66 protein-coding genes are annotated in these 55,034 nt (G+C 42.5%); 20 read left to right on the forward strand and 46 right to left on the reverse strand.

The window, feature by feature from the left end; all coding sequences use genetic code 11:
* Positions 1–3: 3 nt before the first annotated feature.
* Entirely contained in the window at positions 4–1,641 is a 1,638-nt protein-coding gene (gene pruA / locus ACEN9X_RS06980; protein ID WP_413669705.1) for an L-glutamate gamma-semialdehyde dehydrogenase, read from the forward strand.
* 115 nt (positions 1,642–1,756) lie between these two features.
* On the opposite strand, the gene can (ACEN9X_RS06985) is transcribed toward pruA, so the two are convergent.
* From can (ACEN9X_RS06985) to ACEN9X_RS07005, 5 genes are all read right to left on the reverse strand, one after another.
* Positions 1,757–2,413, reverse strand: coding sequence for a carbonate dehydratase (gene can / locus ACEN9X_RS06985; RefSeq protein WP_413669706.1), 657 nt, complete (start codon positions 2,411–2,413; stop codon positions 1,757–1,759).
* Positions 2,414–2,433: 20 nt separating this feature from the next.
* The gene (locus ACEN9X_RS06990) at positions 2,434–3,183 is read right to left on the reverse strand and encodes a YoaK family protein (RefSeq protein WP_413669707.1); all 750 of its coding nucleotides are present in this window, start codon (positions 3,181–3,183) and stop codon (positions 2,434–2,436) included.
* 284 nt (positions 3,184–3,467) lie between these two features.
* Positions 3,468–4,187, reverse strand: a complete 720-nt coding sequence (gene can / locus ACEN9X_RS06995) for a carbonate dehydratase (RefSeq protein WP_413669708.1) — start codon at positions 4,185–4,187, stop codon at positions 3,468–3,470.
* A 14-nt stretch (positions 4,188–4,201) separates the two neighbouring features.
* Positions 4,202–5,806: a SulP family inorganic anion transporter gene (locus ACEN9X_RS07000; RefSeq protein ID WP_413669709.1), complete on the reverse strand. Its 1,605-nt coding sequence runs from the start codon at positions 5,804–5,806 to the stop codon at positions 4,202–4,204.
* An 82-nt stretch (positions 5,807–5,888) separates the two neighbouring features.
* Positions 5,889–6,221 carry a hypothetical protein gene (locus tag ACEN9X_RS07005; protein ID WP_091216044.1) on the reverse strand — a complete coding sequence of 111 codons (333 nt, stop codon included), beginning with the start codon at positions 6,219–6,221 and terminating at the stop codon, positions 5,889–5,891.
* 151 nt (positions 6,222–6,372) lie between these two features.
* Here ACEN9X_RS07005 and ACEN9X_RS07010 point away from each other — a divergent pair, with 151 nt between their 5' ends.
* Together ACEN9X_RS07010 and ACEN9X_RS07015 are read left to right on the forward strand one after the other, a co-directional pair.
* The gene (locus ACEN9X_RS07010; RefSeq protein WP_413671120.1) at positions 6,373–7,869 is read left to right on the forward strand and encodes an acyl-CoA carboxylase subunit beta; all 1,497 of its coding nucleotides are present in this window, start codon (positions 6,373–6,375) and stop codon (positions 7,867–7,869) included.
* Positions 7,870–8,114: 245 nt separating this feature from the next.
* A complete protein-coding gene (locus ACEN9X_RS07015; protein ID WP_413669710.1) occupies positions 8,115–8,549 on the forward strand; it encodes a GNAT family N-acetyltransferase in 435 nt (144 codons plus the stop codon).
* Here the strand turns inward: ACEN9X_RS07015 and ACEN9X_RS07020 are convergent.
* Both ACEN9X_RS07020 and ACEN9X_RS07025 read right to left on the reverse strand, forming a co-directional pair.
* Entirely contained in the window at positions 8,524–9,429 is a 906-nt protein-coding gene (locus tag ACEN9X_RS07020; protein ID WP_413669711.1) for a DUF6340 family protein, read from the reverse strand. The genes ACEN9X_RS07015 and ACEN9X_RS07020 overlap by 26 nt on opposite strands.
* 37 nt (positions 9,430–9,466) lie before the next feature.
* Positions 9,467–10,363, reverse strand: a complete 897-nt coding sequence (locus ACEN9X_RS07025; protein WP_413669712.1) for a DUF6340 family protein — start codon at positions 10,361–10,363, stop codon at positions 9,467–9,469.
* Positions 10,364–10,674: 311 nt separating this feature from the next.
* Here ACEN9X_RS07025 and ACEN9X_RS07030 point away from each other — a divergent pair, with 311 nt between their 5' ends.
* Both ACEN9X_RS07030 and ACEN9X_RS07035 read left to right on the forward strand, forming a co-directional pair.
* Complete coding sequence (locus ACEN9X_RS07030; RefSeq protein WP_413669713.1) at positions 10,675–11,790, forward strand: M42 family metallopeptidase; 1,116 nt, start codon at positions 10,675–10,677, stop codon at positions 11,788–11,790.
* 94 nt (positions 11,791–11,884) lie between these two features.
* Complete coding sequence (locus ACEN9X_RS07035) at positions 11,885–12,787, forward strand: nucleotidyltransferase family protein (RefSeq protein ID WP_413669714.1); 903 nt, start codon at positions 11,885–11,887, stop codon at positions 12,785–12,787.
* A 78-nt stretch (positions 12,788–12,865) separates the two neighbouring features.
* On the opposite strand, the gene ACEN9X_RS07040 is transcribed toward ACEN9X_RS07035, so the two are convergent.
* Positions 12,866–13,252: a hypothetical protein gene (locus ACEN9X_RS07040; RefSeq protein ID WP_413669715.1), complete on the reverse strand. Its 387-nt coding sequence runs from the start codon at positions 13,250–13,252 to the stop codon at positions 12,866–12,868.
* Positions 13,253–13,936: 684 nt separating this feature from the next.
* Here ACEN9X_RS07040 and ACEN9X_RS07045 point away from each other — a divergent pair.
* Together ACEN9X_RS07045 and tnpA are read left to right on the forward strand one after the other, a co-directional pair.
* Entirely contained in the window at positions 13,937–16,201 is a 2,265-nt protein-coding gene (locus ACEN9X_RS07045) for a glycoside hydrolase family 31 protein (protein ID WP_413669716.1), read from the forward strand.
* A gap of 61 nt (positions 16,202–16,262) precedes the next feature.
* Positions 16,263–16,724, forward strand: a complete 462-nt coding sequence (tnpA, locus tag ACEN9X_RS07050; RefSeq protein ID WP_413669717.1) for an IS200/IS605 family transposase — start codon at positions 16,263–16,265, stop codon at positions 16,722–16,724.
* A 353-nt stretch (positions 16,725–17,077) separates the two neighbouring features.
* Here the strand turns inward: tnpA and dnaK are convergent, their stop codons facing one another.
* Positions 17,078–18,973 (reverse strand): molecular chaperone DnaK, encoded by a 1,896-nt coding sequence (gene dnaK, locus ACEN9X_RS07055; RefSeq protein WP_413669718.1) that lies wholly within the window; start codon positions 18,971–18,973, stop codon positions 17,078–17,080.
* Positions 18,974–19,231: 258 nt separating this feature from the next.
* Here dnaK and ACEN9X_RS07060 point away from each other — a divergent pair, with 258 nt between their 5' ends.
* Positions 19,232–19,522: a hypothetical protein gene (locus ACEN9X_RS07060; RefSeq protein WP_413669719.1), complete on the forward strand. Its 291-nt coding sequence runs from the start codon at positions 19,232–19,234 to the stop codon at positions 19,520–19,522.
* Between the two features lie 481 nt (positions 19,523–20,003).
* Positions 20,004–20,495, forward strand: a complete 492-nt coding sequence (locus ACEN9X_RS07065) for a GNAT family N-acetyltransferase (protein WP_413669720.1) — start codon at positions 20,004–20,006, stop codon at positions 20,493–20,495.
* 80 nt (positions 20,496–20,575) lie between these two features.
* Here the strand turns inward: ACEN9X_RS07065 and ACEN9X_RS07070 are convergent, their stop codons facing one another.
* The 30 genes from ACEN9X_RS07070 to rplC all read right to left on the reverse strand — a co-directional run bounded on the left by ACEN9X_RS07070 (position 20,576) and on the right by rplC (position 36,898).
* Complete coding sequence (locus tag ACEN9X_RS07070; protein WP_413669721.1) at positions 20,576–21,058, reverse strand: hypothetical protein; 483 nt, start codon at positions 21,056–21,058, stop codon at positions 20,576–20,578.
* Between the two features lie 325 nt (positions 21,059–21,383).
* Positions 21,384–21,935, reverse strand: a complete 552-nt coding sequence (rplQ, locus tag ACEN9X_RS07075) for a 50S ribosomal protein L17 (RefSeq protein WP_091216004.1) — start codon at positions 21,933–21,935, stop codon at positions 21,384–21,386.
* Positions 21,936–22,146: 211 nt separating this feature from the next.
* Positions 22,147–23,139, reverse strand: a complete 993-nt coding sequence (locus ACEN9X_RS07080; protein WP_091216000.1) for a DNA-directed RNA polymerase subunit alpha — start codon at positions 23,137–23,139, stop codon at positions 22,147–22,149.
* 179 nt (positions 23,140–23,318) lie between these two features.
* Positions 23,319–23,927: a 30S ribosomal protein S4 gene (rpsD, locus tag ACEN9X_RS07085; protein ID WP_090529221.1), complete on the reverse strand. Its 609-nt coding sequence runs from the start codon at positions 23,925–23,927 to the stop codon at positions 23,319–23,321.
* Positions 23,928–23,994: 67 nt separating this feature from the next.
* Entirely contained in the window at positions 23,995–24,384 is a 390-nt protein-coding gene (gene rpsK / locus ACEN9X_RS07090) for a 30S ribosomal protein S11 (protein WP_090529224.1), read from the reverse strand.
* A 138-nt stretch (positions 24,385–24,522) separates the two neighbouring features.
* Positions 24,523–24,900, reverse strand: coding sequence for a 30S ribosomal protein S13 (gene rpsM / locus ACEN9X_RS07095; RefSeq protein ID WP_091215993.1), 378 nt, complete (start codon positions 24,898–24,900; stop codon positions 24,523–24,525).
* A 99-nt stretch (positions 24,901–24,999) separates the two neighbouring features.
* Positions 25,000–25,116, reverse strand: a complete 117-nt coding sequence (ykgO, locus tag ACEN9X_RS07100; protein WP_022833269.1) for a type B 50S ribosomal protein L36 — start codon at positions 25,114–25,116, stop codon at positions 25,000–25,002.
* A gap of 4 nt (positions 25,117–25,120) precedes the next feature.
* Entirely contained in the window at positions 25,121–25,339 is a 219-nt protein-coding gene (infA, locus tag ACEN9X_RS07105; RefSeq protein ID WP_022833270.1) for a translation initiation factor IF-1, read from the reverse strand.
* A 64-nt stretch (positions 25,340–25,403) separates the two neighbouring features.
* Entirely contained in the window at positions 25,404–26,195 is a 792-nt protein-coding gene (map, locus tag ACEN9X_RS07110; protein ID WP_091215989.1) for a type I methionyl aminopeptidase, read from the reverse strand.
* A 6-nt stretch (positions 26,196–26,201) separates the two neighbouring features.
* A complete protein-coding gene (secY, locus tag ACEN9X_RS07115; RefSeq protein ID WP_413669722.1) occupies positions 26,202–27,545 on the reverse strand; it encodes a preprotein translocase subunit SecY in 1,344 nt (447 codons plus the stop codon).
* Positions 27,546–27,550: 5 nt separating this feature from the next.
* A complete protein-coding gene (gene rplO, locus ACEN9X_RS07120) occupies positions 27,551–27,997 on the reverse strand; it encodes a 50S ribosomal protein L15 (RefSeq protein ID WP_413669723.1) in 447 nt (148 codons plus the stop codon).
* Positions 27,998–28,001: 4 nt separating this feature from the next.
* Complete coding sequence (gene rpmD, locus ACEN9X_RS07125) at positions 28,002–28,181, reverse strand: 50S ribosomal protein L30 (RefSeq protein ID WP_022833274.1); 180 nt, start codon at positions 28,179–28,181, stop codon at positions 28,002–28,004.
* A 6-nt stretch (positions 28,182–28,187) separates the two neighbouring features.
* Complete coding sequence (gene rpsE / locus ACEN9X_RS07130) at positions 28,188–28,706, reverse strand: 30S ribosomal protein S5 (protein WP_090529238.1); 519 nt, start codon at positions 28,704–28,706, stop codon at positions 28,188–28,190.
* A gap of 12 nt (positions 28,707–28,718) precedes the next feature.
* A complete protein-coding gene (rplR, locus tag ACEN9X_RS07135; protein WP_091215983.1) occupies positions 28,719–29,069 on the reverse strand; it encodes a 50S ribosomal protein L18 in 351 nt (116 codons plus the stop codon).
* Between the two features lie 5 nt (positions 29,070–29,074).
* The gene (gene rplF / locus ACEN9X_RS07140) at positions 29,075–29,632 is read right to left on the reverse strand and encodes a 50S ribosomal protein L6 (protein ID WP_091215980.1); all 558 of its coding nucleotides are present in this window, start codon (positions 29,630–29,632) and stop codon (positions 29,075–29,077) included.
* Positions 29,633–29,649: 17 nt separating this feature from the next.
* Positions 29,650–30,048, reverse strand: coding sequence for a 30S ribosomal protein S8 (rpsH, locus tag ACEN9X_RS07145; protein ID WP_091215977.1), 399 nt, complete (start codon positions 30,046–30,048; stop codon positions 29,650–29,652).
* Between the two features lie 178 nt (positions 30,049–30,226).
* Positions 30,227–30,496 (reverse strand): 30S ribosomal protein S14, encoded by a 270-nt coding sequence (rpsN, locus tag ACEN9X_RS07150; protein WP_091215973.1) that lies wholly within the window; start codon positions 30,494–30,496, stop codon positions 30,227–30,229.
* Entirely contained in the window at positions 30,489–31,052 is a 564-nt protein-coding gene (gene rplE, locus ACEN9X_RS07155; RefSeq protein WP_091215970.1) for a 50S ribosomal protein L5, read from the reverse strand. Before rplE ends, rpsN begins: the two co-directional genes overlap by 8 nt.
* The gene (gene rplX / locus ACEN9X_RS07160; RefSeq protein WP_091215966.1) at positions 31,052–31,381 is read right to left on the reverse strand and encodes a 50S ribosomal protein L24; all 330 of its coding nucleotides are present in this window, start codon (positions 31,379–31,381) and stop codon (positions 31,052–31,054) included. Before rplX ends, rplE begins: the two co-directional genes overlap by 1 nt.
* Before the next feature lies 1 nt (position 31,382).
* On the reverse strand, positions 31,383–31,751 hold the full coding sequence (gene rplN / locus ACEN9X_RS07165) for a 50S ribosomal protein L14 (RefSeq protein ID WP_090529260.1): 369 nt from the start codon (positions 31,749–31,751) through the stop codon (positions 31,383–31,385).
* 1 nt (position 31,752) lies between these two features.
* A complete protein-coding gene (rpsQ, locus tag ACEN9X_RS07170) occupies positions 31,753–32,007 on the reverse strand; it encodes a 30S ribosomal protein S17 (protein WP_090529263.1) in 255 nt (84 codons plus the stop codon).
* 20 nt (positions 32,008–32,027) lie between these two features.
* A complete protein-coding gene (rpmC, locus tag ACEN9X_RS07175; RefSeq protein WP_090529266.1) occupies positions 32,028–32,237 on the reverse strand; it encodes a 50S ribosomal protein L29 in 210 nt (69 codons plus the stop codon).
* A gap of 124 nt (positions 32,238–32,361) precedes the next feature.
* Positions 32,362–32,784, reverse strand: coding sequence for a 50S ribosomal protein L16 (gene rplP, locus ACEN9X_RS07180; RefSeq protein ID WP_090529269.1), 423 nt, complete (start codon positions 32,782–32,784; stop codon positions 32,362–32,364).
* A 162-nt stretch (positions 32,785–32,946) separates the two neighbouring features.
* Positions 32,947–33,810 carry a 30S ribosomal protein S3 gene (gene rpsC, locus ACEN9X_RS07185; RefSeq protein ID WP_091215961.1) on the reverse strand — a complete coding sequence of 288 codons (864 nt, stop codon included), beginning with the start codon at positions 33,808–33,810 and terminating at the stop codon, positions 32,947–32,949.
* A gap of 6 nt (positions 33,811–33,816) precedes the next feature.
* Positions 33,817–34,245: a 50S ribosomal protein L22 gene (rplV, locus tag ACEN9X_RS07190; protein WP_091165379.1), complete on the reverse strand. Its 429-nt coding sequence runs from the start codon at positions 34,243–34,245 to the stop codon at positions 33,817–33,819.
* A 6-nt stretch (positions 34,246–34,251) separates the two neighbouring features.
* Positions 34,252–34,518, reverse strand: coding sequence for a 30S ribosomal protein S19 (rpsS, locus tag ACEN9X_RS07195; RefSeq protein WP_022832979.1), 267 nt, complete (start codon positions 34,516–34,518; stop codon positions 34,252–34,254).
* Positions 34,518–35,345: a 50S ribosomal protein L2 gene (gene rplB / locus ACEN9X_RS07200; protein ID WP_413669724.1), complete on the reverse strand. Its 828-nt coding sequence runs from the start codon at positions 35,343–35,345 to the stop codon at positions 34,518–34,520. The genes rpsS and rplB overlap by 1 nt, the downstream gene beginning before the upstream one ends.
* Before the next feature lie 8 nt (positions 35,346–35,353).
* Complete coding sequence (gene rplW, locus ACEN9X_RS07205; protein WP_091215952.1) at positions 35,354–35,644, reverse strand: 50S ribosomal protein L23; 291 nt, start codon at positions 35,642–35,644, stop codon at positions 35,354–35,356.
* A 2-nt stretch (positions 35,645–35,646) separates the two neighbouring features.
* Complete coding sequence (rplD, locus tag ACEN9X_RS07210; protein ID WP_274990026.1) at positions 35,647–36,279, reverse strand: 50S ribosomal protein L4; 633 nt, start codon at positions 36,277–36,279, stop codon at positions 35,647–35,649.
* A 1-nt stretch (position 36,280) separates the two neighbouring features.
* The gene (gene rplC, locus ACEN9X_RS07215; protein ID WP_413669725.1) at positions 36,281–36,898 is read right to left on the reverse strand and encodes a 50S ribosomal protein L3; all 618 of its coding nucleotides are present in this window, start codon (positions 36,896–36,898) and stop codon (positions 36,281–36,283) included.
* Between the two features lie 365 nt (positions 36,899–37,263).
* Here rplC and ACEN9X_RS07220 point away from each other — a divergent pair, with 365 nt between their 5' ends.
* Positions 37,264–37,902, forward strand: coding sequence for an energy transducer TonB (locus ACEN9X_RS07220; protein ID WP_413669726.1), 639 nt, complete (start codon positions 37,264–37,266; stop codon positions 37,900–37,902).
* Positions 37,903–38,148: 246 nt separating this feature from the next.
* Complete coding sequence (locus tag ACEN9X_RS07225; RefSeq protein ID WP_413669727.1) at positions 38,149–38,970, forward strand: hypothetical protein; 822 nt, start codon at positions 38,149–38,151, stop codon at positions 38,968–38,970.
* Between the two features lie 12 nt (positions 38,971–38,982).
* On the opposite strand, the gene ACEN9X_RS07230 is transcribed toward ACEN9X_RS07225, so the two are convergent.
* Positions 38,983–40,851: a rhomboid family intramembrane serine protease gene (locus ACEN9X_RS07230; RefSeq protein WP_413669728.1), complete on the reverse strand. Its 1,869-nt coding sequence runs from the start codon at positions 40,849–40,851 to the stop codon at positions 38,983–38,985.
* Positions 40,852–40,931: 80 nt separating this feature from the next.
* Complete coding sequence (locus ACEN9X_RS07235) at positions 40,932–42,644, reverse strand: hypothetical protein (protein WP_413669729.1); 1,713 nt, start codon at positions 42,642–42,644, stop codon at positions 40,932–40,934.
* Positions 42,645–42,947: 303 nt separating this feature from the next.
* Here ACEN9X_RS07235 and ACEN9X_RS07240 point away from each other — a divergent pair, with 303 nt between their 5' ends.
* The 3 genes from ACEN9X_RS07240 to ACEN9X_RS07250 all read left to right on the forward strand — a co-directional run bounded on the left by ACEN9X_RS07240 (position 42,948) and on the right by ACEN9X_RS07250 (position 44,568).
* Positions 42,948–43,415: an SRPBCC domain-containing protein gene (locus ACEN9X_RS07240; RefSeq protein ID WP_413669730.1), complete on the forward strand. Its 468-nt coding sequence runs from the start codon at positions 42,948–42,950 to the stop codon at positions 43,413–43,415.
* A 157-nt stretch (positions 43,416–43,572) separates the two neighbouring features.
* Positions 43,573–44,130: a hypothetical protein gene (locus ACEN9X_RS07245; protein WP_413669731.1), complete on the forward strand. Its 558-nt coding sequence runs from the start codon at positions 43,573–43,575 to the stop codon at positions 44,128–44,130.
* A gap of 27 nt (positions 44,131–44,157) precedes the next feature.
* Positions 44,158–44,568, forward strand: coding sequence for a hypothetical protein (locus ACEN9X_RS07250; protein WP_413669732.1), 411 nt, complete (start codon positions 44,158–44,160; stop codon positions 44,566–44,568).
* Between the two features lie 327 nt (positions 44,569–44,895).
* Here ACEN9X_RS07250 and ACEN9X_RS07255 read toward each other — a convergent pair whose 3' ends face one another.
* Positions 44,896–46,155, reverse strand: a complete 1,260-nt coding sequence (locus tag ACEN9X_RS07255) for a prephenate dehydrogenase/arogenate dehydrogenase family protein (RefSeq protein WP_413669733.1) — start codon at positions 46,153–46,155, stop codon at positions 44,896–44,898.
* Between the two features lie 130 nt (positions 46,156–46,285).
* Between ACEN9X_RS07255 and ACEN9X_RS07260 the strand changes: the two genes are divergently transcribed.
* On the forward strand, positions 46,286–47,032 hold the full coding sequence (locus ACEN9X_RS07260; RefSeq protein WP_413669734.1) for a hypothetical protein: 747 nt from the start codon (positions 46,286–46,288) through the stop codon (positions 47,030–47,032).
* A gap of 164 nt (positions 47,033–47,196) precedes the next feature.
* Complete coding sequence (locus ACEN9X_RS07265) at positions 47,197–47,820, forward strand: NUDIX hydrolase (protein WP_413669735.1); 624 nt, start codon at positions 47,197–47,199, stop codon at positions 47,818–47,820.
* Positions 47,821–47,905: 85 nt separating this feature from the next.
* Here ACEN9X_RS07265 and ACEN9X_RS07270 read toward each other — a convergent pair whose 3' ends face one another.
* The 4 genes from ACEN9X_RS07270 to ACEN9X_RS07285 all read right to left on the reverse strand — a co-directional run bounded on the left by ACEN9X_RS07270 (position 47,906) and on the right by ACEN9X_RS07285 (position 51,128).
* Entirely contained in the window at positions 47,906–48,589 is a 684-nt protein-coding gene (locus tag ACEN9X_RS07270; protein WP_413669736.1) for a carboxypeptidase-like regulatory domain-containing protein, read from the reverse strand.
* A 210-nt stretch (positions 48,590–48,799) separates the two neighbouring features.
* The gene (locus tag ACEN9X_RS07275) at positions 48,800–49,786 is read right to left on the reverse strand and encodes a LiaI-LiaF-like domain-containing protein (RefSeq protein WP_413669737.1); all 987 of its coding nucleotides are present in this window, start codon (positions 49,784–49,786) and stop codon (positions 48,800–48,802) included.
* 4 nt (positions 49,787–49,790) lie between these two features.
* Complete coding sequence (locus tag ACEN9X_RS07280; RefSeq protein ID WP_413669738.1) at positions 49,791–50,390, reverse strand: PspC domain-containing protein; 600 nt, start codon at positions 50,388–50,390, stop codon at positions 49,791–49,793.
* 33 nt (positions 50,391–50,423) lie between these two features.
* Entirely contained in the window at positions 50,424–51,128 is a 705-nt protein-coding gene (locus ACEN9X_RS07285) for an SDR family oxidoreductase (protein WP_413669739.1), read from the reverse strand.
* Positions 51,129–51,295: 167 nt separating this feature from the next.
* Here ACEN9X_RS07285 and ACEN9X_RS07290 point away from each other — a divergent pair, with 167 nt between their 5' ends.
* The 4 genes from ACEN9X_RS07290 to ACEN9X_RS07305 all read left to right on the forward strand — a co-directional run bounded on the left by ACEN9X_RS07290 (position 51,296) and on the right by ACEN9X_RS07305 (position 54,987).
* Positions 51,296–52,027: an MlaE family ABC transporter permease gene (locus ACEN9X_RS07290; RefSeq protein ID WP_413669740.1), complete on the forward strand. Its 732-nt coding sequence runs from the start codon at positions 51,296–51,298 to the stop codon at positions 52,025–52,027.
* Positions 52,024–52,776: an ABC transporter ATP-binding protein gene (locus ACEN9X_RS07295; protein ID WP_413669741.1), complete on the forward strand. Its 753-nt coding sequence runs from the start codon at positions 52,024–52,026 to the stop codon at positions 52,774–52,776. The genes ACEN9X_RS07290 and ACEN9X_RS07295 overlap by 4 nt, the downstream gene beginning before the upstream one ends.
* Positions 52,777–52,906: 130 nt before the next feature.
* A complete protein-coding gene (locus tag ACEN9X_RS07300) occupies positions 52,907–53,797 on the forward strand; it encodes a class I SAM-dependent methyltransferase (RefSeq protein ID WP_413669742.1) in 891 nt (296 codons plus the stop codon).
* 116 nt (positions 53,798–53,913) lie between these two features.
* Positions 53,914–54,987, forward strand: coding sequence for a hypothetical protein (locus ACEN9X_RS07305; protein ID WP_413669743.1), 1,074 nt, complete (start codon positions 53,914–53,916; stop codon positions 54,985–54,987).
* Positions 54,988–55,034 lie beyond the last annotated feature (47 nt).

The following is a 55,034-nucleotide window of genomic DNA, read 5'->3' on the forward strand; positions in this document are numbered from 1 at the left end:
TCTATGCTTAAAGGATTTTTTAATGTTCCGGCACCGGTGAATGAGCCCGTTTTAAATTACGGTCCGCGGAGTTTGGAGCGTGTGGCGCTTAAGGCGGCTCTTGAAGCCGGTCGTGCCCAACAAATCGACATACCTATGTACATTGGCGGCAAAGAAGTACGTACCAACACCAAGTTGGAAATTCGTCCGCCGCATGATCATAAACATTTACTGGCTACCTTCAGCGAAGGTGATGCGAGCCATGTTACCGCCGCTATTAATGCTGCCCTTGCAGCCAAAGCCGACTGGGAAAACCTGGCCTGGGAACAACGTGCCGCCATATTCCTGAAAGCCGCCGAACTTGTTGCCGGCCCATACCGCGCCGAGATCAACGCAGCCACCATGCTTGGCCAGTCAAAAAATGCTTACCAGGCTGAGATCGATTCGGCTTGTGAGTTGGTCGATTTTCTGCGTTTCAACGTAGAGTACATGACCGAGATCTACAAACAACAGCCACCTGTATCAGGCAAAGGCGTTTGGAACCGTGTGGAGCAACGCCCGTTGGAGGGTTTTGTGTTTGCACTTACTCCGTTCAACTTTACTGCTATTGCCGGTAACCTGCCCGCATCAGCAGCCATGATGGGCAACGTTGTGGTTTGGAAACCTGCTTACCCGCAGATCTATGCCGCTAACGTGATCATGAAGATCTTCAAAGAAGCAGGTGTACCAGATGGTGTTATCAACCTGATTTATGTTGATGGCCCTGTTGCAGGCGAGGTGATCTTTAACCACCCTGATTTTGCAGGGATCCACTTCACAGGTTCAACCAAAGTATTCCAGAACATCTGGCAAACTATCGGCACCAATATCCACAAATACAAAACCTATCCGCGCATTGTAGGCGAAACCGGTGGTAAAGACTTTGTGCTTGCCCACCCAAGCGCCGATGCCGAAGTTGTAAGTACAGCACTTGTTCGCGGCGCATTTGAATACCAGGGACAAAAATGTTCGGCTGCTTCAAGAGCTTATATCCCGGCTTCATTATGGCCTGCGGTAAAAGCAAACATGCAGCGTGATATTACCTCGTTTAAAATCGGTCCGGTAGAAGATTTTGAGAATTTTGTGAACGCAGTGATCACCGAAGTATCGTTTGATAAACTGGCAAAATACATCGATGCTGCCAAAGCCGACGAAGGAGTTGAAATTGTTGCCGGTGGTGGTTATGATAAATCCCAGGGCTGGTTCATTGAGCCAACCGTACTGAAAGTTGAAGATCCATACTACGTAACCATGTGCGAGGAGCTTTTTGGCCCGGTACTTACGGTTTATGTTTACGAAGACGATAAATTTGATGAGATCCTTGATATTGTAGATAAAACTTCCATCTACGCGCTTACAGGCTCTATTATTTCTCAGGACAGGTATGCTATTGAAAAAGCTACTACCCGTTTACGCAACGCGGCAGGTAACTTCTATATCAATGATAAACCTACAGGCGCAGTAGTTGGTCAGCAGCCGTTTGGCGGCGCAAGAGGATCAGGCACTAACGATAAAGCCGGATCAATGATCAACCTGTTACGTTGGGTATCACCTCGTACCATCAAAGAAACCTTTGATCCACCTAAGGATTACAGGTATCCGTTTTTGGCTAAGGAAGTGTAGTTGAGATCATAGATAATGGTTTATGGTTCATAGCTTAAAAGCAATGTACCATGAACCATTTTTATTTAACGCGGTTGAGGCCATGATCTATGAACCATCAACCATTAACTCTTCTTTATTTAAACTTAAACACAGCATCCATATTCTCATTGCTGGATGTGCTTACCTTCATATCGTTGATAAGGCCGGTGCTCAGGCTGTAAACCCAGCCATGTACTGAAAGTTCCTGCCCATTCTTCCAGGCGTTTTGTACTATAGATGTTTTGCAAAGATTGTTTACGTTCTCTATCACGTTCAGTTCAACCAGACGATTGCTGCGTTCTGTTTCATCGGTAATGGCGTCAAGCTCATCAGCGTGTAAACGGTAAACGTCTTTGATGTGGCGCAACCAGTTATCGATCAGGCCGAACTGGTTGTTACCCATAGCGGCATTAACACCACCACAACCGTAGTGACCAGTAACAATTACGTGTTTTACCTTCAGCACGTTCACGGCGTAGTCAAGCACGCTCAGCATGTTCATATCCGAGTGGATAACCATGTTGGCAATGTTGCGGTGTACAAAGATCTCGCCCGGAGCGGTATTGGTGATCTGGTTGGCAGGCACGCGACTATCGGCGCAGCCAATCCATAATACCGGTGGCTTTTGACCGTTAGCCAGCTTATCAAAATACTCAGGGTCTTCGGCTAAAGCGCCTTCAATAAACTTTTTGTTTCCTTCCAGTAAGCCTTCGTAGGTGATGTGACTGGTGTCATGAATTTGAGAACTCATAATTTTTTAAGATTGATGTTTTAAGATGCGGTTTGGCGTTTGCCCGGTGCAAACATACGGCTTAGTTTATGCAAAGCAAGCGGCGAAACGTCATAATACATTATGGTGAGCAAAATGAGTGGAATGAAGTAAAAAATGGCAAACTCATACAAGTTAAAAAAATACCCGCCGGCCAGTCCGCCAAATAGATAAAAACCAAGTACAGTACACCTGATCAATATTTTATTGCCTGCTGCTTCTGTATTTTTAGTACGGGGATGGAACCATTCGGCTACTTCACTGCCCAGATCGGTAAATAAGCCTGTTAAGTGGCTTGATTTGATCAATCCGCCCGAGATATTGGATACCAGGCTGTTCTGCAAGCCCATCGAAAACAAAATAGCGCTGATCACAATTTCACGCTCCAGTTGAGTTTCCTGGTAAAAGTTGTGCCCATAAACAGCAACAGCCAACAAAATAATAGCTTCTATTATCATGGGGGTAGAGTTTGCCCGCCACCGGCTCTTTTCCTCAAATGAACGTACTATAAAACTGGATACAAAAGCTCCGGCAAAGAACATCATCAGCCAAACCAGGAAGATGATCATCTGGCGATAGTTCTGCTCCACAATATGCTTGGCCAAATTAGCCACATGCCCGGTAATGTTAGATGTGAAAGCCAGAAATGCCAGCATCCCGGCCACGTTAGTAACCCCAGCCACAAATGCAGTCGACGAGGCCAGCATCAGGTTTTCTTTAAGGGTACGTTGTTCTTTTACAGCTTTAAGCATAGATATTTCGCGGCACGTGGCGCTCGGTTAAATTTACAGAAAACTTAACCACTTGGATGCATACTTGTTTGATGCGGCAGATAATATCTTAAACAGATTGGGAATAAGCCCCCTCTAAATCTCCCCCGGAAAGGGAGACTTTTTTAAGCCCTCCCTTCCGGGGAGGGTTTGGGAGGGGCTGGCTGATACAAAAAATCCCGGTCATTTTCATGAACCGGGATCAACTTAACAATCAAACCTCCCTTCGCCCCTTACAGCGTCGGAAGCACTGATCAAATTATACTTTAGTGTGCAGCTACTTCTTCAGCGCCTGCAAACTCATATACATAACCTAAATTATGCGGACTGCTGCTGGTAACTTTCAAGTCTTTTACCAAACCGCTGCCTAAATCAATTACCCAACCATGCACTTCAAGGTCATGACGATCTTTCCACGCGTTTTGAATGATGGTGGTTTTGCACAGGTTATAAACCTGCTCAGTTACGTTCAATTCAACCAGGCGGTTAATTTTCGTAGTTTCATCGGTAATGCGGTCCAGTTCGTGGCTGTGCAAGCGGTACACATCTTTAATGTGGCGCAGCCAGTTATCAATTAAACCAAACTGTTTGTTGCTCATGGCAGCGGCAACACCGCCGCAACCATAGTGACCGGCAACAATAACGTGTTTTACTTTAAGTACGTTCACAGCATAGTCGAGCACGCTCAGCATGTTCATGTCTGAGTGAACGCATACGTTAGCTATGTTGCGGTGTACAAACACTTCACCGGGTTTGGTGCCGGTTACTTCGTTGGCAGGTACGCGGCTGTCAGAGCAGCCTATCCACAGCACTTCCGGGCTCTGGCCTTTGGCCAGGTTCTTGAAATAATCGCCATCCTCGGCCAGTTTACGCTCAACCCAGGCGGCGTTGTTTTTAATTAAAGTATTATAGCTGCTTGATTGTGCAAGTTTAAGGTTGTTGGTATCTATTACGGCTTTGCCGTTTGTTTTTTCTTGTGTTGACATTGTTTTTCGATTTTTTAGTTGGGGTTATAAACCATTTCTTTCAAAGGAGGTACATCATACTTCTCCTTCACATCTTCCAGTTGCACAATAATGCCCTTGGTATAGGCATTGTGCTTGTAATTATGGATGATCTCCAGTACATCCGGATCGATATATCTTGAGCCCGATCCATCGATCACTACTTCGGCCCCCTGCGGTAAGCTGGTAAGCGTTACTTGTATGGCAGCCTTGTTCAGGAAGGATACTTCCTCGGCAAGCTTGATCCTGATAACTTTTTTGCCGCCGTTTTTTTCCAGATGATAGAAATAAGGGTTACGCAGGTTAGTACGCAAAATATAAAAGATCCCTACCAGCATACCTATGCCTACACCGATAAGCAAATCGGTCATTACAACGGCTACAATGGTAACCACGAAAGGGATAAACTGGCTCAAGCCCTGGTGCCACATGTGCTTGAAAAGGCTTATACGAGCCAGTTTATACCCAGTCATCAGCAGGATCGCTGCCAAACACGACAGCGGGATATGGTTAATCAAGGACGGTATCGCCAATAATGCAACCAATAAGAATATACCATGTATGATAGCGCTCATTTTGGTACGTGCACCGGCATTTACGTTTGCCGATGAACGCACGATAACCGCAGTCATGGGTAAGCCGCCAAGCATACCGCTTACTATATTGCCCGCACCTTGAGCAAGTAGTTCGCGGTTAGTTGGCGATATGCGTTTGATAGGATCTATTTTATCTACAGCTTCAAGGCTCAGCAGGGTTTCCAGACTGGCCACAATGGCAATAGTGGCGGCAGTTATCCAAACCTGCTTGTTGCCTATCTGGCTAAAATCCGGCGATTTAAACAGCGCAAAAAATTCGGCGCTGCTGTTCACCAGTGGTATGCGTACAAACTGCTTATCAAGCAAGGCAAGCCCGGTACCTGAAAACGCGAGACTAAGCCCGATGCCGGCCAAAACTACCAGCAATGGTGCCGGTACAATGGCCAGCTTTTTAAACTTTGGCCAGTAGATCATAAAAGCCAGGGAGACTATACTTATGATCACTGCACCATAGTTTATGCGGGCAAAAGCCCGCGTTATGCCCGAAAAAGTATTGTGTTCGTCAATCTGCTTAAAACCTTCATCGCCTTCAAAATCGGCATCATAGCCAACCGCGTGCGGAAATTGCTTCATGATTAAAATGATGCCAATTGCCGCCAGCATCCCCTCAATAACCGATGAGGGGAAGTAGTTGGCTATAGTACCGGCTTTAATTACCCCCAGTATGATCTGGAAAACACCGGCTAATACGAGGGCCATTAAAAAGGTTTCGTAAGCGCCAAGTGATGTAATACCATTAAGTACAATAACTGTTAAACCGGCAGCAGGGCCGGCTACGCTTAATTGTGAGCCACTAAGTGTACCCACAACTATACCGCCGATAATGCCTGTTAATACGCCTGCAAAAAGCGGCGCGCCCGATGCCAGCGCTATACCTAAACACAGCGGCAAAGCCACCAGGAATACAACGATACTTGAAGGAATGTCCCTTTTTAAGTTTTTGGACAAAAAATATTTTTTCAGGTTGAGATTGCCCATAGCAGACTCACCTTGCTTGATTTGCATAAGAATGAAAATTGAGTAAGATTGTTAAAATGAATTAAAAAGCATTGCTATCCGGATAGGGAAGTATCCGGTTAAATTCATTTTAAACGTTGGGCGGCGGTGTGGGTACCACAGGATGGTATACCTGTTTGTATAAAGCATTTTCCTGGTTATGGAGAACCTTGCTTTCGGTAATGAAGGTAATGAAGCTGATGGTGTGCAGATCATACTCATCGAAGGTCTTTTTCTCCTTCATGAGGTCTTTTTCGGGGCTTTCCTTTTCAGTTTTGCTTTCCTGCTCCAGCTGAAGGATTACCGCACTTACCGTTTTATTATCAAGATATGAAAACAGGGGTGCAAGCGAAATGCCCATCTTTATTGCAAAGACGGTCATGAACAGCGCCACTACCCATATTTTATTATTCCTGATCTTCATCAACACAAATATATAAAAATCCGTTATCAAACTATCAGAATAAGTGACTAAAAGCTATTCTTACAATATAATTACTATTTTTAAGCAATTACTAACAACCTGAATTGTGGATAAAAAGCTTGATCTGTTAAGGCTAAAACGTCATGAAGCCATGCAGGGCGGAGGCCCGGTACGTATTGAAAGTCAGCATAAAAAAGGAAAATTAACGGCCCGTGAGCGTTTGCATTTTTTATTGGATGAAGGCTCGTTCCAGGAGATTGGGATGCTGGTTACCCACCGCTCCATTGACTTTGGCATGGAAAAAGAAAAATATCCCGGCGACGGTGTTGTTACAGGTTACGGTACCATAAACGGGCGGCTCACCTACGTATTTTCACAGGATTTTACGGTTTTCGGCGGCTCGCTATCCGAAACCCATGCCGAGAAGATCTGCAAGATCATGGACCTCGCCCTTAAAAACGGAGCTCCCCTTATCGGCCTTAATGATTCGGGCGGTGCACGGATTCAGGAAGGCGTAGTATCCCTTGGCGGCTATGCCGATATTTTTTATCGTAATACTATGGCCTCGGGCGTTATCCCCCAGATCTCGGCCATTATGGGCCCATGTGCAGGCGGCGCTGTTTATTCGCCGGCCATTACCGATTTTATTTTGATGGTTGAGCACACCTCGTACATGTTTGTTACCGGACCTAATGTTGTAAAAACGGTTACACATGAAGTAGTTACTTCCGAGGAGCTTGGGGGCGCCAACACTCACGCCAGTAAATCGGGCGTTACACATTTTGCCTGTGCCAATGAAATTGCGGCCATTCAGCATATCAAAAGCCTGTTAAGCTACATGCCTCAGAATTGTGAAGATAAGGCCCCTGCCGTTCCGTATGAAATTGGCGACGAGCTCAGGCCCGAATTAAACACCATCCTGCCCTCTATAGCGTCGCAACCTTATGATATCCGTGAGGTTATTGATCATATCATTGATAAAGCTTCATTTTTAGAGGTACATAAAGATTTTGCCGAAAATATTGTGGTTGGCTTTGCACGCCTGGCAGGCCGCAGCATTGGCATAGTAGCCAATCAGCCTGCCTTTTTAGCTGGCGTGCTTGATATCCATTCATCAACCAAGGCAGCACGCTTTGTCCGGTTTTGCGATTGTTTCAATATCCCGCTGCTGGTATTTGAGGATGTTCCCGGCTTTTTGCCCGGTACCGACCAGGAATGGAATGCCATTATTACCAACGGCGCCAAACTGCTGTATGCTTTTTGCGAGGCTACCGTTCCGCGGGTTACAGTAATTACCCGCAAGGCCTATGGCGGTGCTTATGATGTAATGAACTCTAAACACATCGGGGCCGACATGAACTTTGCCTGGCCATCGGCCGAAATTGCGGTGATGGGTGCCAAAGGTGCCGCCGAAATCATTTTTAAACGCGAGATCAGCAAGGCCGAAGATCATGAGGCCAAATGGCTGGAGATGGAACAGTTGTATTCAGATACCTTTGCCAACCCCTACCGCGCTGCCGAACGGGGTTTCATCGACGAAGTTATTGAACCTGCCGAAACCCGCATTAAGCTCATAGCAGCATTTAAAATGCTTGAGAATAAAGTAGTAAATAACCCCAGGAAAAAGCACGGGAATATTCCGTTGTGATTTGGGATTTCGGATGTTCGATTTCGGATTTATTTTCCTTTTCATTGTAGAGATTTATAATTGCCTTTTCCGGCGCAAGTATTGATCGGTCGCCGGTGTTGGGATTACTTGTGCCATCTACGATAGCGTTTTATAATTTTCTATTTTCCAAAATTCGAAATCGAAAATCTCAAATCCGAAATCAGATTGTTTACTTTTGAGCTTTCGATTTTCGAAAATCCGAAATCGAACATCCGAACTCCGAAATGACAAACATCTCTATCGAACAAATCCGTCCCGAACTTACCGGGCGTTTAAGGCAACGTATACTATATCCCGAAAGCAAGTTATATGAAATGGAGATGGAGGAGGATAACCACGGGTATCATTTTGCTGCATTTAATGATAACAATATCATAGCTGTAATATCCCTTTTTAACAAGGATAACGACTGGCAGTTTCGAAAATTTGCCGTTGATGAAACCATGCAAAACATGGGGATAGGTCGTACGGTACTGCAACATATTACCGATTTTGTTATTACCAATGGCGGTACACGCCTGTGGTGTAATGCCCGGCTATCAGCCATAAACTTTTACATTAAAGCAGGTTTTAACCATACCGGCAATTTCTTTTCAAAAAATGGGTTCGATTATGAGATCCTCGAGAAAGAACTTATTCCTTCTCCAACTCAGGAATAATAGCGTTTGCCCGAAAGTTTGGTTGCTTTTCGTTTGATAATTTCGCCGTTTTGAGAGCCTCTTCAATATCGCCCTGCGCTTCATATAATACAGCCAGGTTGTAGGCGGCATGGCTTGCCAGCTTCAGGTCGGGCCCGTCAATGAGCGGGTTCAGGATTTTAAAAGCCTCGTTATACCGCTTCGCAATCATGTGGTTTATGGCAGCCTTCATGCTATCATTATCAGCATATAATTGCCGCTGATTAGTTAAGGTTGAAGGCAGGTAATCCTTTATGGCATCAATAGCCGCATTTCCTGCCGATTGGCTGATGGCCGCACCATTGCCTTTTACAGTCGGATGCACAAGTAAGGCAGCTAATATGCCGTAATAACGGCTTTCCGAGTGGAAATCCTTCGCATTCCCTCTAAGGATCTTAAAATAGTTGCCGTTGCTTTCGTACAAGGTAAACTTTACATTAACTACTGTGGTGTATACCTCCATAGTATCAACAAGCTCCATAGGGATATCGGCCCCAAGCGAATCAAGCGTTAAAACGTAATTGGCGCCATACTTTTCGGCAAGCTTCTTTACCGGAGTAGTATCTGCAACCATATTAACGGAGTCGGTAAGCGTAGTGGCCTTAATGCGGGGCAGCATATTAAACTGCTTGGCAGCCATGGAAATAGCACTATAGGCACCACTTTTTAGTACGGCACGTTTACGCTTATTTTTATTCACTGCCGAATCAACAGTGAACCTGTTTACCACTACTACCTGGGTTGTATCGTGCCCTAATTCCACTTTAGGACCGTAATTAACGGGGACGGTAATGACATAATCGATACTGCAGGATGCCAAACCCAGGGCAGCAAGCACGCAAATAATAATTAAAGTTTTCAAGGTATTTGTAATAAGGTTGGTTTAGGTTTAGTGGCTTTTATTCTTTCATCAAATCAACAATAATGGCTTTGGCAAAATCATTAGGTTGTTTTTGGTTTGATATTTTAGCCACATCAAGTGCGGCGTCAATATCGCCCTGAGCTTCGTATACTACGGCCAGGTTGTAGGCTGCGCGACTGGCAAGCTTTAAATCAGGGCCGTCAATAAGTGGATTCAGCACCTTGAATGCCTGATCAAACTTTCCGGCTTTGATCAGTTCAACCGAGCTGCTTAGCTGATCGCCATTAGCATACAGGGGCCTGTCATGGTAATCGGTGTATGGCAGGTAATCCTTCAGGGCATCCAATGCCGAGTTGCGCATGGCATCAAACAGCGGCCCGCCATGGGCAAGCAGGCTCGATGCACTGGCATAGGGATTAGTATCGTAGACTTCGGCTTCGCCATTTAATTTTTTCGAATAAATACCATTTGCTTCGTAAAGGGTAAAACTGGTATTGATCACTGTTGCACGATAAACGGATGGCACACCATTATAGTTGTCCTGCTTCCACTTGGTTTCACCCTTAAAATCTTCGAAAGCAAGCACATATGCAGCTTTATATTTTTTAGCCAAAAACTTAACCGAATCGGTATTAGCCGTAAAATTTACCGAATCAACCAGTTGTACTACTTTTACTCCGGGTAGTGCATGCAATTGGATTGCGGCATTGTTGATGGCGGTATATGCGGCTGCTTTAAATGTGGCCAATACGCGTTTGCCCCGGTTACGGGTTGAATCGGGCATGTAGTGGTTAATCACCACTATAGTTGTTCTGGCCCGGCTAAAGTTCAGTTTTGGAGCATAATCAACCGGTACGTTTACATATTGAGGAACGCTGCATGCTGCTAAAAAACATGCGGCAAATAAGATACAAGTAAGCCTTAATAGTTTCACTTCAGTAAAAATTAAATATCGCGGAAAGGTATAACATAAGCATGAAAGCATTATGAAATAGCCGGTCATTTTTGTATCAAAACAAACAAAGGCCTTTATTGTGACTAAATATTTGCAACAACGTTTAACGGTACGGCAAATTTTGTTAACTCAATTAAGAATATAATATCAGATTGTTAAAATCTAATTTATTAACAGCCATTATCGAACATTTTAATAAAAAAACACTTTAATTAATATGAAATTGTTATTTTAGCTACCAATTAAGCTGTTGAAATTTGCAGCATTATTTAATTAGGTTTAATGTAAATATGGCTAAAAAGAAATCTGACGCCCCACAGCATACATCCGTTGTAAACGAAACTTCACTCGCGTTTTTTGAAAAATACATCAATAACCCCTCACCTACCGGTTTTGAATGGAAAGGCCAGGAGCTTTGGCTGGAATATCTGAAGCCTTATATTGACACCCATTACGTTGATAACTATGGCACCGCAGTTGGCATCATCAATCCAAAGGCTGATTACAAAGTAGTTATCGAAGCCCATGCCGATGAAATTTCATGGTTTGTGAATTATATCACCAACGATGGTTTAATATATGTTATCCGCAACGGCGGTTCAGATCATCAAATAGCGCCTTCAAAACGTGTTGATATCCACACAGATAATGGCGTTGTTAAGGCTGTTTTCGGATGGCCGGCCATCCACACGCGTTTGGGCGGCGATAAGGAAGAAGCCCCAACCCTTAAAAATATCTTTTTAGATTGCGGCTGCACCTCAAAAGAAGAAGTTGAAAAGCTGGGCATCCACGTAGGTTGTGTGATTACTTATGAGGATGAATTTATGGTGCTTAACGACCGTTATTATGTTGGCCGCGCACTTGATAACCGTGCCGGCGGCTTCATGATTGCCGAGGTAGCCCGTTTACTTAAAGAAAACAATGTAAAGTTACCTTTCGGTTTGTATATAGTAAATGCAGTGCAGGAAGAGATAGGTTTACGCGGTGCCGAAATGATAGCCCATAAAATAAAACCCAACGTGGCTATTGTTACCGACGTAACACATGATACGCAAACGCCAATGATCAACAAAATTACCCAGGGCGATCTGGCTTGCGGTAAAGGTCCGGTTGTATCGTACGCTCCTGCAGTTCAAAATAACCTGAATAAGCTGCTTATTGAAAGTGCTCAAAAGGCAGGGATCCCGTTCCAGCGCCAGGCATCATCACGTTCAACCGGTACCGATACAGATGCTTTTGCTTATTCAAATGATGGCGTACCATCGGCATTAATTTCATTGCCGTTGCGTTATATGCACACCACTGTTGAGATGATCCACAAAGAGGATGTTGACAACGTGATCCGTTTGATATACGAGTCACTTTTAAACATACAAGCTGGTCAGGATTTCCGATACATTAAATAATTAAATTTGCGCCCTATAAAAACAATTAAGGCAAAAATTCATTTCCTCATAAAATTAAACGCAATCCCAATATTAAAATCCCCAAATTCTATCTATGAAACCAACCTTACTGATACTGGCCGCAGGAATGGCCAGCCGCTATGGTAGCATGAAACAAGTTGACGGCTTTGGTCCCAACGGTGAAACAATTATTGATTATTCGATCTACGACGCTATAAAAGCCGGCTTTGGTAAAGTTACATTTATCATCCGCGAAGAATTTGTTGACAGCTTTAAGTCTATTTTTGAGCCTAAACTGGCTGGTCGTGTTGAAACAGATTATGTTTTCCAGAGCTATGACCTTAAGCAATTTGGTATCGACAAAGAAATTGAACGCGCTAAACCATGGGGAACAGCCCATGCCGTACTTGCCGCACGCAACCAGGTAAAGGAGCCTTTCTGCGTAATCAATGCAGATGATTATTATGGTTATGACGCATTTGAAAAAATGGCTAAATTTTTAACTACCGAAGTTAAAGATGATCTGTATTCATTAATCGGTTACCAGATTGACCGCACCTTATCTGATTACGGTTCGGTATCACGCGGTGTATGTAAAGTTGATGACAATGGCAACATGGTTGAAATTAACGAACGTACTGAAGTTTATTTTAAAGAAGATGGCAGCGTAGCATACAAAGATGCAACCGGCGAATATGCACTTCCTAACGATACCCGTGTATCAATGAACTTCTGGGGCTTTACACCAGCCATCTTTAAACAAAGCGAGCAAATGTTTGTTGACTTTGTTGCTGCCAACGAAAATAACCCTAAAGCCGAATTCTTTATTCCGCTTGCTGCCGATAAATTGATAAAAGACGGTACTGCTGCATTTAAAGTGATCCCAACCGGCTCAAAATGGTTTGGTGTTACTTATAAAGAAGATAAGCCTATCGTTCAAAAAAGTATATCAGAACTTGTGGCTAACGGTGTATATCCTGAAAAACTTTGGGACTAAATAGCTAACGAGTTTAAAAAGCAAAGCTCCCGCCGGTATAACCGAACGGGAGCTTTTTTATATATGCTTAATTAAAAATTAGTCCTGGTAAATAAAGAATGTTTTTTGGTCGCCGTCTTCATAAACGTGCAGGGTTTTCTTAACCACCTGGTTGTTAGTTTTAACTTCCATGATGTAGTCGCCATCTTCAAGATTAGTTAAAACATAACCTCTTTCAACATCTGTTTTAGTTGAGATAACATCTTTCAACAAAAGTTCATTTTGTTTACTGTAAACGCGTACAAACGCGCGGCCTTTATCTGATTTTGCGATAGTTAATTTAACACCGCGGTCGTGATCAAGTGCGCGGAAGTATACTACTTCTTTTGCTTTAGGGGTTACATCGGCTGCTTTAGCGGCTGTAGTTGCAAAAACGCCTGCGCTTAATAAGAAGAATAATGCTGATAATTTTATTGAAGTTTTCATGATTTTGAGCTTTTAAGTATTGTTAAATATTTTGTGTTTGTTATTTTCAATGATCAAATGAACAACATTAATTTTAACTGCTAAAAAGTGTTATACCAGCGCTTTATAAATATAGACCAATGCCAAAAAGCACTCTGCAAACGCTTAAAACATACTAATTATCAATATTTTACAAGTTGGTCGAAAATTACAGGGCGTTGATCGGGCGGGAAAGCGGGTTTGTCGTTTTTGAGGGTGGAATAGAAAATTTCGTGCAACGTTTTGAAAGTTATGTTTAAAGAATCAACAGCCTTTTAATACCGCCCCTTTAATCTTGCGCTCGTTTGTAACGAGCGCTTAATATCGTGTAGCGATTGCATCGCCTTTGCGTTATAAACGCAAACCCAGGTTACGCACTCGTTACAAACGAGCGCGAGTCGAGGGGGTGCGGCAGGGCTGTGTAGTTGCAGGGAGGGGTTTATGCATCATTAAAGTAGATAAGCCTGCCGTCGAAACCCCTCCCTACACCCTCCCAGGGGAATCGCACAATCCCGAACTTTTTGTTCTTCCCAACACCTGTGGTTTGTAACGAGCGCGAGTCGATAAAAAATCCGTGCAACGTTTTCAAAATCCACATTTAACAAAACCAACCAAACCAAACAACGTTGCCTTTAAGTACTCTCTTTATCCGGATACACCACAGGCATGAATTTAGAAATAACAGGCAACGTGCAAGGCTTTAAACAGCAGGATGGTATTTTAATAATCAAAGCCGCCGGGGCAGAAGCAAGAGTTTATATCTACAGCCCAACAATTATCAGGATAAACATCAGTAAAAACTTTAACCCGGATGATCCCTCCTTCGCGGTGATCAGGCAGCCGCTGGCCGATTTTGATTTTGATGAATCATCGGCCAATATTGATATTACTACATCCGCCTTAAGCCTCAGTATTCAGAAATCGCCACTACGGTTCAACTTTTTTACTGCAGATGGTATCTCACTAAGCGAAGATGACGCCCGCTTCGGCACCAACTGGCAGGGTGAAAGGGTGACATGTTATCGCCGATTGTTTGAGGGAGAGAGATTTATTGGTCTCGGAGAAAAAACCGGTAACCTTGACAGGCGCGGTGCAGCCTATGTAAACTGGAATACCGATGCGACTAACCATACACCCGAATCTGATCCGCTATATAAAACCTTTCCATTTTTTATAGGCCTGCACAGCGGGTTAACCTACGGCTTGTTTCTCGACAATACCCATAAAAGCTATTTCGACTTCGGCGCATCTACAGACGAAGAAACAAGCTGGTTCGGTGCCGATGGCGGCGATCTGAATTACTATTTCTTCGGAGCGCAGGGCGTTGCCAAAATTATTGAAGATTATACATGGCTTACCGGCAGGATGGAAATGCCGCCGCTTTGGAGCCTTGGTTACCAGCAATGCCGCTGGAGCTATATGAGTGCCGATGAAATACTAAACATCGCCCAAACCTTTCGCAAAAAACAAATCCCTGCCGATGTGATATATTGCGATATCGACTACATGGACGATTTCAAAATCTTCACCTGGAATAAAAAAGCTTTCCCTAACCCCAAGCAAATGCTGAATAAGCTGAAAGCTATGGACTTCAGACTGGTCACCATTGTTGATCCGGGAATTAAAGTGGAAGAAGGTTACAAAGAATATGATGAAGGTATTGAAGGGGATTATTTTGCCAAATATCCCGATGGAGAACATTACACAGGCTATGTATGGCCCGGGCGTTGCCACTTTCCCGATTTTTTCAGGGAAGATGTTCGAGAGTGGTGGGGCGCAGCCTTTACTGCCCTTACCGAACCCGGCGTCGAAGGCTTTTGGAACGATATGAATGAACCTGCCGCCTGGGGTCAAAATATCCCCTGGATAGTAAAATTTGGCGATAAGTTTATGCCCGAGGTTCGTAATGCTTACGGGATGCAAATGACCCGTGCCACTTATGATGGTACAAGAAAGATCCTGGGCAATAAACGACCTTTTGTACTTACCCGTGCCGCATATTCGGGCACACAACGCTATTCGGCTGTGTGGACAGGGGATAATACCGGTACCGATGCCCATATGCTATTAGGCCAGCGGTTAGTAAACAGCCTGGGCATTACAGGCATGAGTTTCGTTGGCGTTGATATCGGCGGCTTCAGCGGCAATCCTACGCCCGAGCTGATGGTGCGCTGGAATTCATTGGGTACCTATACCCCAATGTTCCGTAATCATGCCATACAGGGCAGCAAAATGCGTGAGCCCTGGGAATGGGGCAAAGATAATGAGCAAATCATCAAAAAAGATATCGAGCAGCGGTATAAACTCCTGCCCTACCTGTACAGCAGCTTTTATCAATCAACCCAAACCGGTTTACCCGTAAGTCGCACACTGGCCATTGAGCACAGCTTTGACGAGAATGCTTTTGATGAACGTTTTCAGAATGAATTTATGTTTGGCGATGCCATGCTGGTTATCCCGGTAGAGAGCACAAAACTTATGGAAAATGTTTACCTACCCAAAGGTTCTTGGTACCGGTTAAGCAGCGATGAGCTTTATGAGGGTGAACAGATTGTCAACGTGCCGGCGCCATTAACAGATCTGCCGGTGTTTGTAAAAGCCGGCAGTATTATCCCCATGCAAAGTATTGTGCAAAGCACCAATGAAGAAGGCGATGGGACATTACAGATCCATATTTGGAACGGTAGCGAGGCTAATAGTTTTGTTTATTATGAAGATGATGGCATATCGTACGATTATGAGCAGGGTGTTTATTATAAACGTGTTATCCGTTTTGATCCGGTAAATAAAAGCATCAGCTTATCAGCGGTAGAGGGCTCTTTTAAATCGAGGTTTGCGCAGTTAAAATTTGTTTTGCATGGGTTTGGGGACCTTGGGCTAAAGGAGGAGGCTATTGAGAATAAGAGTGGTGAGATTGGAGTGAACTATTAATTTCAATTGGTCATTTTGAAATTTTTATGATACTAATTACATTCGATTAAGTATCTCAATAATGGCCAATACCTTTTCACAGATCTATCTTCAATTTGTTTTCGCGGTTAAAGACAGGTATAGTCTCATATCAAAAAACAATAAAGAAGAATTGCATAAATACATTACGGCTCTAATTCAAAATCGGGGAATAAAATTACTGGCTGTTAATTGCATGCCTGATCATATCCACATTTTTGTTGGTTTTAAGCCAAATCTTTTAATTTCGGATTTTGCAAAAGAAATTAAAGTAGAGAGTAATGAATTTATCAACAGCAAAGGCTGGGTAAAAGGAAAATTTAAATGGCAGGAAGGGTATGGCGTTTTTTCGTATTCACAATCACATATCGACTCTGTGATAAAATATATTCAAAATCAAGAAATCCATCATCAGAAACGCACATTCAAACAAGAATATTTAGAGCTATTAGAAAAGTTTGAAATTCCGTTTGAAGAAAAGTATTTGTTCGATTTTATTGAGTAATGATTGCCCCGATCGCATGATTTGTATGGCGTAGCAGGAGGCACCTATGGAGCCAAAAGCAACCTATCATTTTGGCTATAAACATGGTACTCCTACGGAGTTCTATTTCAATAGTTTGTCCCGCCCTAAAAAAGTTTACAGTTTCTGAGATAATCCTCTTATGTATTTACAGTTTATCTACTTTTTTAAAACTCCGTAGGAGTACCATGTTTATAGCACTATTGGAAAGATATAACAAGGCTCCGTAGGCGCCTCCTACTTCTGTATGCAGATCAAACTCCCCACCCCATCCAACAAAAAAGCCCGGTCTGGAATTAACCAAACCGGGCTTTATATTATCGAAACAAAATTGATTATTTCACTTCTTCAAAATCAACATCTGTAACAGTGTCAGAGTTGTCTTGCGGAGCTCCGGCATCACCAGCTGGTGCACCTTGAGCACCTTCGGCAGAAGCTTTGTACATATCTTCAGATGCAGCAGTCCAGGCAGTGTTAAGCTCGGTTTGTGCAGCTTCGATAGCGTCAAAGTTTTTAGCTGAATAAGCTTCTTTTAATTTAGCTAAACCAGCTTCGATAGGTGCTTTTTTATCAGCAGGGATCTTATCACCGTACTCTTTCAATTGTTTTTCTGTCGAGAAGATCAAGGCATCGGCAGCGTTCAGTTTTTCAACTTCTTCTTTTGCCTTTTTGTCAGCGTCAGCATTTGCTTCAGCTTCGTCCTTCATCTTTTTGATCTCGGCATCAGTTAAACCTGAAGAAGCTTCGATACGGATTTTTTGCTCTTTACCTGTAGCTTTATCTTTAGCAGATACATGCAGGATACCGTTAGCATCAATATCGAAAGTAACTTCAATTTGAGGTACGCCACGAGGTGCTGGTGGAATACCATCCAGGTGGAAACGACCTATAGTACGGTTACCTGCAGCCATTGGGCGCTCACCTTGTAATATGTGGATCTCAACTGATGGCTGGCTGTCGCTGGCGGTTGAGAAAGTTTCAGATTTTTTAGTAGGAATAGTAGTGTTTGACTCGATCAATTTAGTCATTACACCACCCATAGTTTCGATACCTAATGAAAGTGGGGTAACGTCAAGTAACAATACATCCTTAACCTCACCTGTTAATACACCACCCTGGATAGCAGCACCGATAGCAACAACTTCGTCAGGGTTAACACCTTTTGAAGGAGCTTTACCAAAGAATTTTTGTACAGCTTCCTGGATAGCAGGGATACGGGTTGAACCACCTACAAGGATCACCTCGTCAATATCAGAAGTGCTTAAACCTGCATTTTTCAAAGCTGATTTACAAGGCTCGATAGTACGTTTAATCAGGTTATCAGCCAGTTGCTCAAATTTAGCACGGGTTAAAGTTTTAACTAAGTGCTTAGGCATGCCATCAACTGCAGTGATGTATGGCAGGTTAATTTCAGTTTGAGCTGAGCTTGATAACTCAATTTTAGCTTTTTCAGCCGATTCTTTTAAGCGTTGTAAAGCCATTGGGTCTTTACGCAGGTCGATACCTTCGTCGCTTTTAAATTCTTCTGCCAACCAGTCAATAATTACCTGGTCAAAGTCGTCACCACCTAAGTGGGTATCACCATCAGTTGATTTTACTTCGAAAACACCGTCGCCTAACTCCAGGATAGATACGTCATGCGTACCACCACCGCAGTCAAACACAGCAATTTTCATATCCTTGTGTGCTTTATCAAAACCATAAGCCAAAGCAGCAGCAGTAGGCTCGTTAATGATACGGCGAACTTTTAAACCTGCAATTTCACCGGCTTCTTTGGTAGCCTGACGCTGAGCATCGTTAAAGTAAGCAGGAACGGTAATAACCGCTTCGGTTACTTCGGTACCTAAGAAATCTTCAGCAGTTTTCTTCATTTTCTGAAGGATCATTGCAGAAATTTCTTGCGGGGTATATTTACGGTCGCCAATTTCAACACGTGGAGTGTTGTTGTCACCTTTAACTACTTTATAAGGTACACGAGCCGCTTCACTTGTAACTTCACTAAACTGGTTACCCATAAAGCGTTTAATTGACGAAATGGTTTTTGTAGGGTTTGTGATAGCCTGACGTTTTGCAGGGTCACCAACTTTACGTTCGCCATTATCAATAAAAGCTACTACAGACGGCGTAGTACGTTTACCCTCGCTGTTAGCTATAACTACAGGCTCGTTACCTTCCATTACAGCAACGCAGGAGTTAGTTGTTCCTAAGTCGATTCCAATTATTTTAGACATATATGATTGTTTTTTCTTTTTGATTTATTGTTTACTTACCACTGCTATTTATCAATGCCTGTGCCAATATGCCAATGGCAGTAAAAATTGCCTTTAATTGTCAGTTCGTGAACAAGGCGGCAGGATAGCTTACTTTGTGATGACAGGTTGGCAGAAGTTATAGAGGTAAAGGCGAAAGGTTAAAGGCAAAAAGGTTATTGCCGGATTTGTTAATTGGCAGTATATCGCTTAACTTAAAACTCGCAATTAAACACACCTATGAAATACATCAGGGAGGGCAATAATAAATTCGGAACAGTATTATATACTATCGACGGCAGCTATGTGCGTAAAGGCCAGGGCCGGTTCGGTGACATATTATATACCATAGACGGCAAAATAGTAAAAAAGGGGCAGGGAATGTTTGGGGATGTAGTTTGTAATCTCGACGATAATCTGATCAGGAAAGGCCGGACCCTCTTTGGCGATGTACTATATAATATCGATGGCAACTTTGTGCGGGAAGGACGCAGCCGCTTCGGTGACATAAAGTTTTATATTGACGAGTGATGGGGAGTGTTGTTAAACCGGAATTTGTGGAATTAAGAAGTTAGCGGAATGTCGGGTAATTTTTAAGAATTCTTTAATTCGTTTAATTCGAGTTCAGACAAAAAATCAGCGGAATCAATGCAATCATTCTAATCAACGGTTCTGAATAATGGCGTTGCCTGCGACCCGGGCTATCCGCTACAAGTCCTCGCCTTACCTGCACGCAAACCCTACCCGCGCTGTGGGCTTTCCGCTACTATCCCTAACGCACTTTACGTTTTTATAATACTAAAGGCTTCTGATAAAATCCTTACATTTATATCAACAAACAAAACGCCTTTGTTACTTAACGCACTCAACAGGCTCATCACACTGCCTGGAATTGTATAACAAACAGCCATAATATACCGGCTGTGCCTTCACTTTAAAAAAGCGAACTGGTTTCTTATTGTTATTTAATTCCAAACATCAAATGTTTTTTATCCAATCACAACGGTTAAAGATGATACCGTTAACACATGAACAATTACTGTTACTTAAACAAGACCGCAAGCTGCTGGAACTATCATTAGGCCTGAATCCGTCTGCTATGCTAATCGATCCATTATATATCAAAGAAATTGATGACGCCTTCGATAGTTTCTGGCTGCCCAACACGCTCGCCTTCCCCGATAAATACCTATGGTATACCGGCTGGGAGATCGTTCTTAAAAGCACCAACACAGTCATCGGCGGCATGGGCTTCGCCGGCTATCCTAATGATGTGGGGGAAGCGGAGATAGGCTACATGATCGATGCCAATCAGCATAACCAAGGCTTCGCTACCGAAGCGTTGCAATTGCTTTCGCAATGGGCATTTACCCATAAATTTGTGAAAGCTATTATAGTGCATACCTATGCCGATAACCTGCCATCAAAAAGGATCCTTGATAAATGCGGGTTCTCCCTTACAGGTGACGAGGCAGAATTGCTCACCTATAAGTTAACCAGGTAACGGCAGCAAAAAAAGACTTACGATTAGTCCGCAAAAGGATATCGTAAGTCTTTTAAATAGCGGTTACGCTTGCTTCTTAACTATTTTGAAGCATTGATCAATGGCGTTTGGTCGTAATAAGCTGCCTCTACAGCAATTTTACCAGCCTTATTAAATTCATCAAACTGCACCAGCTGAAATTTCGCCGTTTTCTTTGTTCTTTTGTTTACAGCGGTTATTGTCCACCACGATTGTACAGTAAAAGGGTCTTTATCATATTGAAGACCATCCGGATAGCCTACCTTAACTATTTTTATCTGGCCCCAGTCCTTCGCGATAGCGGCCCAGGCTTTCTTCTCATCTGCAAAAGAAATTTTCTTAGGGCTTGTAGGGTCGTAAAATTTGGCCGTATCGGCATACAATTTCGCCAGGCCGGCCCAATCCTGCTTAATAAACAGATCGTTAGATTTGTTAACAATGGTGATATATGGATGTTCCTTGTAAATGATACCGTTTTTCTTAGGGGCTTGTGCCCATGTACTACCGGCTAAAAGTACCAAAAGCACGATCAAAAGATTTTTCATTGTTTTAGGATTTAAGGGTTAAACTTGATATAATACTACTTAAATTTAAATACAATAAATCAAAAATACAGTCTAATCCACTGATTATTAGAAATTTATACAAAAATTGTAAAATTTCAAACAATGAAACTTTTGTAAGTCTGAGAACATTAAAACAATACCAGGAGTTAAAGATTTAGTAAAAAGCATTTCGGTTTAATAACATATACATTTACATCCGCTGTTCAAAACAGAGAGCTTGCAGATAAAAGAACCCAATTAAAACAAAAGCGGCCCCGATCAATGATCAGGGCCGCTCTTAGTATGTGTTGAGATGAATAATTAATTATTCGCCTTTTTCAGCATTCTCTTCGTTTTCAGAAGGAGCAGGTGCTTCAGCAGCCGGCTCTTCTTTAACGTCTTCAACTACTACAGCTTCTTCTGCAGCTACCGGAGCAGCAGTTTTAGCTTTTGCACCAGAACCACCACGACGACGGGTTGATTTCTTAGCAGGGGCAGCAGCGTCAGCACCGTAAACAGTGTTGTAATCAACAAGCTCGATGATTGCCATTTCAGCGTTATCGCCTAAACGGTTTTCTAACTTGATGATACGGGTGTAACCACCTGGGCGGTTAGCAATTTTCTCAGCAACCTCACGGAACAAGATCGAAGTAGCGTCTTTATCCTGAAGGTAGCTAAATACTGTACGACGTGAGTGCGTAGTATCGTTTTTTGATTTTGTTAAAAGTGGCTCAACATAACCGCGTAAAACTTTTGCTTTTGCTAATGTTGTAGTGATACGCTTGTGTAAAATAAGCGAAGTTGCCATATTAGCCAGCATCGCTTTACGATGGGCTGTAGTACGGCCTAAGTGATTGTTTTTGTTTCCGTGTCTCATTGTTTTATATATTTCACGTGCATACCGTTGGGCGATAGGCTCAAGCCCTCGGAATTATGCTTTCGCTTAAATGTTAGATTTGAGATGTGAGATATTAGATGAGAGAACTAAGCTCCCTAAGCCATTATCCCGATCTCGTTTGTTACAAATAAAAAATGTTAGATTTTAAGAGCGAGAAAAATCTCATGTCTCAAATCTAACATCTCATATCTTATTCTTCGTCTAACTTAAATTTAGACAGGTTCATACCAAAAGATAAGCCTTTTGATTTAACCAGGTCCTGGATTTCAGTTAACGATTTTTTACCAAAGTTCCTGAATTTCAACATATCAGCAACATCGTACGAAACCAGATCAGCTAAGCTGCGGATATCAGCAGCTTTAAGGCAGTTAAGGGCGCGTACAGAAAGGTCAAGATCAACCAATTCGGTTTTAAGGATCTTGCGCATGTGCAGGATCTCTTCGTCAACTTCTTTAGTTTCTTCTTTAGCCTGTGCTTCAAGCATCATGTTTTCATCGCTGAACAGCATAAAGTGCTGGATCAGGATTTTAGCTGCTTCTTTCAAAGCATCTTCAGGATGGATTGAACCATCGGTAGCAATATCCAATACTAATTTTTCATAGTCGGTTTTTTGCTCAACACGATAGTTTTCGATGGTATATTTTACGTTTTTAATTGGAGTATAGATCGAGTCGATAGCTATAACACCAACATTAGCGTCAGGATTTTTATTTTCCTCGCTTGGTACATAACCACGGCCTTTACCTACAGTAAGCTCAACTTCAAGCGTCACTGAAGGATCCATGTTGCAAAGTACCAAATCAGGATTTAATACAGTAAAGTTGTTAGAGAATTTGGTGATGTCTCCTGCTTTAAATGCATCCTGGCCATTTACAATAACAAATATTTTCTCGCTGTCGCCAGATTCACCTGTTTTCTTAAAACGAACTTGTTTAAGGTTCAGGATGATCTCGGTTACGTCTTCAACAACACCTTTGATGGTCGAAAATTCATGAGTTACTCCCGAAAAACGAACAGAAGTAATTGCATAACCTTCAAGTGATGAAAGTAAGATACGACGCAGAGCATTACCAATGGTTACACCAAAGCCTGGTTCTAACGGACGAAATTCAAACGTACCATCAAAATCATTTGCTTTTTGCATGATAACCTTGTCTGGTTTTTGAAATGCTAAAATTGCCATTTATATCCTTTATTTATTGTTTACTTGTTAATTGATTTGAGATGTGAGATTTGAGATGTGAGAATTTTCTCTGGTATCCAAACGCTTATCCAAACCTTTTGTTTGTCATTTGCATATATACGAAAACCAGAAATGAGATTTGAAAAAACTCTCAAATCTCACATCTGATATCTCATATCTTATTTAGAGTACAACTCGACGATCAGGTTTTCCTTGATGTTTTCAGGGATCTCATCGCGGTTAGGATAGTTAAGGAATTTACCTGTTAGGTTATTCGCATCCCACTCTAACCAGCTGTATTTATTGATTCTTCTACCGGCTACTGAAGTAGTGATAGCCTCTAATGATTTAGATTTTTCACGTACTGCAACCACGTCGCCAGCTTTCAATGCATAAGAAGCGATGTTTACAACAGCACCGTTAACAGTGATGTGTTTGTGGTTAACCAATTGACGGGCTGCTGAACGTGTAGGAGCAATACCTAAACGGAAAACAGCGTTATCTAAACGAGCTTCTAAGAATTTCAACAGGTTTTCGCCTGTGATGCCTTCTTTAGCTGAAGCGCGGTGAAATAAGTTTTCGAACTGACGTTCTAATACACCGTAAGTGTATTTAACTTTTTGTTTCTCTTGCAACTGAGTTGAATACTCTGATTGCTTTCCACGGCGTTTTGATGCGCCATGCATTCCCGGCGGGTAGTTTTTACGTTCTAACGCTTTGTCCGGACCGAAGATCGGCTCACGGAAACGACGGGCAATTTTGGATTTTGGTCCTGTATATCTGGCCATTTTTGTGTGTTCTTAAAGTATCATACAGCCTGTAGCTGCAGAATCTTAGCTTTAAAAAATATGTTAATTAAACTCTTCTTCTTTTTGAAGGACGGCAACCGTTGTGAGGAAGCGGTGTAATATCTTTAATCGTAGTTACTTCGATACCTGCAGTTTGCAAAGTACGGATAGCAGACTCACGACCGGCACCAGGGCCTTTTACAAACACTTCAACTTTACGTAAACCTAAGTCATAAGCAACTTTACCGCAATCGGCAGCAGCTTGTGAGGCAGCGTAAGGGGTGTTCTTTTTTGAACCTTTAAAACCCATTTTACCAGCTGATGACCAGGAAACTGCCTGGCCTGTTTTGTTGGTAAGGGTGATGATGATGTTGTTGAAAGTAGCATTGATATGCGCTTCGCCAACAGGCTCAACAATCACAATGCGTTTTTTGGTAACTTTTTTAGCTTTAGCCATTTTTTTAATCTGTTACTTACGAATTACTGGATTACTACTATAACCCGGACCCGTAAAAATTCCTTAATGAGGTATTCCTGATGAATTAAAGGTTATCAAGCGGCTATTAAGCAGTCTCTAACCTCTAAACACCAATCACTATTTAGTAGCTTTTTTCTTGTTAGCAACTGTTTTACGTTTACCTTTACGGGTACGTGAGTTGTTTTTAGTACGCTGACCACGTAATGGTAAACCTTTACGGTGACGTGTACCACGGTAGCAACCAATATCCATCAAACGTTTAATGTTAAGCTGTACTTCTGAACGTAAAGCACCTTCAACTTTAATTTGCTCGTTGATGATACCACGTATAGCAGCTAATTGCTCATCGGTCCAGTCTTGTACTTTGATATTTACGTCGATGCCAGCTTCAGCTAAAATCCTTTGAGCTGTTGAACGGCCGATACCGTAAATGTAAGTAAGTCCGATTTCTCCTCTTTTATTCTTTGGTAAATCAATACCTGAAATCCTTGCCATATTGTTTATTTAGTGATTTAGTGACTTAGTGATTGGGTGAGCTTTTGCCTTTAATAGATTCAGCAACTCACTAATTCACTAATTCAAAATTAATTTTTCTTAGCCCTGGCGTTGTTTAAACTTCGGGTTCTTTTTGTTAATAACGTAAAGTTTCCCGTTACGGCGGATGATCTTGCAATCAGCGCTGCGCTTTTTGATGGATGCTCTAACTTTCATCTTTTTATTTATATCTATAGGTTATTCTACCCTTTGTTAAATCGTATGGGCTCATTTCCAATTTCACCCTGTCGCCAGGAAGAATTTTAATGTAGTGCATACGCATTTTGCCCGATATGTGCGCTATAATCTCATGACCATTTTCAAGTTCAACCCTGAACATTGCATTTGACAATGCCTCTCTAATTGTACCGTCTTGCTCAATCGAAGATTGTTTAGCCATATTTTGTTGATTATTACTTAATTATCCGCCCTAAAACCGGGATGCAAAATTAATAAAAAATTATTTAATTATTATTTTTTTCTTTTAAAACATTTTCTACGTAATCAAACGTCGATAAAATGTCTGGAGTACCTTTGCGTACCGCTACGGTATGCTCATAATGCGCCGAAGGTTTTTTGTCTGAAGTTGAAACTGTCCAGCCATCATCCCAGAATTTAACACCGGCACGGCCGGCATTGATCATTGGCTCGATAGCTATCACCATTCCTTCTTCCAGTTTGATACCTGCACCACGTTTGCCATAGTTAGGCACTTCCGGCTTCTCGTGCAGCTTTAACCCTACACCATGGCCAACAAGTTCCTTCACCACACCAAAGCCGTTCTTTTCGGCATGTTCCTGTACGGCATGGCCAATGTCGCCTATACGCATTCCTACCACCGCTTTCTCAACACCCAGCTTTAAACATTCCTGGGTAACACGCATCAGTTTCTTAACCTCAGCGCTAACCTCACCAATAGCAAAGGTATAAGCCGAGTCGCCGTAGTATTTATTTAAAATAACACCGCAGTCAACAGATACCAGGTCGCCTTCGGTTAAAACATGTGATCCGGGAAAGCCATGTACAACCTGATCATTCAGGGAGATACACAACGAATAAGGAAATCCGTGATAGTTTAAAAAGGCAGGCACACCGCCGTTGTCCCTGATAAAGGTTTCGGCAAGCTTATCCAGTTCTATTGTTTTAACACCCGGAGCGATAACCTTGGCTATCTCTCCGAGTGTTTTAGAAACAAGTAAAGAACTTTCTCTTATGAGTTCTATCTCTTCGACAGACTTATAATTGATTTTTGACATTACTAATTAAATCGCTGTCGGACTGGTACCGGCAGCGGCAGGCATAGCTGTACGTCCCTTAATTCGTCCGGTTTTCATTAAACCATCATAATGGCGCATCAACAAGTGACTTTCTATTTGCTGTAATGTATCAAGCACAACACCCACCAGGATGATCAGCGAAGTACCGCCGAAGAACCTTGCGAATACCGGAGATACACCAACCAAACTGGCCAATGCCGGAATGATTGCTATAATAGCCAGGAATACTGATCCTGGTAAAGTTATCTTTGAAATTACGCCATCAATAAACTCGGCAGTAGTACGGCCTGGTTTGATGCCCGGAATAAAGCCACCATTCTTCTTCATATCATCAGCCATTTGGTTAGGGTTAACCGTAATAGCCGTGTAGAAGTAAGTGAACAGGATAATCAGGATCCCAAACAACAGGTTATGCTCCCATGAGTTATAGTTAGCCAAAGCTATCAATATACCATTTGAAGATACATTAGGGAAAAACTGCGATACTGTTTGCGGGATAAACATCAATGCCTGGGCAAAGATGATTGGCATTACACCTGCAGCATTTACCTTTAAAGGTATATACTGGCGCACGCCGCCATATTGTTTGTTACCCACAATACGTTTAGCGTATTGTACCGAAATTTTACGTGTTCCCTGTACAATCAGTATAGTGAACATTACCACACCAATAAGCGCTACAATTTCAACAATGAACGCGATCAAACCACCGGCGCCGCCATTACGCGAAATAAACTCGGTAGTAAACGCCATTGGTAACTGGGCTATGATACCCACCATGATGATGAGTGATATACCATTACCGATACCTTTATCCGTGATTTTTTCACCTAACCACATTACGAATAATGTGCCTGCCGTTAACACGAAAGTGTTAAGGAAAATAAAGGTGAATGGATCAGCAATAGTCCTTGCGTCAGCAGCCACCTGCGATTTAAGGTAACCTATAGCCTGTAAAAAGGTAATACCTATCGTTAGGTAGCGGGTCCATTGGTTTAGCTTGTTGCGTCCGCTTTCACCTTCTTTTTGCAATTTGGTAAAATACGGAACGGCAATACCCAGCAGTTGCACCACAATTGAAGCCGAAATGTAAGGCATAACACCTAACGCGAAAATAGAGGAACGTGAAAACGATCCTCCCGCAAACATATTCAGCAATCCTACTAATCCTTCTGCCTTTTGGGTTGATGCTATCGCAGCGTTAACGCCGGGTAAAACAACATATGAGCCTACACGATATATTAAAAGAAATAAGAGTGTGTTAGTAATACGCACTCTCAGATCTTCGATTTTCCAGATATTGGATAATGTGGTGAAAAATTTCTTCATCGAAATTATAACTTAACTATGGTACCACCTGCAGCTTCGATAGCTTTTTGAGCTGTAGCAGTAAATGCATGTGCTTTAACTTCTAATTTGGCAGTAAGCTCACCACGACCCAGGATCTTAACCAGGTCGTTACGTGATGCCAAACCGTGCTCTTTCAAAGTATCAAAATCAACAGCAGTAAGCGAAAATTTTGTTACTAATTCCTGAAGCACATCAAGGTTTACACCTGTGTACTCAACACGGTTAGGGTTTTTAAAGCCCACTTTAGGCACACGGCGCTGTAAAGGCATCTGACCGCCTTCAAAGCCTACCTTAGTGCTGGTACCTGAACGTGAACCAGCGCCTTTGTGGCCACGGGTTGACGTACCGCCACGGCCAGAACCTGTACCACGGCCAATTCTTTTTCTATTTTTGGTTGAACCTTCTGCAGGTTTTAAATTACTTAAATTCATGATATTAAATATTTTCAACCGCTACCAGGTGGTTCACTTTCCTAACCATCCCAACTATAGCAGGTGTAGCCTCAACTTCCACACTGTGGTTAATTTTACGCAAGCCTAAAGCCTCGATTGTTTTTTTCTGGCGTTCCGTTCTGTCGATCACGCTCTTAATCTGTGTTATTTTGATCTTAGCCATGACTGATTATCCGTTAAATACTTTACCTAAACTAATTCCGCGTTGTTGTGCTACTGTATTTGCATCACGTAACTGGGCTAATGCCGATACGGTTGCTTTTACCACGTTGTGCGGGTTTGATGAACCTTTTGATTTTGCCAATACGTTGTGTACACCTGCCGACTCTAATACGGCACGCATAGCACCACCTGCAATTACACCGGTACCGTTAGCTGCTGGTTTAATGAAAACAAAACCACCGCTAAATTTACCAATTTGCTCATGAGGTACAGTTCCGTTAATGATTGGAACTTTTACCAGGTTCTTTTTAGCATCATCAATGCCTTTAGCAATAGCTTCAGTTACCTCTTTAGCTTTACCTAAACCGTAACCTACAACACCGTTTTCATCACCTACTACCACAATGGCAGAGAAGCTGAAAGTACGGCCACCTTTGGTTACTTTGGCAACACGCTGTATGCTTACCAAGCGGTCTTTTAATTCGATCTCGCTTGTTTTTACTCTTTTTATGTTGATTGTTGACATTTCTCTTCTCGATTAAAAGTTTAAACCACCTTCACGTGCACCTTCGGCCAATGACTTAACACGGCCATGGTACAGGTAACCGTTCCTGTCGAAAACCACATCTTTAATACCTGCAGCAATAGCTTTTGAAGCTACTAATTTACCTACAGCTACTGATTGATCTGATTTTGTACCTTCAGCGGCAAAATCTTTTGATAAAGATGATGCAGAAACTAAAGTTTTACCGGTTACATCGTCAATGATCTGCGCATAAATACCTTTATTACTTCTAAATACTGACAGGCGGGGACGCTCTGATGACCCTGAAAGGCGTTTTCTGATGCCTTTTTTAATCCTGTCTCTTCTTGATAGTTTAGCTCCCATGACGATTATTTTTTAGATGCTGATTTACCTGCTTTTCTTCTTAAAATCTCGCCCTGGAACTTGATACCTTTACCTTTGTAAGGCTCTGGAGCACGTAATGAACGGATTTTAGCTGCTACCTGACCAATTAACTGTTTGTCAATTGACTCAAGGATGATGGTTGGGTTTTTACCCTTATCAGCAGTGGTTGTAACTTTAATTTCTTGTGGCAATTCAAATACATAGTGGTGAGAGAAACCCAACACTAAATCTAATGTATTGCCGGTATTGGTAGCACGGTAACCTACACCCACTAATTCCTGGGTTACTTTGTAACCTTCGGTTACACCAATTACCATGTTATTTAAAAGCGCGCGGTATAAACCATGTAACGCTTTGTGACGTTTTTGATCAGACGGGCGTTGAACCAGTAACTGACCGTCTTCCTGTGCAATAGTGATATCGCTATCAATTGCCTGCTGCAACTGGCCTTTAGGACCTTTTACGGTAACAACATTATCTGCTGCTACTGTAACGGTTACTCCTTGTGGCAGTGCTATCGGTGCTTTTCCTACTCTTGACATTGCTTAAATTTCTTCGATTAATAAACGTAGCATAAAACCTCACCACCAACATTTTGCTGACGAGCTTCTTTATCAGACATAACGCCTTTAGAAGTTGACAGGATGGCGATACCTAAACCATTTAATACACGTGGCATGTTTTCCATACCTGCGTATTTCCTCAAACCTGGTTTGCTGATGCGCGAAATGCTGCGGATAGCAGAAATTTTAGTTATCGGGTGGTATTTCAAAGCAACTTTGATAGTGCCCTGAGGACCATTTTCCTCAAACTTGTAATTTGCAATGTAACCTTTGTCGAAAAGCACCTTAGTGATTTCCTTCTTCAGATTTGATGCAGGAATTTCAACAACCCGGTGGTTGGCTTTAATAGCATTCCTTACTCTTGTAAGATAATCTGCGATTGGATCTGTATTCATTTTATTGTGTTATGACGGTGGTTTCCTTCCCGTAACATCCGGGGCGACCTTCCATCGGTTAATTCATTTTGTATTTGAGATTTCGGATGTTCGATTTCGAATTTATCTAAATCTCAAAAAAATTAAAAATATCGGATTCCGAAATCGAAATTCCGAAATCCGATATTTTTATATCTTCTTACCAGCTTGCTTTTTTCACTCCCGGGATCTTGCCTTCAAGAGCCATTTCACGGAATGTAACACGTGAAATGCCAAACTGACGCATATAACCACGAGGGCGGCCGGTTAATTTGCAACGGTTGTGCAGTTTTACCGGTGATGATGCTTTTGGTAATTTATCTAAAGCAGCGTAATCACCTGCTTCTTTCAAAGCAGCTCTTTTTTCAGCGAATTTAGCTACTAATTTTGCGCGCTTTACTTCACGTGCTTTTACACCTTCTTTAGCCATTGCTATTTTGATTTTTAAATGGTAAACCAAATTGTTTCAACAACTCCAATGCTTCAACATCGTTTGTTGCGGAGGTTACAAAGGTAATATCCATACCTTGGATTTTATTGATTTTATCAATATTTATCTCAGGGAAGATAATTTGCTCAGTAATACCTAATGTATAGTTGCCTCTTCCGTCAAAACCTTTATCGTTAATGCCTTTGAAATCACGGATACGTGGCAGGGCAACAGCGATTAAACGATCCAAAAACTCATACATTGTGTTGTCACGCAGGGTAACACGTACGCCAACCGGCATATTTTTACGCAATTTAAAGTTTGAGATATCTTTTTTAGATTTTGAAGATACTGCTTGCTGACCAGTGATGGTAGTTAACTCGGTGATGGTGTTTTCGATCAATTTCTTGTCGGTTGTAGCACCACCTACACCCTGGTTAATGGCAATTTTCTCCAATTTAGGAACCTGCATTACGCTTTTGTACTGAAATTTATCTTTCAGTGCGGTGCGGATCTCTTCCTTGTATTTTGATTTTAATCTTGGTACGTAAGTCATTACTTAATTTCCTCCCCTGATTTTTTTGCTACCCTTACTAATTTGCCGGCTTCGTTTTTCTGACGGCCAACACGGGTTGTATTACCTGTTTTAGGATCAACCAGCATAAGGTTTGAAATATGTATAGCAGCTTCTTGTTTAACAATTCCGCCGTTAGGGTTAGCAGCATTAGGTTTAGTATGTTTTGATACCATATTGGCACCTTCAACAATAGCCCTGTTCTTATCTACCAAAACCTCAACGATTTTGCCTTGTGATCCTTTTGAATCGCCGGCGATAACTTTAACCAGGTCGCCTTTACGGATCTTTAATTTTACTTTCTTTTCCATGTTACAATACCTCCGGTGCTAATGATACAATTTTCATAAATTGTTTCTCGCGCAGTTCCCTTGCAACAGGGCCAAAGATACGTGTACCTCTTGGCTCGTCCTGGTTGTTTAACAACACAGCTGCGTTATCGTCGAAACGGATATATGAACCGTCTTTTCTGCGGATCTCTTTTTTAGTACGCACAACTACGGCTTTTGATACGGTACCTTTTTTCACGTTACCTGATGGTAAAGCGCTTTTTACGGTAACCACAATTTTATCGCCGATTGATGCATACCTTTTACCGGTACCACCTAATACACGGATCACTAAAACTTCTTTAGCGCCGCTATTGTCGGCTACTGTTAATCTTGATTCCTGTTGTACCATCTTATTTAGCCCTTTCTAAAATTTCAACTAATCGCCAGTTTTTGGTTTTGCTCAGCGGGCGGGTTTCCATGATCAATACTGTATCGCCTACGCCACAGGTATTGTTTTCATCATGAGCCTTGAATTTGGTAGTTTTCTTTACGAATTTACCATAGATAGGGTGTTTCACCTTACGCTCAACGGCCACAACAATAGATTTTTCCATCTTGTTGCTTACTACGAGGCCGGTACGTGTTTTTCTTAAATTTCTTTCCATTTTTACTAATGTTTAAAAAATTAATTCTTTTCAGAAGCGGCCGCCGCTTTACGTTTTGTTAATTCAGTATTTAACTGAGCAATTCCTTTGCGTACTTTGGTTATACGGGACGGGTTCTCAATAGCTGAAACTGCATGAGCAAATTTCAATTTGGTTAGGGTAGCCCTTTCCTCGCTGATTTTAGCAACAATTTCTTCAGTTGATAGGCCCAAAATTTCTGAGTTCTTCATTTTTCTTTGTTATTTGTTGTCTGTTGGCAAGTTTAAACGTTGTATCGTTTTATTAATGATGGGTGAAATTCGGCATCAACTTCACAACATTAAAACTTTACAACTTTTCAACTAACTCCTCAATTTATGCTTCTACGTAATCCCTACGTACAATAAATTTAGTTTGCACTGGTAATTTCTGTGCTGCAAGGCGTAAAGCCTCTTTAGCAACTTCCAAAGGCACACCTTCGGCTTCAAAAATGATCCTTCCGGGGCGTACTACCGCAACCCAGTATTCAGGAGCACCTTTACCTTTACCCATACGTACCTCTGCAGGTTTTTTAGTTACAGGTTTGTCAGGGAATATCCTGATCCAAACCTGTCCTTCACGTTTCATAAAACGTGTTACAGCGATACGTGCAGCCTCGATCTGACGGCTGGTGATCCATGCCGCTTCGAGTGATTTAACACCAAAAGATCCGAATGAAAGTTCAGCACCACGAGTGGCTAAACCTTTCATCCTGCCTTTTTGCATCTTTCTGAACTTCGTTCTTTTTGGCTGTAGCATTTTCTTAAGTATTGAGATTTGAGATCTGAGATTTGAGACTGCTCATCCGCATCTCAATCAAAAACCCCTTATCTTGTTATTTTCTTTTTTTTACTTACAGTTTCAGATGTTTTGAGATACTTTTTCTCATATCTCAAATCTAACATCTCAAATCTGCTTTAATTATCTCTTACCTGGGCCACCTGGGCGGTTTCCACCTTGTCCACCCGGACGGTTTCCACCTGGCCTGTTACCACCACCACGGCGGTCGCCACCTGGTTTCCTGTCGCCACGACGCTCACCGCCGCGCTCGCCGCCTCTTTCGTTACCACGGCCACCAAAGCCTGGCGCACCGCCTTCTGGCCTGCCACCTTTGCCGCTTGCGCTGCTGGTACCGCCAATGTTTGGAGAAAGATCGCGTTTGCCATAAACCTCGCCTTTGCAGATCCAAACTTTAACACCTATTTTACCATAGGTAGTTAATGCTTCTGCCAATGCGTAATCAATGTCAGCACGGAAAGTGTGCAAAGGAATCCTGCCTTCTTTATATTGCTCGCTACGTGCCATCTCAGCGCCACCTAAACGGCCTGAAGTCATTACCTTGATACCTTCGGCACCCATACGCATGGTTGCAGCGATTGTGGTTTTCATGGCACGACGGAAAGAGATACGTGCTTCTAATTGTTTTGCAATGCCTTCTGCTACTAATTGTGCATCAAGCTCAGGGCGTTTGATCTCGAAAATGTTGATCTGAACTTCTTTTTTAGTAAGTTTTTTTAACTCTTCTTTGATCTTGTCAACTTCCTGACCGCCTTTACCAATCACAATACCCGGACGGGCAGTGTGGATAGTTACGGTAATGCGTTTTAAAGTACGCTCGATAACTACTTTAGATACACCACCTTTAGCAATACGAGCTGAAAGGTATTTGCGGATTTTTTCGTCCTCAACTAATTTGTCGGAGTAGTTGTTACCACCGAACCAGTTAGAATCCCAACCTCTGATGATTCCTAACCTGTTACCTATTGGATGTGCTTTCTGTCCCATTTCAAATTAATTGTTTTCGTTTTTACTATCCACAACAAGTGTTACGTGGTTTGAGCGTTTGCGGATACGGTATCCCCTTCCTTGCGGAGCTGGGCGTAACCTTTTTAACTGACGGCCACCGCCTACAGATACTTCCTTAACAAAAAGGTTGCTGTCTTCAACACGTTTGCCTTCGTTTTTTGCTTCCCAGTTTTTGATTGCTGATAACAAAAGTTTCTCTACACGAATAGCAGCTTCTTTGTTAGTAAATTTTAATATGTATAACGCTTTCTCAACGTTTTCACCGCGGATCAAATCAACCACCAAACGCATTTTGCGTGGTGAAGTTGGGCAGTCCTGTAACTTAGCAACAGAAGCGCCGCCTACAAGAGCTTTCGCAGCTTCTTTTTGTTGCCTGATCAGTACAGACTTTTTAATTTTTGTTGTTGCTTCCATTGCCTGTTATTTTTTCTTTTCTGCGTGTCCGCGGAATGTACGGGTTGGGGCAAACTCTCCAAGCTTGTGACCAACCATGTTTTCTGTTACGTACACAGGGATAAACTTGTTACCGTTGTGTACAGCGAATGTATGACCAACGAAATCAGGAGAGATCATGGAACGACGTGACCATGTTTTTACAACTGATTTTTTATTTGCATCATTCAGCACCATAACTTTCTTGTCTAAGTTATGATCGATGTAAGGTCCTTTTTTTATTGAACGAGCCATTATTTCTTCCTTCTTTCAATGATGTAACGATCCGATGTTTTCTTCTTGTCACGAGTTTTATAGCCTTTAGCCAATAAACCTTTACGTGAACGTGGATGACCACCTGAGGCACGGCCTTCACCACCACCCATAGGGTGATCTACCGGGTTCATAGCTACACCACGTACCCTTGGCCTGCGACCTAACCAACGGTTACGGCCTGCTTTACCTAACACAGCATTTGCTCTTTCGCCATTTGAAACAGTACCGATAGTTGCCAAGCAAGTTGACAATATCATACGTGTTTCGCCTGAAGGCAATTTGATGATGGCATATTTACCATCACGTGCTGATAACTGAGCATAAGTACCGGCGCTGCGGGCAATTACACCACCCTGGCCAGGGTTTAACTCAATGTTGTGGATAATTGAACCAAGAGGGATATTTTTCAATGGTAAAGTGTTACCAACTTCAGGAGCTGCTGTAGCACCTGCTGTAACTACTGTACCAACTGTTAAGCCTTCCGGAGCAATCATGTATCGTTTCTCACCATCAGCAAAGTGTAGCAGGGCTATACGTGCCGAACGGTTAGGATCGTACTCGATAGTTGCAACTTTTGCCGGGATATCAAACTTGTTACGTTTAAAATCAATTAACCTGTATGCTTGTTTATGACCACCACCTAAGTAGCGCATAGTCATTTTACCGCTGTTGTTACGACCGCCCGATCTTTTGTTTGATGCTACTACCAACGACTTTTCAGGAACGTTTGTTGTAATATCTGAGTTAGATACATCAACTCTGAAGCGGGTACCCGGGGTAACCGGTTTAAATCTCTTTACTGCCATTTCTATAATTATATATTGCTGTAAAAATCAATTACTTCTCCGTCCTTCAACGTAACGATCGCTTTTTTGTAAGTAGCTGAACGGCCTTGAACAGCGCCAGCCTTAGTATTGCGGGTTTTTAGTTTACCGACGTATTTCATGGTGTTCACCGCAGTGATATTTACACCATACATTGCCTCAATGGCATTTTTGATCTGAATTTTGTTAGCCCTGTGATCAACTTTGAAAGCATAACGGTTAAGCTTTTCAGTTAACTGAGTAACTTTTTCAGTAAGTAGGGGTTGTTTTAAAATTTCCATAATTACTTAGCTAATGCTTCCTCCAAAGTTTTAACAGCACCTGTAGTAAGCAATAATTTGCCGGCGTTCAACACATCGTAAGTGTTTAATTGCTCAACAGAAATTACTTTGCTTTTTTTCAGGTTTCTGCTTGATAAATAAACATTGTTATTTTCAGCGCCTGCTACTACTAATAATGTTTTATCATTAGTAACATTCAAATCGGCCTCCAACTTAATGTAGTTTTTAGTTTTGATGCTATCAAAATTAAAATCCTCTAACACTAAAATGTTGTTATCCTTTGCTTTGTATGATAAAGCAGAGTTACGGGCCAGTGATTTAAGCTTTTTGTTTAATTTGAAGCTGTAATCGCGTGGTTGCGGACCGAATACACGGCCACCACCGTTAAATAATGGTGATTTAATACCACCGGCACGGGCACCGCCTGTACCTTTTTGCTTATATAGCTTGCGGGTTGAACCTGCAATCTCATTACGCTGTTTTGATTTGTGTGTACCCTGACGTTGATTAGCAAGATATTGCTTAACATCAAGATAGATAGCGTGATCATTTGGCTCAATACCGAAGATCGATTCAGGAAGCTGCACCTTGGCACCTGTTTCTTTACCTGATACGTTTAATACGTTAACTTCCATCTTATTTATCCACTATTACAAATGAACCCTTAGCTCCAGGGATGGAACCTTTAACTACTAACAGATTTTGCTCAGCGAAAACCTTAACTACTTCAAGGTTTTGTACTTTAACGCGAGCATTTCCGGTTTGACCAGCCATACGCATACCTTTAAATACACGTGAAGGCCATGATGACGCACCCAAAGAACCTGGCGCACGTAAACGGTTATGCTGACCGTGAGTTTGCATACCCACACCGCCAAAACCGTGACGTTTTACCACACCCTGAAAACCCTTACCTTTTGAGGTACCTACCACATCAACAAAATCTCCCGCAGCAAAAATGTCGACAGTAACGGTGTCGCCTAATGTTTTTTGATCTTCGAAAGTTTTGAATTCAACCAATTTACGCTTTGGAGCGGTGTTGGCTTTCTGGAAGTGTCCTTTTAAAGGGGCAGAAGTGTTTTTTTCCTTTTTGTCGCCATACGCTAACTGAACAGCAGCGTATCCGTCTGTATCCACAGACTTAACTTGTGTTACCACGCAAGGGCCAGCTTCGATTACTGTGCAGGGAATATTTTTCCCTGTTTCGTCGAAAATGCTGGTCATTCCTACTTTTTTACCAATAATTCCTGACATTTTTTTAATTGTTTTTGTGCCCATCGAAGCAGTAGGGCTTCGTTCAAGGCATATTTCTCCCCCGAAAGGGACGGCAAAGATAGAAACTTTGTATTAATTATCAAATAGTTAGTACGTTATTTTTTTATAATTTTTGCTCCAGTGTTTTAACACATGTTTGAAAGGTATTTCGCTAAGCATTAGCTGGTTTAATTTTTTGACTTTTCGAAGCCACTTTGGATGGCATGTTACCGCGCCATCCAATTGGCGGCGTAAAACCGGTGATGGGTTGGGGAAATTTTTAAGGATTGATAAGCTTAACACGGCAATCAACCAAAAAATTGCTGGTATTATCTAATTCAGAAAACCCTGCCTATCTTTACCGCATGAAACCTTATTACTTTACCGTAGCTGCCATGCTCATGGGCCACGTTGTATTTGCCGGCCAGGCCACGCAAACCGACACTACTAAAAAAGCGAAACATTCCGCAGCTTATACATCAATTGAACAGGTACCTGAATTTCCGGGTGGCCTCGCCGCCTTTGGTAATTATATAAGCAAAAACCTGAAATACCCGGAAATAGCGCGTTTGATAGGAATTAATGGCAAGGTTGTTTTATCGTTTATAATTGAAAAAAATGGCGAAGTAAGCACCGTTACGCCCATGAATTGTATTGGCGCCGGTTGCGAGGCTGAAGCTGTTAAAGTTTTGGAACAGAGCCCTAAATGGCTTCCAGGTATACAGAATAGCAAACCTGTGCGGGTGCAGTATACAGTACCTATAACTTTTGTGATACCACAGGGCCGGATTAGTTTTAAAGACCTCCAAAATTCAGATTATGGCTTCATTTTCGATATTAAGGGTAAACTTTATACCGCTGCCGAAGCTCAGGCCATATTGGGCAGCAATTTCCCAAGTACTGACATACAAATTGCCGAGCCTTATTATAACTATGATAAAAATCAGCAATTTACAGTGGCCGGTAAAAAAGAAGTATACCTGATCAGAATGAAAGATAATTAAAGACGGCTAAGGCAGCCGCCTTCAATAAATCCAACGAATTCTGAAGACGTTTCAATTACGTATTTTGCATTAGTTACTTTAAAGGAATCACGGGCATTCCCCCTAACCCTACGCCGCATACCCGCGTTGGCTATGTGCTATAAATGGACTATTTTTCCTCCTTATCGTTAGTAAAACGCCTGTATACTTAATTTAGTCCTTTATCCTGCCCTATTTATTCCCTATACTTATACCCGAAAAACAGGTATGATCTACTTAGAACCACAGGGGGGACTGGCCAACAGGCTACGGGTTATTGCCAATGGCATCTGGCTTAAACGGATGCTCAATACCCAACTGTGCGTTATCTGGAACGAAACACATGAGCTTAACTGCCCCTATCACCTGCTCCTTGAGCCCATTGCCGATTTTACCATTATCCCCAAAACGCGGGTATTTGATTTTGTAACGCGAACCGTTCAGCCCGATAAAAAAAGCCGGTTTAAGGCCAAACTTAAAAACCTTATCGCCCGGGTTGATATCTGCATTACCGATGCAGATTACCCGCTTACAGATGTTTATGAAACAGTACGCCATCATAAACGCATCTATATAAAAACCTGCCAGCGCTTTACCGATAGTGTTGATGAGTTTAAGCTTTTTAAGCCTATTGCCACGCTTAGCTTTAAAATTAATGAACTGTTAAGTACACTTAACCCAACCGGCGTGGGCGTACAGGTTAGACGAACGGATAATGCATTGGCTATAGCTAACAGTCCGCTGGAGCTGTTTACCGCCCGCATGCAGGAACTCCTGGCGGCAGATGATACAACCCGTTTTTTTCTTGCAACAGATGATGTTAATGTTGAACTTGAATTGAAACTAACATTTGGCGACCGGATCATCAGCCCCCCGAAAGACCTGAGCCGCCAAACAGTTGCCGGCATCCAGGCAGCCGTAGTTGATCTGTTTGTACTTGCCGGCACAGGGCGTATCCTGGGTTCGTACTGGAGCTCATTTTCGGAAGTGGCAGCCTGGATGGGCGATATACCTTTGGAAGTAATTAAAAAGGACAGCGTAAACGTGTAAATAAAAGTTACCTTAACCCTGATCTTTGCCAGCCAACTCATCAAGCATTTGCACGGTTTCCTGTTCAGCTTCTGCCTGGCGGGCCTTTTGTTTCAGAGACGGATACAACGCGTATCCGAACAACAGCCCGCTGAGCAAACCGCCTATATGCGCGGCGTTGTCAATACCACCCGACAGACCCGCCAAAAGATTATATCCTACAAAAACAGCAGTATTGATCAAAAATGGCTTTTTAAATTCGGGAGGGAACAAATTGGTAGTAAGCAGTGCCAAAAACACGCCATACATGCCAAATATGGCGCCTGAAGCACCTACGCTAACTGTAGCCGGGTGCCACCAGATACTGGTAATACTGGCTATTATTCCTGTTAACAGGTAAAGTACGGTGTATTTGCCGGTTCCGAGCAAGGGTTCAAGAAAGATGCCTACAAACAGCAAGCCATACATATTAAACAATACATGCATAATGCCGCCATGTAAAAACATATTGGTTAACAAGCGCCAGTATTGCCCGGTTTGTACCGATGGCCTGAAATTGCCGCCCCAGACCAACAGGTCATGGGCGTTGAAATTAATAAAACCCAAACCACTGCAAACCATAATGATAAACAGCAGCAGATTAAGATCAATGATGATAGCCGTGCTGAAAAAGCCCTGACGCGGCACTACCAGATTTCTGATTATTTTAAGGCCAAAAGGGTCGGTCGACTTTTGCGGTACCGGTTCAGCATCAACATTTAGTGGCCAGTAAGCTATTATCATCAACAGGATGGCGCAGCAAATACCCAATATACCAAATACCCAAAACAGCTTATTACCATTCCTGGCCGCGAAAGGTTCATTTACCGGCGATAAAATAACAGGATAAGCCCTGGTCAGGCTATCTTTTGTGCGCACTGCAGCAATATAATTGTCCCTCATGCTACTGGGGCCAAGCCTTTCCAGGTAAACAAATTCATTTAAGTTCTTAGCGTCAAAATCTCGCTGGCTTTCATCGGCAAAAGCTTTATATTCTGCCTGTTTTTCTGAATCTGATAACCTGTTGCTAATGGTTTTGCTGTAGCTGGTTGTTAACCACGCAACCGGCGGTGTTATAAAGGCCGGCACCGGCGGGTCAGTAATTTCAGCCAGTATATCTTCAACTTTGTATTGTTTTTTCAGGCTGATCAATAATACGCCATTCTTTCCCTTATCGCCATATATACTAATTGCGGCGTTGCCATGCAAAACATTTACGGTTTCAACTTTATCCGGATCTATCTTTTTTAGCTGTTGTCCTGCAATAGGCTTACCATTAAGCAGCACAAAGGGATTTTTAAAATTACCTTTTGGGTTTAACATTTTGCCGGCAGTGTCTGGCTGGGTAAAAGCACTGTCAAGTACAGGGCTTACGGCATATATGCCCATATCAAAGTTGTTATTGTGTTTGCCGCTTACCTTAAATGTAACTTTAAAGCGCGCAAACCGCTTATCGGTATAAAAATGTTTTACCTCATAATATTTGGTTAGGGGCAAATGGTTTAAACTGCTTATATGATCAAGTACCGTGAGTTTGCCTGTAGCCGATTCCATGTATGTTTGTGCAATAATACAGGGGCCCAGCATGCCTATGTAAGTTATCAACAGGGCAAAACTGAGCGGATCGCTGCGCCTGTTGCTTACCATATTAAGCAGTTTAAGACGCGGCTTCACCCATAATAAGATAATTACCAACGCTATTACCCCCGGACCGGCAATTTCCGTAAACACATCATCAACAACAAAAAGACTAAGCTTTACAAATATGAACCAGTTAAAAAAGGTATAGGCAGTTATAAACAATACCGTAACCGCAACAAAGGGGACAAATATTAATTTGAGTTTGGAAAAAAATTGGTTCATGATAAGGCGCACTGTTATTTTGTAAAGCTAATATATCATATTAGCCGCAATTAACAGCGAGCTTGCCGGTAACCTCATTTTCAATTCATAAACACCGAACTCGTGGGCACCTCATCGGCATGCGAAAACGAGCGCGTAAAACCTGCCTTGTAATACAGCAGCTTTTCGATACGGTTTTGCGCCTTCAAGCTTTGATACATGCCCAGCATCGACCAGCCGTTACCTGGATTACGTTCCAGATCTTCGCGGAAAACAGTTTCGGCCTGCGGGTTATAATCGGTTTTGAGCAGGTAGGCACCCATAAACTGCCGTGCCGGGATAGGCCACTCGGCGGGTTCTGAGTAAATCATGTTATCTTCTGTCTGCACCGCTTTTTTAAAGGCCGCCATACCATCATCAAACTTATTACGGCCAAGCAAAATAGCGCCATCCAATATATTTTCGGCAACGGTTGCCCCATCCAGCGCGGTATTAAAAGGGATATGCCGCTGTTTTAAAGAGGCATCATCAAGCCTGCCACGCAATAAAGCCAGTTGGGCAACGGCCGAATCCTGCCCACCTGTGTACAGAAATGCCAGTCCCCGGGCAAAGTGGTGCAGCACCCGTGCATAAGCCCAGGCAGGGTTAGGGCCAACGCTGTCTTTCAACAACTCATGCCATTTGCCAAGGCGCACCATGGTAAGTACAGGCATCATATACAGGTATTGTGAATAAGTATCGCCAGCCGAAGGTTTTACAGCATTGCGGCAGCGTTGGGCCGCTTCCATCCCCCTCTTGTACATTCCCCCATTAAAGGCGCAAAGTGTTTCAACAGCATAAAAGTGCGAGTTTATTTTGGTGAGCTTTAAGTTTTTTGCCATATCAGCATACACCCCGATACATTTAGCAGCCTTTTCGTTAGCATCAACGCCCTGAAAATATAAACCATTACGCTGGTAAACATGACTGGCCATATGTACCATATGCCCGATACCCGGAAATAAACTTTTTAAAGCCTGCGCGTTGTCCAGGGCAGCGCCCGGGTTACGCGAAGCCTCGGTTAAATGGATATAATAATGCAGCGCAGCCGGATGATCAGGATTTGTAATTAACACACCTTTACACAACGCAACCAGTTCGGCCGTCCAGGGTTTGCCGGTACCATCGGGTGCCCAAAAATCCCAGGGGTGAATGAGCATTACCGCGTCGATGTACAGCATTCTAAGGTCGGCATCGGTGGGATAAGCGTCAATCAGCTTTCTTATGCCCTGGGCATAAGCTTCGTTGTCACTTGCATTAGTGCCTCCTTGTGGATAACGCAGGTTCATCACCGCTATCAGCTTCTTTTCCTTCTCAGAGGCGTTGCCGGCAACAGCGTTCATTTGTTTCAAAACAGCAGGTAAACCGGCAGGTGCAACATAAGGCCCACCAGCATTATAGTAAGGGCCAAGGCTTAATGCCTGTCCCCAATAAGTCATAGCCGCAGCAGGATCAAAGCGCGATGCCTCCCTGAACGAGGCAAATGCCTCCTTCATGTGATAGCTATAATACATGGTTAAACCCTGGTTAAAGTAAAACCGCGCACTATCGTTACCGGCAGTTATAGCGTAACTGTGATGTCCCCAGCCGGGCAGGCGCTGTACAAATTTGCCGTTGCCTGCCGTGTCTGCATTATCTGCTGCACCCGATGAGCACATTACCGGGATTACCGGCTTTATTTTGCCCGATACTTTTAGTTTTTTTCCCTGGAACGCAAACAAATATGTAGCGAACAGCACCACAGGAAACACAAATAACAGCGATACCTTTTTCATGTTCGACTTTTTTAAATGAGAAACCGGAATACAATTGGTTGGTTGTGAAAACCTATACTAATATAAGGTATTATAGGCAGGAATGGATGGGGAATTGAGATGTGTTAGGTTGATGATGGTGAATGTAGATTGAGAAAAGGAACTTTCACTTTCCTCTTCGCGCCCCTCAAAATGAGGCGATAAAAAATTTTCAGAAAAAATTGCGTAACTCAGAAGTTACTTATACTTTTACGTAACTTGCAAGTTACCTATCTTAACAATGCTTATTAAGTGAGCAATTATTCAATTAAAAAAATCAAAAAGATGACAACTACAAATTTCACAACAACCTTACTGGTAAACCAAAGTCCGGAAGAAGTTTTCGATGCCATAAAGAATGTGCGCGGATGGTGGTCGGGATTGTACTCAGAAACATTTGAAGGCGAATCGGATAAACTTGGCGACGAGTTTTCATTCCGGGCCGGCGACGGGGCGCACTATACCAAACAAAAGCTTGTTGAACTGGTGCCCGCCAAAAAAATAGCCTGGTTGATTACTGATAGCAAGCTAACGTTTACACAAAACCAAAGCGAATGGACAGGTACAAAACTTTGCTTTGAAATTTTTGCGGAGGGCGATGCAACAAAAATTGTTTTCACACATGTTGGCCTGGTGCCGGAATTTGAATGTTATAACTCTTGTGCACCGGCATGGACACAATACATCCAGGAGCGGCTTTTGAACTGGATAAATACAGCTACGGCAAACAAAACAATGTCAGCGGCGCAGTGATGTGTAACCGGGCACTAACCGGCTAAAGCCATCCTTAGAAGCAAGGTATTAAATTACTTTGCTTCTAAGCTATACAACGGCCATCGTTAGTACCAACAACCAATACCGATGGTAAAAGCTACGTTCGTTTATATATCTTTGAGAAACAAATAACCTTATGACAATAAAGTTAGGCGACTTCTTCCCTAAGAAATCAGTAGATGAACCGGTATTGGAACTTGACGACCCAAGGTGGTCGACTTTAGAAGGTGGTTACAGAGGAACATTATATGATGCTTCAATAGCTTTGAAGAAACTGGAGGTTGCAGACAATAAACAAACTGTTAACCAAATCTATCAAGAACTATGGAACGAGTTGCACCATCAGGGAGATGTTGGCTTAGCATCATATTATTCGGTTCCTCATTTGGTTAGAATATCACTACAAAAACAAGTTGTAGACTATAATATACTCGGACTGATTTCGGTTATTGAAATACAAAGGCACAAGAACAATCCTCCTTTACCAAGTGCTTTAAAGCCAAACTATAATAAAGCCATTGAAAATTTAGGAGATCTTGCCAGCCTTGCAATGAGTCAATATTGGGATTTAGATTTAGCTGCAACTGCGTTAACAGCTATTGCATTATCTAAAGGGCAAGTAAAGTTAGCTAATGCTATTCTGAACATGGATAGTGAAGATACGATAGATGAGTTCCTCGAATCCTATAGTTAGCCATTTGCCAATATATTCCTTGATATAATGAAGAAAAAACTCTGTGGCTTGGAATTTAGCATGGAGAATATAGAGCAGATCATTAACATGGGCGGTCCATGGATTTGCTCTCTATACCTCGAAAACAATTTAATTTCAGACCATTGTATAATAGACAATGTTTTGGAAGACCCTTCCCTTAAAAGAGTCTATTTCGTTAAATATCACCGTACCTCAAAATGGAGGGCGGATAACTTCTTTACTTTGAATTACTTTTCGATTAATGATAATGAGATCTATCAATCCAAACGAAGATTTGAAATGCTCTATCTTAAAAAAATTTTGGGCCCGGAAAGCATTGAGATATTCTATGCATTCCATGACAAAACCCAAGATAGAAGAGATGTTTTCCCTGTCTCTCTACAACAATTTGTTATAATATCAGAATATTTGAAATGACCTTAGCTTTCTGAAAGCACCTAAAATAAGTTAAGCTTTCAGCTTAACCCGCTTTACCTCAATGGCTATTTACTGACACCCTCCTGTCAGTGTTCAATTTTTAAAAAACGGGGTGTTCAACATTTTACGAGACAAAATTACAACCCATTGATTATCAATACTAACCTGTTCAAATCAGCAAATAAGCGATTTTTCCAATTTTATAACCATCTGATTATCAACAGCAATCAAATTACAAAAAACAACAAGTGTTCACACTTTAAAAAGTTGAACACCTGCTAATCAGGCCTAAATCCGAAATCCAACATCCGAATTCCCAAATCAAAATTACTCCATCATCAACCTGCGGATCAGCTCGGCGCTTTGAGCTTTGCCCTCTTCAAGCCGGTGACTAAAGAATGCTTGGGTATCATTAAAATGTTTTTTATAGCCTTCCATATCACCATACCCAATAATTGACGACCATTCCCTCACCGCCGAGTGAAACTCCAGATCGTCGCCGCGGATGGTTTTATCATACAGGGCTGTTTCCAATGATTCTTCCAATAACTCCTCGTTTTTGAAAAGATATTCGGCAATGCCCAAACGCAGGCGGAAAGGCGGAGTTTGGCAAATGAGGTTATCATAGGGGTTAACACCAAGGTGGTACCAGGCATCAACCATACTTAAAATACTAAGGTGCGAGTTTGGCTTTTGATGATCAGCATGTTGGGAGAGTGAAAACTCCTTCATTACGGTATCGTTAAGCATAATGGGTTTGCGGCTTTCGTGAAACACAAAGTCGCGTGCGCGGTACAGGCGCTGCTTAAATGCCTCGGCCTCCTCCTTGATCATCAGCTTAAACAGCTCCGACTCGGATTCGGCGTAGCGCTTCACCTGCTGGCGGGCATAAGGGTTAAGGATAGCCAACCCGGCGTAAACGTGGGCCTTATAACTGAATATGCGCAAAGTAGTCAGGATTTTCACGTTATCAATACCGCCAATGTATGAAGCATTTTCCCAGGGGAAAAAACCGGCCGATTTCCAGGCCGTGCCCATGCTCTCAAACCCTACGTGGGTTACAGCCTGCGTGTCGGCCACAATACGGTCGTGCTCATGGTAATCCGAAATCTCGACTATGTTGCTGCCAATGGCGGTAAACAAATCATACATCCGCTGGTAAGCATCAGGTGTTGAGCGGTGCGGGATCAGGATAAGGGTTTGCCCGGCAGGTTCAAAACCGGGCCCGTGCATACCATGAAAGGTAACTATCTGGGCATCGGCAGGCAGGTGCTTTTCAAAAGTGGCAATCTCGGGGTGTTTAACCGAAGTTTGCCCCGCCACAATAGCGCCATATTTGGTTGAAGGGCCAAATTCGGCCACCACGCGCTCCATACTTTCGGCCTCAACCGAATAAATGATCAGGTCGTTGATGCGGGCAACATCGCTGCCATGATCCATCACCGTAATGCCGAAGGGTGTCAGTTCTTCTTCCAGTTTTTCGCGGTTGGCGGGCAGGTCGCAACCCGAAACGGTATAACCCGCTTTTGCGAAAGCCTTTGCGTACAGGCGGCCCATATCGCCCAAACCAATAATCCCTATATTCATGGCGCTAATATAACTATGAGTAGGTTAATTACGTACGAAAGCTTATTTTAGCCTCAAAATCGCAGGACGTATATAATAAAAACTGAATTTATCCTGTTTTGTTAATAGCATATACCTAATTTTACACTTGATGAACAAGCATTTACTACTTACGATAACGGTTTTAATAGCGATGATAACGGCCAGTGTTACGGCAACCTTTGCCCAGGACACTACCTCTAAAAAGAAACCCGCTACCCTGAAACCTAATGCTATTCCGCCCATTGTAAAATCAAGCCCGGCAGCGCTTAAAAACCCGGCAGTAACGCCTCCGCAACCTGCCAAGCCTGTTTATGCTCAACCAAGGGCAACCGCCGCCGATTCGGCCCTCCAAAAAGATAAAAGCCTGAACGGTCAGTACCAATACCTGCTCAGCAAATTATACCACTATCAGCAACCGCTGGTTGCCGCTTTGTGGAAAAACATGAAAGATACCCTCAATACCGAGCGCCGCCAGCTTAAAGAAGCAAAAGCCAGCCTTGCCGAACAGGGTAAAAATGTTGAAAATCTTAAATCGGACGCCACGAATAAGGAACAGGCATTAAATGAATCAAACGCCAAGCGCGATGAGATCAGCCTGCTGGGTATCCCATTCACTAAAGCAACCTACAACCTGGTAATGTGGGGACTGGTTATTGTTTTTGGTGTGGTTGCTGTTATTGTGATAGCCCGCTCAGGCGCACACAGCCGCGAAGCCAAATATCGCATCAAACTTTACGAAGAGCTTGACGAGGAATACAAAACCTACAAAGCCAAGGCCAACGAAAAAGAAAAGAAACTTGCCCGCGAACTCCAAACCGAACGCAATAAGCTTGACGAGTTGTTAGGCAGAGGATAAGTTGATTTCGGAATTGGGATTTTCGATTTCGGATTTTTTATCAGTAACTGAACATTTATTGATTTTATTTGTCATCGAAAGATCTTCTTCACCTTGCATAATTTACATACAGGGCGAAGAAGATGCTTTACTATGTTCAGCATGACAGAATATTAACACTAACTATGCCCAACACTAACCTCCTTGCCCTTATAACCCAACTACGTTCTGTTGCCGATACCGGCCTGCTGTATGCCAAAAATGAATATGATATTGAACGCTACCAGGAACTACAGCAACTGAGCACCAAAATGTTTGATGAGGTAAGTGGCTATGGTGCAGAAACCATCAACCTGCTATTTCCACAGGCAACTGACTACCCTACTGCTAAGGTCGATTTACGGGGCATCCTGCTTTCTCCGGATAACAAGATCCTGTTGGCCCGCGAAAGCGGCGATGGTAAATGGTCGCTACCGGGTGGCTGGGGCGATATTGGCTACACGCCTAAAGAAACGATTATTAAAGAATTTTGGGAGGAAACCGGTTTGCAGGTAACTGCCGACAGGCTGCTGGCTGTATTTGATAAAAAAATGCATCCACATCCGCCACAGCCATTTTATGTGTATAAAATGGTTTTCTATTGCAAGGCTATTACTACAGAGATCAATAAAGGCTTCGACGTGCTGGATGTACAGTACTTTGACATCGATAACCTGCCCCCACTATCAGAAGACCGGATCCTGAAAAGCCAGATCGAACTGCTGTATCAAAAGATCGTTAATGACGATATCAGCGTTTGGGCGGATTGACGCACTAACCGCAGCTAATCATACTATCCAAACACTACTGCTGATCTAAAACTATTCAGATCACTGCTACTGCCACTAACCAAACCTATTCTTTCAAATCGGGCAGACTACGTTTATCAGCAGGCAGGGCCAGGTACTTTTTGTACGAATCATTGATATAAACCGCCATTGAGGGGCCGTTGTTATTTTTAACAAAATCATATGACGGCCTGTAAAGTGTCATGAAGTTTTCAAGTTCCTGGCCACGCAGTGGAATGATGCTTTGTACATAGTTCATGGTAAACACTTCATCAACATGGCGTTCTTCTTCTTCGTGCTTAAAGTATTTTTTTAAACGGCGGGCGTCTTTCGCCTCCTTGCTAAACCAGGATGTAGGTGATAAAGGATAAACTTTAGCACGGGTATATACTTCAGGATATTCTTTATGCGCATCAAATGTTTCGCGTTTGGCGCTGATATTAACCTGCCTCAGCGCTATGGTTTGAGCAACCATCTCTATTTTTTTATTGGTAAAGTCGGTAACATATAAGGTATCCGATACATATCCCGGAGAACTGAAAATAAGCGTGTGCCCCGTTTCGGTACGGATGCTGAAATTACCTTTACTATCGGTGAGGGTCATTTGCCTGTTCTGGTTGTCGCGCACAAAAACATCACCCATTTTATTGTTTTTGCCCAACTCAACAACGGTGCCTTTTACAACGGTTTGAGCGTTTACAGTACAAGCCCAAAATAGCAATATAGATAATATAAGGTATTGGTATTTCATAGTAGATTATTTGTGCTGTAAATTAAACTTATTTTTTGTTTCAAAGGTTTTCAATTTAACACTTTTTCACCCTTGTATTATCTTAAATGACAAAAACCTGAATCAGCATTGCAATATGGTACAAAAAAAACGCTCCATCAAATTGATGGAGCGGATGGCAATTCATTATTGTTGTATTATGTCCCGGTATCTTTTTACTCAGGATTTAGGTTAATATCGGTTTACTTTAAAATCAGAGATACCTCCACTCATATGGATCAGGATCCTGTTTTTAGCGGCATCAAAGCCGTCGGTTTCGTAGTCGTTATCACTCTTTTTACTAAAGCCCTCAAACTCGTTTGATGAGAGGCCGGTATTAGATGTGATACGGCAGGCAGCGCCTTTTGGAACGCTTATGTTAACCTCAGACGCACCAGTTGAAACCTCCACATTTGTGGTACCAACAGGGGCTCCAAGCCTCACATCAAACGATGCTGCTCCGCCCTTTAAAGATAGGGTTTTTATTTTGAATTTCGAAAGATCAAAATTTAAATCTGTTGCACCGGTTGTAACGTCAATATCCCACACCGGATTTGTGTTTAATTTGATATCGGCTTTGTTGTTTTTACGATCGTTTGAATCAAAATGAAAACCTTTATTATTCTTCAAATTGAGGTTAAGCACATATACCGAATCATCTTTGCTGTGGTTAAGAGTATACTTACCATAAAGTTCCTGTGTTTGGGCGCTAAATAAATCGGCAGTACTGTCGGCTAAGTTATAGATGGTGCCACCGCCACTGATATTAAGGCGTGCATGTTTAATACCTGCATTATACTCCTCTTTAAAAGTTTTATCGCCGCCTATTTTAACAACGCCCTGGTCTGTATTGGTAGTATCGCTGTCGTCATCATTATCGTCGTTATTATAATCATCACTGTGAAAAGTCCAGGCGTTTGGCCAAAAATGATAGCGTTTACCAAAGTTGCCAAATACAAGTAGTGCAAAACAGCCTATTACAACAGCAAGTTTCAGGATAGTAGCCAACGGCGAGCGGTTGCCGGCAAACACCAGGCTGATACCACCCATAATCAAAAATATGGGCCACAGGTACAGGATGTTCATCCAGTCGAAATTTATTACGTGGAAGTTATCCAGCAGGAATACCACTCCCAACAACACCAGGATCGCGCCCGGAACAAGTTTATCGCTTCTCATGATTTTATATAGTTGGAGGTGTATCTTTAGTTTCTGTTTCGTCTTTAGTTGGTTCTGCTTCCGGAGCATCTGTTACCTCGTTAGCGTGCCAGTTTTGTTTTTCCCAGGGTTGTTTCTTTACACCTGAAACTATAAGTGCAATACCTGCCCCTACCAGCATTACAGGCCAAAGATTTTCAAAATCCCAGTCGGGCATCAGGTCAAGCTCGTTAAGCAGGAATACCGAACCTAAAAGGATCATGGCCACACCAAATATCAACCCAACGGTTGAAGCCTGCTTTTTAGGCGGATGCACAAATGGAGGCGGATTAAAAGGCTGACTGCCAAACTTAGGATCATAAAATGAGCCCGATTGCTGCCCACTGGTAAACAGGTTATCCTGTGGTGGCACCCTGTAGTCGACGCCGGGATTAAAGTTATAACCTTTTTTAGGTAGCACTATCCACAATACAATATATATAGGTAAGCTAAAGCCTTTCAAAATAAGGGTTACCAAAAATATCGCCCTGATAACTGCCACGTCCGTGCCGAAATGCTCGGCAAGGCCCGCGCAAACACCGCCTATTACCTTTCGGTGTTCATCGCGATGAAGTTTCTTTTCCATAATTTATGTTCGTTTATGTTTAAAGTTGATTTATCATAACTGGCCCGGTGCAGGTTTGATGATGATTTCGTCGACATTGGCACCGGTGCTCAACTTGTAAATATTGATGATTGCCGATGCTATATCTTCGGGCAGCACCATGGTATTTTTGTCAACTACTGCATCTTTCCACGAATCCGTTAACGTCGATCCGGGTATTACGGCGGTAACTTTTACACCATGCTCCTGCATCTCGAGCCTCATTACTTTTGTTAGACCTAACAGCGCGTACTTTGTTACACTATAACTACCGGCTTGTGGTATAGGATTTAATGATGCTACCGAACATATATTAAAGAAGTGGCCTTTGCGTGCATTTGCCATGGTTCTGCCGAAATAGCGGTACAACTCATAGGCCGGCATCAGGTTGGTATTCATTTGTATCTGGAGGGTATCTTCTTTATCATCCAATATACTTGAAGGGATAAACGTCCCTAAATTATTTACTACGATATCTATAAAACCCAATTCAGCCTCGGCGGCGGCTGCAAACTTCAGTAGTTCGGCTTTATTGCTGCCATCGGCTTTCATAGCAAAAACCTTTACTCCGGCATCAACTTGTTCCAGTTCATCTTTAAAGTTTAATAATTCCTGCTCATTCCGCGAACAAATTGCCACGTTTAATCCTTCATTAGCAAAAGCAATTGCAATTGAGCGGCCCATGCCTTTAGTTGAACCGGTTATGAGTACGTTTTTCATATTGTTTAAATTAATTTTTATAGTTAGTGAAGCTTTATGGCCGCAATTTACGTAAGCATAATAATTGAAGCGCTTACAAAATTGAATTTAAATGACTTGTTTTAACACCTGACCATTTAGGCTTAAAGGTAAAAAGCGTATTTTTAACCGATTTTTTATACATCTGCATGTTTCATAGCTTAGGAAAATATATACTCTTACTGCGTTTAAGTTTCAGGAAACCCGAAAAATTCAGTGTATACTGGGCCGAGATCATGCGTGAGATGGTTTCGGTGGGTATTGGCTCTTTAGGCATTGTTGCTATTATTTCGCTTTTTATTGGCGCGGTAGCTACCATTCAAACTGCTTTCCAGCTTATCAGCGATTTTATCCCGAAAACAGTGGTAGGCGGCATTACCCGCGATTCAACCATACTGGAGTTTAGTCCAACCATATCTGCATTGGTGTTAGCCGGTCGTGTCGGTTCTGCCATGGCATCACAAATTGGTACTATGCGTGTTACCGAGCAGATAGATGCCCTGGAGATCATGGGCGTAAATGCACCCGGCTATTTGATCTCGCCAAAAATTATTGCGGGTGTTACCATGATCCCGTTACTTGTTATTGTATCGGTTGGGTTGGGATTAACCGGTGGCTATATTGCCTGCTGGGCATCAAATGATGTATCAACCACTGATTACCTCAGGGGGCTTACCGATGGATTTAACCCGATTATTGCAACGGTTTGCGCCGTTAAAGCTATATCCTTTGGCTTTGTAATTACATCCATATGCTCATACCAGGGTTTTTATGTTAATGGCGGATCACTTGAGGTTGGCCAGTCAGCAACACGCGGGGTTGTGTGGAGCTGTATCATGATCCTTTTTTGTGACCTTATCATTTCACGCCTGTTACTATGATCGAAATACAAGACGTATATAAAACCTTCGGTGAAAACGAAGTTTTGAAAGGGATAACCGCAACCTTCCAGGCCGGAAAAAACAACCTGATCATTGGGGGGTCGGGATCTGGTAAAACTACTTTACTTAAATGTATAGTGGGCCTGCATGAACCTACTAAAGGCGATGTGATTTTTGATGGTGAAAATTTTACCAACATGAATTTTGAACAGCGTGTACCTATCCGTACGCAGATCGGCATGCTGTTTCAAAACTCCGCCCTGTTTGATTCCATGACAGTCGAGCAAAATATCATGTTTCCGCTCAACCTGTTTACAGATCAATCGAAAAGCGAAAAGCTTGACCGCGCTAACTTTTGCCTCGAAAGGGTAAACCTTGCCGGTAAAAATAAACTATACCCCTCCGAACTATCGGGCGGTATGAAAAAGCGTGTTGGTATTGCCCGTGCTATTTCGATGCAACCAAAATACTTATTTGTTGATGAGCCAAACTCCGGGCTGGACCCACTAACGTCTATCCTGATAGATGAACTCATTTCTGAACTTACACAAGAATACAGTATTACAACCGTAGTGGTAACCCACGATATGAACTCGGTAATGGGGATCGGCGATCATATCATTTTCCTTTATCAGGGCAAAAAATGGTGGGAAGGATCAAACAAAGAAATAGCTAAGACTGATAACAAGGAGCTTAACGACTTTGTATTTGCAAGTCCGTTTATGAGGGCAGCGAAGGCTTCCTTATAGTTGGCAGTTTTCAGTGGCAGTAGGCAGTATGTGCAGAGTTATCTGCATGTATTTATAATAACTATATTTGCAACCAATTTATTGACTGGGGCGTGCAAACTGCCAACAGCATACTGCAAACTGAATAAGAATGATCCAACTACTTACCCCAACGCACTGGAAAGATTACGAGCTGATTGATTGCGGCGATTTTGAAAAACTGGAACGCTTTGGGAACACCATACTTATCCGGCCGGAACCACAGGCGGTTTGGAACAAAACATTGCCTGCTTCTGAGTGGCAGCGCTTACACCATATTAAATTTAAGGGCCGCTCCGCAACTACGGGCGAATGGTTAAAAAAAGATCCGAAAACTCCCGACCGCTGGCATATCGAATATAAAAACAAGGAAGCGGCCATTAAATTCAGGCTGGGACTTACCTCGTTTAAACATGTTGGCATCTTTCCCGAGCAAGCCGTAAACTGGGATTATATCAGCCAAAATGTAAAACGCTTTAAAACACCCGAACCCAAAGTACTTAACCTGTTTGCCTATACCGGCGGTGCTTCACTCATTGCGCGGGCGGCCGGTGCCGATACAACCCACGTTGATTCGATAAAACAAGTAGTTACCTGGGCCAATGAAAACCAGGAGATTTCAGGCCTTAAAGACATCCGCTGGGTAGTTGAAGATGCTTTGAAATTTGTAAAACGCGAATTGAAACGCGGTAAAAAATATAACGGCATCATTCTCGATCCACCGGCTTACGGCAATGGCCCTAACGGCGAAAAATGGAAACTGGAAGATAATATCACCGAAATGATGCGTGATGTAACCCAACTACTCGATCCTGAAGAGCACTTCCTGATCCTGAACACTTACTCGCTTGGCTTCTCATCGGTTATAGTTGAAAACCTCATTAAAAGCTCATTCCCGCAGGTGCAAAACCTCGAAATTGGCGAGCTTTATCTGCAGGCCACAGCCGGGCCAAAACTACCTTTGGGGGTTTTTGGAAAGTTTCATAAAATTAAAAGTAATTAATTTCCAATATCTATCTTTGGCGCCAACCGAACCAACACAATTGCCGCTTTATAAGTGGCTGGGGATTAAATTAAACACGCCTTACATACACCTGCATTATATTGAACGTTAAAACAATGAAATTAAAAACGCTTGTACTATCCGCTACATTTGTAGCATCTGCAGCTTTGCTTTTAAACAGCTGCTCAGAAAACGGCAGCAATGCCAAAACCGACGGTAAAAAAACCGCCGCTGCAGTTAAAGGTGATTCGGCCCAGGCCGAAACAGCAGATACCTTGAGCGTTAAAAAATCCACCTACCCTCCTATTGATAAAAAACTGTACGATTCGTTGATGAAATTCAACGCGCACGGCGATACTACCGGCAGATGGCCTGTTAAAAATACGCCTTACCCTATTGGCGGCGCTATTTTACCATTTAAACGCGTAGTTGCTTATTATGGTAACTTATATTCAAAAAGAATGGGCATTTTGGGCGAATTGCCGCCAAACGAAATGCTTGCCAAATTGAAAGGCGAAGTAAAACATTGGGAAAAGGCTGATCCTAAAACCCCTGTTCAACCTGCATTGCACTATATTGCGGTTGTAGCCCAGGGCGATGGTGGTAAAGACGGCAAGTTCCGTTACCGTATGCCATTTAAACAGATCGACAGTGTATTGGTATTAGCTAAAAAAGCTCACGCCATCGTATTTTTAGATGTACAGGTAGCTTTAAGCAACATCCGTGCAGAATTGCCATTGCTTGAAAAATATCTTGAATTACCACAAGTGCACTTTGGTATGGACCCTGAATTTTCAATGAAAGACGGAACTCATCCGGGCAAAAAAATCGGCACTTACGATGCCGATGACATCAACTATGTATCAGACTATCTTGCTAAAATTGTTAAGAAAAACGGCTTACCGCCAAAAATCCTGATAGTTCACCGCTTTACTAAAAAGATGGTAACCAACTATAAGAGCATCAAATTACACCCGGAAATTCAGCTGGTAATGAACATGGATGGCTGGGGCGAACCAGACCTGAAAACTGGCACTTATCGCTACTTTATTAACCAGGAGCCGGTACAGTTTACAGGCTTTAAATTGTTCTACAAAAATGATATCAAAAAACCACCTCACCACATGTTAACACCTGAGGAGGTTTTATCAAAATACAAACCATACCCGATTTATATCCAGTATCAATAAGTCGGAAGTCTTAAGTTCGAAGTCGAGAGTCTTAAGTTAAAAGTCCT

The sequence above is a fragment of the Mucilaginibacter sp. Mucisp86 genome, assembly GCF_047324315.1.
Classification (GTDB): domain Bacteria; phylum Bacteroidota; class Bacteroidia; order Sphingobacteriales; family Sphingobacteriaceae; genus Mucilaginibacter.

Excerpts from the sequence above, each read along its gene's own strand:
- pruA (WP_413669705.1), top strand. The coding sequence starts at position 4 with ATGCTTAAAGGATTTTTTAATGTTCCGGCACCGGTGAATGAGCCCGTT.
- can (WP_413669706.1), bottom strand. The coding sequence starts at position 2,413 with ATGAGTTCTCAAATTCATGACACCAGTCACATCACCTACGAAGGCTTA.
- ACEN9X_RS06990 (WP_413669707.1), bottom strand. The coding sequence starts at position 3,183 with ATGCTTAAAGCTGTAAAAGAACAACGTACCCTTAAAGAAAACCTGATG.
- can (WP_413669708.1), bottom strand. The coding sequence starts at position 4,187 with ATGTCAACACAAGAAAAAACAAACGGCAAAGCCGTAATAGATACCAAC.
- ACEN9X_RS07000 (WP_413669709.1), bottom strand. The coding sequence starts at position 5,806 with ATGCAAATCAAGCAAGGTGAGTCTGCTATGGGCAATCTCAACCTGAAA.
- ACEN9X_RS07005 (WP_091216044.1), bottom strand. The coding sequence starts at position 6,221 with ATGAAGATCAGGAATAATAAAATATGGGTAGTGGCGCTGTTCATGACC.
- ACEN9X_RS07010 (WP_413671120.1), top strand. The coding sequence starts at position 6,373 with ATGCAGGGCGGAGGCCCGGTACGTATTGAAAGTCAGCATAAAAAAGGA.
- ACEN9X_RS07015 (WP_413669710.1), top strand. The coding sequence starts at position 8,115 with ATGACAAACATCTCTATCGAACAAATCCGTCCCGAACTTACCGGGCGT.
- ACEN9X_RS07030 (WP_413669713.1), top strand. The coding sequence starts at position 10,675 with ATGGCTAAAAAGAAATCTGACGCCCCACAGCATACATCCGTTGTAAAC.
- ACEN9X_RS07035 (WP_413669714.1), top strand. The coding sequence starts at position 11,885 with ATGAAACCAACCTTACTGATACTGGCCGCAGGAATGGCCAGCCGCTAT.
- ACEN9X_RS07040 (WP_413669715.1), bottom strand. The coding sequence starts at position 13,252 with ATGAAAACTTCAATAAAATTATCAGCATTATTCTTCTTATTAAGCGCA.
- ACEN9X_RS07045 (WP_413669716.1), top strand. The coding sequence starts at position 13,937 with ATGAATTTAGAAATAACAGGCAACGTGCAAGGCTTTAAACAGCAGGAT.
- tnpA (WP_413669717.1), top strand. The coding sequence starts at position 16,263 with ATGGCCAATACCTTTTCACAGATCTATCTTCAATTTGTTTTCGCGGTT.
- dnaK (WP_413669718.1), bottom strand. The coding sequence starts at position 18,973 with ATGTCTAAAATAATTGGAATCGACTTAGGAACAACTAACTCCTGCGTT.
- ACEN9X_RS07060 (WP_413669719.1), top strand. The coding sequence starts at position 19,232 with ATGAAATACATCAGGGAGGGCAATAATAAATTCGGAACAGTATTATAT.
- ACEN9X_RS07065 (WP_413669720.1), top strand. The coding sequence starts at position 20,004 with ATGATACCGTTAACACATGAACAATTACTGTTACTTAAACAAGACCGC.
- ACEN9X_RS07070 (WP_413669721.1), bottom strand. The coding sequence starts at position 21,058 with ATGAAAAATCTTTTGATCGTGCTTTTGGTACTTTTAGCCGGTAGTACA.
- rplQ (WP_091216004.1), bottom strand. The coding sequence starts at position 21,935 with ATGAGACACGGAAACAAAAACAATCACTTAGGCCGTACTACAGCCCAT.
- ACEN9X_RS07080 (WP_091216000.1), bottom strand. The coding sequence starts at position 23,139 with ATGGCAATTTTAGCATTTCAAAAACCAGACAAGGTTATCATGCAAAAA.
- rpsD (WP_090529221.1), bottom strand. The coding sequence starts at position 23,927 with ATGGCCAGATATACAGGACCAAAATCCAAAATTGCCCGTCGTTTCCGT.
- rpsK (WP_090529224.1), bottom strand. The coding sequence starts at position 24,384 with ATGGCTAAAGCTAAAAAAGTTACCAAAAAACGCATTGTGATTGTTGAG.
- rpsM (WP_091215993.1), bottom strand. The coding sequence starts at position 24,900 with ATGGCAAGGATTTCAGGTATTGATTTACCAAAGAATAAAAGAGGAGAA.
- ykgO (WP_022833269.1), bottom strand. The coding sequence starts at position 25,116 with ATGAAAGTTAGAGCATCCATCAAAAAGCGCAGCGCTGATTGCAAGATC.
- infA (WP_022833270.1), bottom strand. The coding sequence starts at position 25,339 with ATGGCTAAACAATCTTCGATTGAGCAAGACGGTACAATTAGAGAGGCA.
- map (WP_091215989.1), bottom strand. The coding sequence starts at position 26,195 with ATGTCAAAAATCAATTATAAGTCTGTCGAAGAGATAGAACTCATAAGA.
- secY (WP_413669722.1), bottom strand. The coding sequence starts at position 27,545 with ATGAAGAAATTTTTCACCACATTATCCAATATCTGGAAAATCGAAGAT.
- rplO (WP_413669723.1), bottom strand. The coding sequence starts at position 27,997 with ATGAATTTAAGTAATTTAAAACCTGCAGAAGGTTCAACCAAAAATAGA.
- rpmD (WP_022833274.1), bottom strand. The coding sequence starts at position 28,181 with ATGGCTAAGATCAAAATAACACAGATTAAGAGCGTGATCGACAGAACG.
- rpsE (WP_090529238.1), bottom strand. The coding sequence starts at position 28,706 with ATGTCAACAATCAACATAAAAAGAGTAAAAACAAGCGAGATCGAATTA.
- rplR (WP_091215983.1), bottom strand. The coding sequence starts at position 29,069 with ATGGGAGCTAAACTATCAAGAAGAGACAGGATTAAAAAAGGCATCAGA.
- rplF (WP_091215980.1), bottom strand. The coding sequence starts at position 29,632 with ATGTCAAGAGTAGGAAAAGCACCGATAGCACTGCCACAAGGAGTAACC.
- rpsH (WP_091215977.1), bottom strand. The coding sequence starts at position 30,048 with ATGAATACAGATCCAATCGCAGATTATCTTACAAGAGTAAGGAATGCT.
- rpsN (WP_091215973.1), bottom strand. The coding sequence starts at position 30,496 with ATGGCTAAAGAAGGTGTAAAAGCACGTGAAGTAAAGCGCGCAAAATTA.
- rplE (WP_091215970.1), bottom strand. The coding sequence starts at position 31,052 with ATGACTTACGTACCAAGATTAAAATCAAAATACAAGGAAGAGATCCGC.
- rplX (WP_091215966.1), bottom strand. The coding sequence starts at position 31,381 with ATGGAAAAGAAAGTAAAATTAAAGATCCGTAAAGGCGACCTGGTTAAA.
- rplN (WP_090529260.1), bottom strand. The coding sequence starts at position 31,751 with ATGGTACAACAGGAATCAAGATTAACAGTAGCCGACAATAGCGGCGCT.
- rpsQ (WP_090529263.1), bottom strand. The coding sequence starts at position 32,007 with ATGGAAAGAAATTTAAGAAAAACACGTACCGGCCTCGTAGTAAGCAAC.
- rpmC (WP_090529266.1), bottom strand. The coding sequence starts at position 32,237 with ATGAAGAACTCAGAAATTTTGGGCCTATCAACTGAAGAAATTGTTGCT.
- rplP (WP_090529269.1), bottom strand. The coding sequence starts at position 32,784 with ATGCTACAGCCAAAAAGAACGAAGTTCAGAAAGATGCAAAAAGGCAGG.
- rpsC (WP_091215961.1), bottom strand. The coding sequence starts at position 33,810 with ATGGGACAGAAAGCACATCCAATAGGTAACAGGTTAGGAATCATCAGA.
- rplV (WP_091165379.1), bottom strand. The coding sequence starts at position 34,245 with ATGGAAGCAACAACAAAAATTAAAAAGTCTGTACTGATCAGGCAACAA.
- rpsS (WP_022832979.1), bottom strand. The coding sequence starts at position 34,518 with ATGGCTCGTTCAATAAAAAAAGGACCTTACATCGATCATAACTTAGAC.
- rplB (WP_413669724.1), bottom strand. The coding sequence starts at position 35,345 with ATGGCAGTAAAGAGATTTAAACCGGTTACCCCGGGTACCCGCTTCAGA.
- rplW (WP_091215952.1), bottom strand. The coding sequence starts at position 35,644 with ATGGAAATTTTAAAACAACCCCTACTTACTGAAAAAGTTACTCAGTTA.
- rplD (WP_274990026.1), bottom strand. The coding sequence starts at position 36,279 with ATGGAAGTTAACGTATTAAACGTATCAGGTAAAGAAACAGGTGCCAAG.
- rplC (WP_413669725.1), bottom strand. The coding sequence starts at position 36,898 with ATGTCAGGAATTATTGGTAAAAAAGTAGGAATGACCAGCATTTTCGAC.
- ACEN9X_RS07220 (WP_413669726.1), top strand. The coding sequence starts at position 37,264 with ATGAAACCTTATTACTTTACCGTAGCTGCCATGCTCATGGGCCACGTT.
- ACEN9X_RS07225 (WP_413669727.1), top strand. The coding sequence starts at position 38,149 with ATGATCTACTTAGAACCACAGGGGGGACTGGCCAACAGGCTACGGGTT.
- ACEN9X_RS07230 (WP_413669728.1), bottom strand. The coding sequence starts at position 40,851 with ATGAACCAATTTTTTTCCAAACTCAAATTAATATTTGTCCCCTTTGTT.
- ACEN9X_RS07235 (WP_413669729.1), bottom strand. The coding sequence starts at position 42,644 with ATGAAAAAGGTATCGCTGTTATTTGTGTTTCCTGTGGTGCTGTTCGCT.
- ACEN9X_RS07240 (WP_413669730.1), top strand. The coding sequence starts at position 42,948 with ATGACAACTACAAATTTCACAACAACCTTACTGGTAAACCAAAGTCCG.
- ACEN9X_RS07245 (WP_413669731.1), top strand. The coding sequence starts at position 43,573 with ATGACAATAAAGTTAGGCGACTTCTTCCCTAAGAAATCAGTAGATGAA.
- ACEN9X_RS07250 (WP_413669732.1), top strand. The coding sequence starts at position 44,158 with ATGAAGAAAAAACTCTGTGGCTTGGAATTTAGCATGGAGAATATAGAG.
- ACEN9X_RS07255 (WP_413669733.1), bottom strand. The coding sequence starts at position 46,155 with ATGAATATAGGGATTATTGGTTTGGGCGATATGGGCCGCCTGTACGCA.
- ACEN9X_RS07260 (WP_413669734.1), top strand. The coding sequence starts at position 46,286 with ATGAACAAGCATTTACTACTTACGATAACGGTTTTAATAGCGATGATA.
- ACEN9X_RS07265 (WP_413669735.1), top strand. The coding sequence starts at position 47,197 with ATGCCCAACACTAACCTCCTTGCCCTTATAACCCAACTACGTTCTGTT.
- ACEN9X_RS07270 (WP_413669736.1), bottom strand. The coding sequence starts at position 48,589 with ATGAAATACCAATACCTTATATTATCTATATTGCTATTTTGGGCTTGT.
- ACEN9X_RS07275 (WP_413669737.1), bottom strand. The coding sequence starts at position 49,786 with ATGAGAAGCGATAAACTTGTTCCGGGCGCGATCCTGGTGTTGTTGGGA.
- ACEN9X_RS07280 (WP_413669738.1), bottom strand. The coding sequence starts at position 50,390 with ATGGAAAAGAAACTTCATCGCGATGAACACCGAAAGGTAATAGGCGGT.
- ACEN9X_RS07285 (WP_413669739.1), bottom strand. The coding sequence starts at position 51,128 with ATGAAAAACGTACTCATAACCGGTTCAACTAAAGGCATGGGCCGCTCA.
- ACEN9X_RS07290 (WP_413669740.1), top strand. The coding sequence starts at position 51,296 with ATGTTTCATAGCTTAGGAAAATATATACTCTTACTGCGTTTAAGTTTC.
- ACEN9X_RS07295 (WP_413669741.1), top strand. The coding sequence starts at position 52,024 with ATGATCGAAATACAAGACGTATATAAAACCTTCGGTGAAAACGAAGTT.
- ACEN9X_RS07300 (WP_413669742.1), top strand. The coding sequence starts at position 52,907 with ATGATCCAACTACTTACCCCAACGCACTGGAAAGATTACGAGCTGATT.
- ACEN9X_RS07305 (WP_413669743.1), top strand. The coding sequence starts at position 53,914 with ATGAAATTAAAAACGCTTGTACTATCCGCTACATTTGTAGCATCTGCA.